A 57671-nucleotide genomic window follows, 5' to 3' on the forward strand; every position below is an offset into this window, starting at 1 on the left:
CCTTTATCAATATAGTTGTACAATGTTTTAGTAGAAACAATATATTTATCCTTCCAAGCAGGGTCATTTTTACAATAACCTACTACAGCATCGACGGACCATTTATCTTTAAGAATTTTTGTTTCTGCATACTTTATAAAAGCTTCGGCTGTAGCTATTTTAATTTTTGCTCCGCAATTTGAGCGATGATTTTCATATACAGCCTGACCTGTTTCAGGGAAATAACTTGTAAATGTAGATAAATCACTTTTAAGCTGTAAGGTAGTACCACGTTTAATTTCACGGGAGATAGTACTTGGACTACGTCCTAATTTTTTAGCAATATAGCGAATACTTTTACCTTCTTTTAGTAATGCATAAATTTCTCCACGCTCATAGCTATTTAGGTGTTTAAAAGAACGTACAGTTGTGTTAGAATTAATTTTATCAACCATAGTGAAAACCTCCTGTATGTTTGGATTTGACACCTATATCATACATGATTTTCACTATGGTTTTAATATTTTTTATCTGTTGCATTTAATTTTACAATGAACCCATATAGTACAAATTATAAGGTTCTAAAATTTATATTTGTTTAATATATATAAAATAAATACTAAATAAGAGGTGGGGAGTAAATGACTTTATCAATCAATCTATCATCACATTTATCCAACATAATTATTAACCAAGCACAAACATCAGGAATCACTCCAGATAAATATATTGAATCTATTATTATTATTAAACTTTATGAGTTAGGTTACAAACCTACAAATGATGAACTTAAGAATATGCTAAATGGCATTACATTATACGGTAAATCCACAATGCCTTCAAATTCCACCAATCAAAGATCAACAACAAGTAGGAGTTTTAGGGAAAAAATTTTGATATTAGGTAATAATGCTCCATTTGCAACTATTGCTTTCATACATGGTTTAAAAATTATACCAGATATAAAAATGATTGCTAAGTCTTACGCAAATATTTATAAAAGAGGCCAATTCTTATTTAAGTGTATTATTCCTTGCAATGGATGTAAAAAGTTATATAAATACATCAATTCAACTGAAACTCTTGGCCCAAAAGAAAATCCTGAAAATGAATATATCTTTATTACTAATTCAAGTCGCTACAAAAACAATATATATTTCAATAACTTGGTTAATTTACTAAATTTACCTTGCAATACGAAGGTAATAAAAGTTCATTATTCAAAACTTGAAGATATACTTAAAGCAGTTTCTTTAATATAAAAACTCGCAGCCATATATCTTTATATGGCTGCGCAACTTAATTCTTAAGCCTATTAATAAAAGTAGTAACGATAATTAATATATCTAAATAATGCAAAACAATATTAATTTAATAGTTCTAAAATCAATATTATTTTAATATACATATAGTAAATACCAATAAGGAGTGATATTAATGCGAAAAATTCCAAGACCAATTAACTTTACATCAGCCATACTAAATATTATGGATAAACAGGCTCAAGCTTTGCAACTTACTAGAAGCAAATATATAGAATCTATTTTCATATCTAACATCTATAAAACAGGATATAAACCTACAGATGAAGAACTTGAAAAACTTACAAACGGTTTTTTAATGAACTCACAATCATCTATTTCTTGGGATTTTAGGAGCCAACTTTCCTACTTAAGTAATGATGCAAGATTTGCTACCATAGCATTCTTTTATAATCTAAACCTTATACCAGGTATAAAAGTAAATACTAATAAACATGCAAACTTTTATAAAAATGACAATTTGATTTTCTATTTTGCTGTTGGAATAATAGGTAATCAGTCAATGCATGTATACGATTATGTTCAATCATTGAGTCATCCTAAATATATTTTAGGGCCATCTAATTGCCCTCGTAATGAATATATATTTATTAGCAATTTACAACATTTTAAAACACCAAGTAACTATGTACATTTTCCAAAATTATGCCAGTTGTTAAATATACCATCAGACAAAAAAATAATTCAAGTTCATTACACAAAACTTCAAGATTTGCTCGAAGCTATTTCTTTAATATAAATTAATTAGCCATATCTTTTAGATATGGCTATTTTTACTTTACATATAAATCTATTAAATTTAAATTCTTTTTTAAGAACCATTATCTATCATTAAAAAACTTGATTTAAAATATCTGCCTATTTAATAATACAAGTTACATCCATCTTTGAATATAATATCCTATGAACTTCTACAATATTTTCTTTAACAACATAAAATATTAAATAATTCTTTACAGGCAATACTCTATACTCATTTTCAAATTCTCTTTCTTGATAATAAACTCTACATGAATATGGAAATTTTTTAAGTCTTGAAATGGACGAATCCATCTCGTCAATTAAGTCCATTGCTGCTTTTGGTGATTTTAATTCGTTTGTAATATATGAAACAATTTCTTCTAAATCTTTAACAGCCAAGGGCAGATATCTTATTTCATACATTGTCTTCTTCCACCTTATCTAAAACACTTTTTCTTAAACTACTAAAAACTTCTTCATGAGAAAATCTTTTTTCTGTTTGTTTAGCTTGAAGTTCAGCCTCTTTAAGTTTAAAGTAAATTTCACTTTCAAAAAGCTTTTTTTCATATGTTTCAATACTCATCACAACCATATCTCCATAACCATTTTTTGTTAAAAATACAGGTTCTTTCAATTCGTGAACAATTTTTGATATCTCAGCAAAATTATTTCTTAAATCCGATATTGGTCTTATATGTGGCATATTATCACCTCTATATTTATTTTATCATAATTTTATCATTATATTGATAAAAACACAATCATAACAGTAATATATTTAAAGTACATAAGGCAGATGTGCTAAATAAATAGCACATCTGCCTTATTTTATACTGCCTCATCCTCATTTTCATTTGCAAATTGGCTGTTATATAGGTCTGCGTAGAATCCACCTTTTGCAATCAGTTCTTTGTGGTTGCCCATTTCAATGATTCTTCCCTTGTTCATAACTATTATAAGCTCAGCATCGCGTATTGTAGAAAGTCTGTGGGCTATTACAAAGCTTGTTCTTCCCTTCATAAGATTTGCCATAGCCTTTTGGATTAAAACTTCTGTTCTTGTGTCTACGCTACTTGTTGCCTCATCAAGAATTAGTATCTTAGGATCGTGAAGTATTGCACGAGCAATTGTTAGTAGCTGCTTTTGTCCCTGTGATATGTTTGTTGCCTCTTCATTAATTACTGTATCATATCCATGGGGTAGAGTTCTTATAAAGTGGTCTGCATGGGCTGCCTTTGCTGCCCTTACTATCTCTTCCATTGTTGCCCCTTCTTTTCCGTAGGCTATATTATCCTTAATTGTTCCATTAAAGAGCCAAGTATCCTGAAGAACCATACCAAACATCTTTCTAAGTTCACTACGCTTAATGTCCCTTATATCCACACCATCTATAGTTATTCTACCTGAATTGATTTCATAGAATCTCATAAGCAGGTTAACTAATGTTGTTTTTCCTGCACCTGTAGGTCCAACAATAGCAATTGTATGTCCTGGTTTTACCTCTAAATTTAAATCTTCTATTAATGGAACATCTTCCTTATACCTAAAGGAAACATTTTCAAATTTTACTTCTCCCTTAGGTTCTTCAATTACAACAGCATCCTTGCTATCTGGAATTTCCTCTTCTTCATCTAATATTTGGAATACACGTTCAGCACAGGCAATTGTTGATTGTATAACATTTGCTATATTAGCTGTTTGTACAATTGGCATTGTAAAGGATCTTGAATATTGTATAAAGGCTATTACGTCCCCAATACCAAGACGGCTCTTTGTTATCCATATTCCACCTACTATACTTATTCCCACATATCCAAGGTTACTTATAAAGTTCATAAGTGGGAACATTATACCTGATATAAATTGAGCTCTCCAGCTGGCATCTCTTAACCTTATGTTTATAGCTTCAAAATGCTCTATTGAGTCCTTTTCACGTCCAAAGGCCTTTACAATCTTATGGCCTGTATACATCTCCTCAACGTGTCCACTTAAATCTCCAAGTTCCTTTTGTTGCATTGCAAAGTATTTTTGTGACTTCTTTGCAATAAACATGGTAGAAATAATATAAAGAGGCATTGTTGCAAGAACAATTAGTGTCAATGTTGGACTTATTGTAAGCATCATTATAATGTAGCCAATTATAGTAATTACAGATGTAATCATCTGAGTTAAGCTCTGTTGCAATGTTGTTGCAATTGTATCAACGTCATTTGTAATACGGCTTAGTATGTCACCGTGTAGATGTGTATCAAAATACTTAAGTGGGAGTCTTGCAAGCTTTTCATCAACTTCTCTTCTTAAATCACGCACTGTCTTTTGTGCAACGCCAGACATTACAAGTCCCATAGTTAAACTAAATAGGGCACTTATTATATAAAGAGCAATAAGAATTAACGCTATTTTGCCTATATATTTAAAATCATACTCTCCATTTGTTTCTCTTATTGCAGTTATTACTGCATTTATCTGCTCATCTGTAAACTCTATGTTTTCTTTAGGGCTCTTTGGAGCATTGTCCATTGTGTTTTGCATTTGTTTACTTAATTCTAAAAGCTTCTTTGCTACATCAGCCTTTTCATCTGCACTTGTAAGTGTGCTTAATTTTGGTAAGGCCAAAAACTCCTGAACTGCCTTTATGCTCTTTGTATCAAATTTATTCTTAGAATCAGCATTGTCTGTTTTCATCTCTGGCATCTTGCCAAATATATCAAGCATATTGTTTAAAACCTTTGCCTTATAATCGGCATCCTTTATTGTGTTTAACATTGGAAGCTCAAGTAATTCTTTTACAAGCTTTAGCTGCTCACTATCCATCATTTCATTTGAAGTATTTTCATTATTCATGTTAGGCATCTTGCTGTAAATATCAATCAACTTAATAGTTGTTTGTTTCTTCTCCTTTTCATCCTTTATACTGCTAATGTCAGGTAGTAATAATAATTCTTTAACTGTATTTAAGTCAGCTGCATTAATCTTACTTTGGGAGCCTGAAGTATTTGGCATACTTTTAAATATATCAATAAGCTCAATCAGAGTCTTTTTCTTCTCTACAGGATCCTTTATATCCTTTATCAATGGAAGCTTTAATAGTTTTTGAGCTGCATCCATTGTCTTTTTATCCATTTTATTTTTTGTAGAACTTGAAGTTGTATTGAAATTTTTTATCTCAGGTATTTTTGAAAGTGCCTTATTTAATGTCTTTTCGTCAAGCTGCATTGACATACCTTGCCCTTGAGATGGCATATTCTTTGATAAACTTAAAAACTTCTTAATTATATTTATCTTTTCATTTGGATTTTTTACATTTTCAAGTAGCGGAAGGCTTAATATCTCCTTTGTTGTAGCAAGTGACTTTTGATCTATTTGTCCATTAGGCATATTTTGAAGGATTTCTATAAACTCTAGAGTAACTTCAATCTTCTTTTGTCTATCGGTTATTGTATCAATCATTGGAAGCTTCATTAATTTTTGCATAGCCTCAAGCATCTTAGGATCCATTGGAGGCATCTGTCCACCCTGTGGCATCTGCTGCATACTACTCATCTGCTGATTAATACTTAAAACTAAATTTCTCTGTACCTTTCCCATTTGTTGAGTTATATTATCAACAGCAGCCTTCTGTCCAGTTGCAACTCCCTGATGTAGTTGAATGGCTATGCCCTTGTACATTTCATCTACTGCCTTCTCCTGAGCATCAGCCATATTATTGGTTATCTGCTCTACTGCCTTCTTTTGTCCATCTGCCATCTGATTAACTATTTTATCTACAACTTCCTTTTGGACATCGCCCATCTTCTCATTTAATTGATTTACTGCTTCATTTTGTCCCTTTGCCATTTCACTTAGCATTTTACGTGACATATAGGCATCCTGTAGTTTATTTAGTGCTTTACTTGATATTTTAGGAGTAACTATGGTAAAGGTTGTGCTTGCAATTGCAAATATAAGAACTATTATTAAATTTAGTCTGTGGGGTTTTAGGTAGCCTAAGAGTCTTTTAAATGTCCCCTTAAAATCCTTGGGCTTTTCTACAGGTCTAGCAAGTCCTCCCATGGGACCGCCGCCTCTTCCCATTGGTCTATTCATTCCTCTATTTTGATTCATGCTATTTCCTCCTCTGAAAGCTGTGATGAAACAATTTCTCTATACACATCACACTTTTCTAAAAGTTCCTTATGGGTTCCCATTCCAACAATCTTACCTTCATCTAAAACAATTATCCTATCTGCATCCATAATAGTTGCAACTCTTTGGGCAACTATTATAACTGTTGCATCCTTTGTTTCCTTTTTAAGTGCTGCCCTTAGCTTTGCATCTGTCTTAAAATCAAGGGCTGAGAAACTATCATCAAAGATATATATTTCAGGCTTTCTAACAAGTGCACGAGCAATTGAAAGACGTTGCTTTTGTCCACCAGATACATTTGTACCACCCTGTGAAATTTCGTGGTCAAATCCTCCATCCATACTTTCAATAAACTCAAGTGCCTGTGCAACTTCTGCTGCATGCCTTATTTCTTCATCCGTTGCATCTTCTTTACCAAACCTTATATTGTCTGCAATTGTACCTGAGAACAGTACAGCTTTTTGAGGAACTAATCCTATCTTCTTTCTTAGTGTCTCTTGGCTCATCTCTCTTATATCTACACCGTCAATAAGTATGCTTCCACTATCTACATCATAAAATCTTGGAATAAGATTTACTAATGTTGATTTACCTGCACCTGTACTTCCTATTATTGCTGTAACCTCACCTGGTTTTGCAACAAAAGATATATTTTTTAGTGCAGGTTCTTCTGCTCCTTCATAGCTGAAGGTTACATCTCTAAATTCTAAGTATCCCCTACCTGTAAATGTATCTACTGTTTTTTCTGCATCCTTTATCTTTGGCATTGTATCAAGAACCTCATTTATTCTTGTTGCTGCCGCTTGCGCACGAGGTACCATTATAAACATCATAGCAAGCATAAGCATTGAGAACATAATCTGCATTGCATATTGCGTAAAGGCTGCAAGGGCACCTAAGTCCATACTTCCTTTGCTTATTCGTATTCCTCCAAACCAAAGAATTGCAAGAGATGTAAAGTTCATAACAAGCATAATAGACGGCATCATAAATGCCATTATTCTGTTTACTTTAATATAAGTTTCTGTTAAGTCAACATTTGCCTCATCAAATCTTTTCTTCTCAAATTCTACAGTATTGAAGGCTCTAATTACTCTAATTCCTGTAAGCTTTTCACGAAGAACAAGGTTTATTTTATCAATCTTTACTTGAACAAGTTTAAATAGAGGTATAACCTTTGATGCTATTATTGCTACAACCGAAGCTAGTACAGGTATTGCAACAGCAAGAACAAGTGTAAGCGGTCTATCCTTTCTTAAGGCCAAAATAAGTCCCCCTATTGCCATAATAGGTGCACTTATCATCATACGCATTATCATAATTGTAACTGTTTGAATTTGTGTAATATCGTTTGTTGTTCTTGTAATTAAAGTCGCAGTTCCAAACTTGTCAAATTCACTTAATGAGTAGCTCTCAACTCTCCTAAAAACCTTACTTCTTAAGATAGTACCAAGGTTTGCTGCAACCTTTGCAGAAAGGAAGCTTGCAATAACAGAACAGATAACTCCAACCCCTGCCACTAAAAGCATCAAGCCTCCGATTTCAAGTATTCTTTTAGTATCACCCTTCATAACTCCTTCGTTTATTATGTTTGACATAAGAGTTGGAAGATACAAATCACCTAAAGATTGTAAAGTTACAAAGAAAAATACACCAATAATCATCAAAGTATATGGTTTTAGGAACTTATAAAGTCTTAACACAGCCTATCATCTCCTAACATTTTTTATTCAAATTACTTGTCCTTTGCCTTTTCTATATTTTCTGCCATCTTTTCTAAGAGTTTTTTAAAAATCTCCCTCTCATCCTCCGTGAAGTTTCCAAAACACTTCTCGTTCAAATCTGCCATAACCTTTTTTAACTCTTCACACATTTCTCTTCCCTTTTGGGTTAAATAAACCCTTGATATTCTTTGGTCTTCTTCGTCTTGCCTTCTTGTAATTAGTCCTGCCTTTTCCATCCTTGTCAGCATTACAGTAATTGTTGCAGGCTTTATGTGAAGTTTATCTGCAATCTCTCTTTGGCTCAGCCCATCATTTTTGTATAAGGTAAAAAGTAAAGGTGGTTGACCTGGGTATAAATCAAGCTTTTCAAGTATGATATGTAGGTACTGGTGATGTACCTTAATAACCTTTATGAAGGATTGATATACACCTTCAATATTACAAAAGTCCATTTTTATTCCCCTTTCACTTTTGTATATATAATAAAATTATTTAGACGTCTAACAATTATTATAATAATAGTTAGACGTCTAACTGTCAAGTAGAAAATTAACTATAACCCATACCAATTATATTTGGTATGGGTTATAGTATTTTATTACTTTCCTATCTAAATCAATCTCTGCTTCAACTCCATAGGGTATTATACACCTTGGGTATGCGTGTCCAAAGTTTACATTATATAAAATAGGTAAATCCTTGTTATCTATAACTTTATAAAAAACTTCCTTATATTCATCATAGTATGTTTCATCTTGTGGCTTTCCTACAATAATTCCACTTATAACATCAAATACACCTTTATGTTTTAGTGCAAGTAATTCCTTTTCAAAAAGCTCTGGATCTGGTTTCTCCTCACAGGTTTCAATAAATAATATTTTATCCTTCCATTCATATATATTAGGGAATAGCTCATATTTATCACATACTTTTTTATATAGATCATTAGTTAATATATCATAAATACTTTCTAAACATCCACCTAAAAACCTTCCTCTAACCTTTCCCTTACCCTGCAGCACTTCATACCCTCTTTTTTCTATATGTTTAATTCTACTTACACCCAATTGATTTTTTGAAAAATCCCTTCTTTCCTCATACCATACATCACTTGACTCTATAATATACTCATCTTCCATTTTAAAATACTTCATAAACTCCCTTTTAGTATATGGAAGCATTTCATTATCTAATTCAGCTATATCGGTAAGAAAACTTGGTCCATAGAAGGTTACCAGCCCTAATTTATAAAACATCAAATGATTAACCGTTGTATCTGAAAATCCTGTAAATATCTTTGGATTGTTTTTAACAGCATCAATAAACTCCTTATCCTCTAAAAGATATGGCAAAGTTTTATATGTATCATCTCCGCCTATTGCACATATAATACCCTTTATTGTTTCATCACAGAAGGCATCCTTTAAATCCTTTGCCCTATCTTCTGGGTGATTTTTTATATATTCTATCCCTTCTAATGCGTTAGGCATAAAAACTGGCTCTAATCCAAACTCCCTTAATCTTTTAATTCCTAATTCAAGCTGATGTCTTGCAAAATCTTCTCCTAAAATACCACTTGATAAGCTTACTATTGCTACTTTATCACCCTTTTTGAGAGGCTTTGGTTTTATCATATACATACCCCCATTGCTTTATAATAATATTACAATATCACATCAACCATATTCTTACAAGACGTAAAATTAATCTTAAATAAAAAGCAACCATATCAGATACATTTGATATGGTTGCAAGTTTTATTTTATTCCCATTCAATTGTCGCAGGAGGTTTGCTTGTTATGTCATATACAATTCTATTTACACCCTTTACTTCATTTACAATCCTTCTTGATATTTTATCTAATACTTCATAAGGTATCTTAAACCAATCAGATGTCATTCCATCCACACTTTCCACAGCCCTTATTGCAATAAGGTGGGAATATGTTCTCTCATCTCCCATTACACCAACACTCTTTACATCAGGAAGTACAGCAAAGTACTGCCATATTTCTTTGTCTAACCCTGCCTTCTTTATTTCATCCCTTACAATATAATCTGCTTCCTTTAAGATAGAAAGCTTTTCCTCTGTAACTTCACCAAGTACCCTTATTGCAAGACCAGGACCTGGGAATGGCTGTCTTGAAACTAATTCTTCTGCAAGTCCAAGCTGTCTTCCAACTTCTCGAACCTCATCCTTAAATAGCTCCCTTAGTGGTTCGATTAACTTAAACTTCATATCCTCAGGTAGTCCCCCTACGTTATGGTGGCTCTTTATAACCGCTGATGTTCCTGTTCCACTTTCAACAACGTCTGGGTATATAGTTCCTTGAACTAAAAACTCTGCTCCTTCTATCCTATTTGCCTCATCTTCAAATACCCTTATAAACTCTTCACCTATTATCTTTCTTTTTCTCTCAGGATCAGTAACTCCCTTAAGCTTTCCTAAAAACCTATCCTTTGCATCGACCATTATAAGGTTCATATCAAACTTTTCTTTAAATGTATTATAAACCTCCTCTGCCTCTCCCTTTCTTAAAAGGCCATGATCAACAAATATACAAGTTAGGTTCTTTCCAATTGCCTTATGAACCATTAAGGCTGCAACAGAGGAGTCAACTCCACCTGATAGGGCACATATTGCCTTTTTGTCTCCAACTGTCCTTTTTATTTCCTCTATCTTTTCATCAATAAAGGAGGACATTGTCCAGTCTCCTTTTAGGTTACATACGTTAAACAAGAAGTTTTTTATAACATCAAACCCATATTGTGAATGTTTAACTTCTGGATGGAACTGAACACCATATATCTTCTTATCTATATTTGCCATTGCCGCATTTATACAGGAATCTGTATAGGCTATATTTACAAAACCCTCTGGAAGATTTGCAACATAGTCTGTATGGCTCATCCACATAGTACTTTCTTTAGGTATATTTTTAAATAGGTCGTTATTACTATCCACTACAACTGTAGTATTACCATACTCCCTCTTATCTGCCTTTTTAACTTCTCCACCAAGCATAAATGCAGTAAGTTGCATTCCATAGCATATTCCAAGTATAGGAATATTAAGCTCAAATATCTCTCTATCAACCCTTGGGGCTCCATCTTCATATACACTATTTGGTCCACCTGTGAATATTATTGCACTTGGGTTCTTTCTTTTAATATCCTCAATTGTAACTGTATATGGTACTATTTCAGAATATACCCCACACTCTCTAACACGCCTTGCAATAAGCTGGTTGTACTGTCCTCCAAAATCTATTATTAAAACAAGCTCTCTATTCATGTTAACCTCCTACCTTGCATCTGTTGTATAATTTGGTGCTTCCTTTGTAATATAAATATCGTGTGGGTGGCTCTCCCTTAAACCTGCTGATGTTTGAACAACAAAAACAGCCTTTTCCTTAAGTTCCTTTAAGTTTCTTGCACCACAGTAGCCCATACCTGCTCTTAGTCCTCCAACTAATTGATAAATAGTATCTGCAACAGGTCCTTTATAGGCAACTCTTCCTTCCACTCCTTCTGGAACAAGCTTTTTATTGTCCTGTTGGAAATATCTATCCTTACTTCCTTTTTGCATCGCTGCAATTGATCCCATTCCTCTATATACCTTAAATCTTCTTCCTTGATATATTTCCTCTTCACCTGGGCTCTCTTCACATCCCGCAAGAAGTGAACCCATCATTACAACAGATGCACCTGCTGCAAGAGCCTTTACTATATCTCCAGAATATTTAATTCCTCCATCTGCAATTATTGGAATACCGTACTTGTCTGCCTCTTCTGCACAGTCCATAACTGCTGTAAGTTGTGGAACACCAACTCCTGCTACAACTCTTGTTGTACAGATTGAGCCAGGTCCTATACCAACCTTTACACAATCTGCACCAGCAAGTATTAAATCCCTTGTTGCCTCTTGAGTTGCAACATTTCCTCCTATCACCTGAAGCTCTGGGTATTCATTTTTAATTCTATATACTGTATCTAAAACGCCCTTTGAGTGTCCATGGGCAGTATCTACAACTATTACATCAACACCTGCTTCGTAAAGTGCCTTTACTCTTTCCATTGTATCTAAAGTTACTCCAACAGCAGCACCAACTAAAAGTCTTCCCTTTTCATCCTTTGCTGAATTTGGGAACTTCACTGCCTTTTCGATGTCCTTTATAGTTATAAGGCCCTTTAGGGCATAATTTTCATCTACAAGTGGAAGCTTTTCTATCTTATGGCGTCTTAATATTTCTTCTGCCTCCTTAAGACTTGTTCCAACTGGTGCTGTTATTAGGTTATCCTTTGTCATAACTTCACTTATTCTTCTTGAATAGTCCTTTTCAAATCTTATATCGCGGTTTGTTATAATTCCAACTAATTTTCCGCCTTCAACTATTGGAACACCTGATATTCTATATCTTGCCATAAGCCTATCTGCATCTTCTATTGTGTGTTCTGGAGATAAGAAGAAGGGATCTGTTATAACTCCATGTTCTGACCTTTTTACTCTATCTACCTCTTGAGCCTGCTCTTCTATAGACATGTTCTTGTGAATGATACCTATTCCACCCTCACGTGCCATTGCTATTGCCATCTTTGACTCTGTTACTGTATCCATTCCAGCACTCATAAGTGGAATATTAAGCTTTATTTTCTTTGTAAGATATGTTGAAACCTCTACATCTTTAGGTAATACATCTGACTTTTGTGGAACTAATAGAACATCATCAAACGTATAAGCTTGCTTTAAGATTTTCATTTAGAATCCTCCTCCCCTTCAACATGCCCTTAAGGGGAAACAAAAAAGCATATTGCTCCCCAAAAAAGAAATGAGTGAAGTGCAATATGCAAACGCAAAGCAACCTCACTCATAGTCGGAGGTTTACGGCCCCCGGTAGAGACTCCCGAACCATATTATCGGGATTATATGAGTAGGCATGTATTCTTTATTTATTTTTAAGTATTATATAGGTTTTAGCAAGGTTTGTCAAGATCAAAAAGTGCCACCCAGGTGAAATGTGAAATTTTCCAGTGGATTTCCTAATGCTATACTCTGATATGCTCGCTTTATAGTAGACAGATTAAAAATGTAAAACCTGTTTACCATAGAGAGGAGTATATTTTTATGAGAAAGAAAGGCGTATACGATTTTGATATAAGACTTAAAAGTGTTGAAGAATATTTAAATAATATTAAGACAGCAAAACAAATATGTCGTGAGATTGGTGTAAATAAGAAGGTATTTTTAAATTGGGTAAGGATATAAAGTAGAAGGAGCAAAAGAGTTAATAATTAAAGATTCTAATAAAAATATTCAGCAGAATTAAAAATAAAGGCTGTTGAAGATTATTTCAATAGCACTTTATCTCAATTTGAGATATGTTCAAAATATAATATTTCTTCTTATGGTGTTTTACAGAGTTGGATTAAGAAGTACAATGGTCATAAGGGGATTAAGCTCTCTAAAAAAGGACAGGGGGAAAAACTATTATGACCAAAAAAACTACTATTTCTTTTGAGCAGAAAATAGATATAGTTAGATATTGTGTTGAGCATAACCATAATTATAAAGAAACAGCTAAAAAATACAATGTATCATATCAACAAGTTCGTAGATGGCTTGAAAAGTATGAAAAAGGCGGAGTTGAGGCCTTACAAGATAAAAGAGGCAAGAGAAAGTCAATTAATGAAATGTCTGAAATAGAAAAATTAAAAGCAGAAAAGAAGCTATTAGAAGCTCAAAATCGCAGATTACAATTGGAGAATGAATTCTTAAAAAAATTGCGAGAATTAGAAAGGGGATGGTAAATCATAGCGTTAGCTATGAAAACATTTATATTGTAATAAAAATATTTAATGAGGAAGGTAAAGCTTCCATAAGTGAGCTTTGTGAAATTGCAGGAATACATCGTAGTAGCTATTATAAATGGTTAAAAACGAGAAAGAGTAAAAGAGAAATTGAAAATGAAAATTTAATTGAATTAATAAAAGAAGCTTATGAAGAACGTGATGGAATACTTGGCTACCGCCAAATAACTATTAAAATTAGAAGAGAACATAATTTAAAAGTAAATCATAAACGCATTTACAGATTGATGAAATTAATGGGTTTAAAGTCAGTATGTCGCAGAAAAAGATATCGTTATATTAAATCTACTCCTGACATTACTGCTGAAAGCATACTAAACAGAAACTTTAGAGCACAGAATACGTGTGAGAAATGGCTAACAGATGTTACTGAGTTTATATATGGTAATGGTAAAAAGGTTTATCTTAGTGCAATATTAGATTTAGGAGACAGAAATATAGTTTCATATGTTATTGGACACTCAAATAACAATGCACTTGTTTTTGAGACTTTTGATGTTGCAATCAAATTAAATCCAGGTGCAAAACCTCTAGTTCATAGTGACAGAGGTTTTCAATATACTAGCAAAGCATTCAGAGAAAAGCTAGATAAGGTTGGAATGAAACAAAGCATGTCGCGAGTTGGTTGCTGTTTAGATAATGCTCCAATGGAAGGTTTTTGGGGTATACTTAAGGCTGAAATGTATTACTTACGCAAATTTGAAACATTTGAGGAATTAAAAATAGCTATTAAAGATTATATCGAATATTATAATAACAAAAGATACCAAAGAAGATTAAACTGCATGTCTCCTTTAGAATATAGGAAATACCTATCCAATATAAATACATAAAAAGTGTCAATCAAACGATTGACACTTTGAAGAAGATTTACATTTTTCAACTGTTTACTTGACAGGGTGCAGTTCACATTATTTTGATAATTTTTAAAATCAAATAATTTATTATAATATCATACACTATGGAATTATAGAAAAAAAAGTTTGTCACTCAAACATCCTGATGGTATATACATAATATTCTTAGAAATTCTATCTGCATATTCTGTAGTTACAGGTAATCTTGTCTTTTTAAATGAACCAACATGAAGTTCTGAAAGATAATATATTTGTTTTACAATATCATCAAGCGGTATATCACCATAAACCTTTTCTATTTTTAATGGTCGTGGAGAACCTAGCTTTATATCGTTGGTAACTAAATAAGCATATTGTCCGTTAGTTACATAACATCCAGCTTCAGGATTTATGAACACATTTCCTTTCTTTGTTGCAAATTTAACTGCCCCTTGCTTTTTAACTTCTACTATATCAAATTTTATATTTTTACTTTGAAAATATTGCTTATACCAATTTATATCTTCTCTTGCAAATCCATCTCTATGAATAACAATATGTTTAGGTGGTTGATTAAATTTAGTCTCAAAGCTTAATATTATATTATCAAAAATTTCTTGTAATATTTTATCAACAATAATTTCTCCAGTCTGTGGAATTTCAGGTTTGAAATAATTTATAAATGTACCATTTTTATCAAATAATACTGAGGATGATGGATATCTTATTCCTTTTTGTGGATTACCTACATCTAATCCTATAAAACAATCTACATCTCCTGTAATTTCCTCTAATATCCATGGAACTCCTCCAGATTTAACAAGCATTCCTAAAGAAATCTCGTTTATATAATAAAGTCCATTATAATTATTCATATTACTGCAATCATTAATAACTTTTATACTGTCTACACATATCATCTGAGATGGTATTTTGTACTTAGCCCATACTGTTTTAAATTCAGAATAAGGATTATTTTCATCATGTTCATTTGGTATTACACATAAAACCAAATCAACTTTTTCATTATTTTTAATTAAATTCAAAGCAGTTCTTTTATATTCAGTAATATCCCCAATGTTATACTCATAAAAAATATTTGTTTCTTCTAAATCCAACAATCCTTCTATTTCAATTTTTTTATATAATTTTCCTTTATTTTTTATATAACCTTTTGTATTAAAGCTACTTATTTTTTCAAAAGCCATCTTAGTTTCTTCTAAATAACCTTTTGGACACATTACAGCAACCCTTATCTTATTATTAGGTTTCTTGAAATATCCTTTATTAAATACATCTCTTTTATTTTTTATCTTTTCTTTATTTGCTACTAAAACATATGGCTTCTCAATTTTTCCTTCCTTAAATCCAAGTTCTGAAGTTCTACATAAATTAAAATCAAATTTTAAATTTCCCAACTCTTTTATACATCCAATATCATCTAAAAAGTCAGCTAGAACTTTCATTCTATAATTCATATTCATTTTAATATACTTTTCAATATCTCTCGAAAATTTACTATCAATTTTTTTTAAACTTTCTCTATCAATTACTTGTTTTAAAGAATGTGGTATAAAATAAAGTGGCTTTTTATTACAACCCTTTACTTTAATTACATTTGCTTTTTTGTCTTCTTCAGTAAATTTATTAACTCTATATGATTGGTTTGTATTTATAAAATAATCTATTAATGATTGACCCTTCAATTCACTTAGTTTATCCGATATTGTTTTATCAATAATTTCTTCAATTATACCTGTACTATTTGTGTTATTAGTCCATATATAGTCAACTTTTAAACCTATAATCTTTTTATTTTCCTTCATCATATCATAAATTGTTTTTTCACTTTCAAATACATGTCTAATATCACACCTTAAATATGCATATCTGTTTTCATCAATATAGGGCATTATATCGAAAACTCTATATACTCTTATCCCATCATCATTTATAATTGACGTATATTTTTCTCCTTCGTTTTGTAGCATAACAGGATTATATATACTTTTCTTTAATTTTATCTTATACTTTTCAATTTTTTTTTTAGATTTTTCATCAAAAGTCTTCTTTTGTTTTAAAATTTTATTTATATGATATGCAATTAAATTTGAATATACTTCTTTATAGTTGTTTACGTCTAATTTTTTACATCCCGTAAATTCTATTTTTACTCCTTCTATTTGAGGTATGTTTTGTAATTGTTCTAATGAATAAAGGTAAGTATCTCCTTTCCTTGAAACAAACTTAAATTTATTTTGAGAAGATAATGCATATTCAGCTTTTCCTGACAATTGATAAAAATTATCTACACTTCCCACAGCACTTAAAGTATATTCATAAAATTCCTGTTCTTTTAATGGAATATTTGATTTAAATATTTCTAAGCAAAAATCCATAAAAAAACCCCTTTCCATTATATTATACATTTATATACGTTTAATACATTTATTTTATATTATTATATATATTTACATAATATCCATTTATATTATATACTATAATTTATATTTTTTTCAATTTATGTAATCTTTATTATATATAAAAAACATCAAGCAAACTGCTTGATGCCTTGATGCTTTTTATTTCAAAAGCAAAATGGAATAGTATCTTTAATTAAATGATTTATTTCCAACTATGTGACACTTTTATTGTTTCCATGCGTATTTCATTATTTCTATTTTGTCTTTTTCTGTCTTTGCTGTGGATACAAGTTCATCTAATTTATTTTCAAGCTCATCTTTATTTTTTATAAAACTTTCTTTATCTACCCTTCCTTTCTCAACCTCTTCAATCTTTTCCCTCTGTTTTCCCAATATTCCACTTCCATATCTATGTCCTCTTCTTTAAATAACACATCACAATTTACAAACCACATAGGCATGTAGATTGAAAGGCAGGGAATCGATGAACCTGTTGCCCAAATATTTATCTCTCCATTTATTAATTCTACAATCATACTTCCTGTAGTTTCACTGGATATCAGGCTACCTTCGTGCATATATATTTTTCATTGAATCATTTAATTTGTTCCTCTCTTCTTTTTCGTGGTACCTTAAAATGTTTTTAAACTCGTTAACTGTTTTTACCAAAAATGACAGAACCATTTTTTGTTGAGTTTTTTAATGCAATCAGCGTATCACACATATTTATCCCCACCCATAAAATAGTTTATTTTATATATGTTGTTTATTCTAATAATATATTCTAAAAAAAACAAATTTAAATTCCTTCTAAACTTCCACAAAACGCTAAAAGTGGCACTATTTAAGCCACTTTTCAATTAATTATTCAACCACATTAACCCCTTCATATGCCTACTTTAGATTTTCGTAGAATTAAGCTTCTGCAGTCTTTATATAAGAAGCATATACTAATTGTTAGAACACATAAAATACCCCATCCTATAAAACTAATTTAAAAGCATTAAATACATTTTAAATTTCTAATGATTCATTTATACAATTTTCATGAAGCAACTTACAAAATATAATTCAATTACACCATCTATAATAATACCTAATCTCCATCCTATATATGGGTCTATCCCTAGAATACATGTTAACAATAAGCAAAACAACATAAACCCCTATTTGCATTTTTTTAAACACTAATAGGGGGTTTTTATTTTAGTTCATCTTAAATTGTTCAGTTTTTGATTCACTACATATAAACCTTTCAAATTAAATGTAACATCTAAAATTCAATATTGTTAGATTAAAATACCTCGCTTCCCCCTTACCATTAACGACTCTCCTGCCCAGTTTCAATTCCAATATGGTCCGATTAAAACTAGCTAAAGAAAAACTTCCTTACACATTTGAATTAGGTTTCAATTCCAATATGGTCCGATTAAAACCAATTAGAAAATATATATAAAAATTACCAAAGCATATGTTTCAATTCCAATATGGTCCGATTAAAACGCTTGCTTAAAGGAAATGTATAGAGTTTTAAAGCCTAAGTTTCAATTCCAATATGGTCCGATTAAAACAACCTACACAAGAAAATATAGATAAACTTAATAATTTAGTTTCAATTCCAATATGGTCCGATTAAAACTGATAGAAGAATATATGAACGAAATTGAAATGCTAGGTTTCAATTCCAATATGGTCCGATTAAAACATTATTATTTTGCATTATCATATACAAAAGAAGAAGGTTTCAATTCCAATATGGTCCGATTAAAACTTTTTTGAAATTGGCATTGAGCAACTGTCTGAAGAAAGTTTCAATTCCAATATGGTCCGATTAAAACAGTTTACAAGAGAAAATTTAGAGAAAGTGATAGTAGGTTTCAATTCCAATATGGTCCGATTAAAACCCGTTAGGGAAGTCGCATTTTATCTGGGTTGTGATAATGTAAAACCCTTATTTTTTTCGGGAACCTCCAGTCGATTAAAATCCATAGGAGGTTCACAAACTTTATTCCTCTATATACTAATATAACTTATTTTTTCCATAATTTCAATATTAAACTTAATTTAAAACTCCTTAATTTTCTTCATTACTTAATTTAAGAAGTTATATATTTGATAAAAAAAGCTTATATTTTTAACTCTATTTACAAGCAATCATACCAAAACCTAAACTATTTCTATCACCCAATCCACATTCATAGGCTACCTCTATAAGTTCAGGATTTCCTGTAATCTCACAATCAACTAAATATCCCTTTATCTTTATTCCATCTTTATAATGGATTAGTTTTGGTATATTCCTTTCAAAGGTAATATCAAATCTTGTATCATCTGGCAATTTGTTATACATTATTTCATACTTTGCAAGTATATTTTTTTTATATTTTCTATAAACCTTTCATCTTTTATATATAAATCCCTTTTTAATAACCTTCCATCCTCCTTTAATAAAGCTGTTGACATTGTTATAGGAGAAATAGATCTAAATTCCATCCTTTCTTTAAATTGAGGTATAGGAGGTATTGATATACTAACTGGTTTTAATATTGCTTGTCCTATCCTTACTTCATCCTTAAAAAGAATACACTTAACAAGATACTCTGTGATTTTAGACACAGGTGATGATATAAAAAGGTTTACATTTCCACTAAAAAATATCTTTTCTCCTTGAATTTTATAGTTTTCAAAAAATAAATTTGAAAAAGTAAACATTTTGTAATTTTTTTCATTACATTTAAATCCTCGATTATGTATTCTATTTGCTAACTCTTCATCTATTTCTTCTAAACATCTGTATATAAAAGATGAAATATAATAGTTGTAGTTTATATTTATCTCCTGTTCCTGCTTAGAATTTAAAATTAACTTGATCCTCATATTATCCCCCTTCTACATACCAAAAATACTCAGCCATTCTCTTTATTCTATCTCATATCAACCAAATCCTTTAATGTGTTTATTAATTTTTTGTAACAATTTATAAGTTTAATAAAAAAGAAGTCTTATATTTATCAAGACTTCTTAAAAAAATCTTCTATCTTTAATCTATCTCCAACTTCAATATCACTAAATCTTCCCTCTTCTGCCTCTATTACATAGTAACCCTTTTTTTCGTAGGCTATTTTTCCATTTTGTAGCCTCTCTATTTTCTTTATAACCACCATATCTTTATCTAAAAAAAGAACATCAAGTTTAAATCTCATGAAAAAAGTATGAATGCTGCTACAGGGTTTAAAAAGTATCGCCTCATAATGAGGCTTTTTTCTAAACATATATCCTAAAAGTCTATCTTTAAAGTTGTCAGCAAAATAAACAGTACATATTTCCTTATCTTTACATACAAGCTTTTTCATAATTATCACCTTAAAAAGAAGTTGTATATTTTAATAAGTGCAGGTCCTAATATTACAATAAATATTGTAGGAAATATAAAAAACACAAGTGGAAAGAGCATCTTTATAGGTGCCTTCATTGCACTTTCTCTTGCTGCCTGTTTTCTCTGTTCCCTTAGGTTTGCAGCTTCAATCCTTAAAACTTTACCTAAACTTACTCCAAGTTCATCAGCTTGTATTAGAGATGTAACAAAGGTTGAAAGCTCCTTTACTTCACATCTTTCACTTAAATTCCTTAATGCTACCTTTCTTTGAATACCCATTCTTATCTCCTTCAATGTTTTTGCAAACTCATCACTTAATTCTCCACTTATATTCTCTGTCACCTTAGCTAGTGCTCCATCAAATGAAAGTCCTGCCTCAACACTTACAGTTATTAAGTCTAATACATATGGTAAATCTCTAAGTATATTCTTCTTCCTTCTGTATATCTTTTTAGAAAGATTGAAGTTATAAATAAAGCTGGTTAAGAAAGCTACTAAAAGGGCTAAAATTAACGATTTTAAAATACTTTTTGAAATAAGGTCGAATATAATAAAGGATAATAAAAACGAAATAGATGTAGCCACTGCCTTTGTAAATATCCATTTTCCCAAATCATTTTTAGAATATCCAGCAAGTTCAATTTTTTTTGTTAACCTCTGCATTTTATATTGAGGTGTAAATTTCATAAAAAAGTTGTATAAAAAACTGTATAAAGGAAATACTGCTCTTTCTAAAAAGGACTTACCATCAATTTCATTCACATTAATATCGCTTTTGATCTTTTCAATTCTGTTTCTAAGGTTTATCTTATCTCTTCCTAAATAAAGAAAGAGCAAAGATATAACCGTAAATGAAAATAGAAAGGTTATTATTGATATCAAAGCAAGCATAAAATCCACCTCTATAAATCGACACTTATTATCTTCATTATTAAGAACACCCCAATTATTTCACTAAATATTGATAATGTAAGCATTCCTACTCCTATCTTTGTAGTAAAAAGAAGCATTATATATTCTCTGTTGAAAACATATATAACAGCTCCTAAAAATAAAGGAAGCATTGATATTATAATTCCTGTCAATTTTCCCTGTGCAGTTAGTGTTTTAAGTTCATTTTTTAGTTTTTGCCTTTCTCTTATGGTATCTGTTATGTTGTCTAGTATCTCGGCTAAATTTCCTCCAATATCTTTTTGAATAAGTATGGCATTTACAAGAAGATTTAAATCCTGTGAAGGTACTCTTCTTTGTAAGTTATAGAAGGCTTCCTGTTCAGAAAGTCCTAAACTCATCTCCTTTAAAAGCCTCTTAAACTCCTTTCCTAACGGATCACCAATTTGTTCTCCAACAACAGAGATGGCCTGTAAAAATGAATATCCAGCTTTAAGTGAATTTGAAATTACAACGATGGCTTCAGATAGCTGGCTGTCAAACTTCTTTATTCTATCTATTTTTCTCTTTAACATAAAAATTGAAGGAAAAGAAAAAGTAGAAAGAGATAGAGATAAAGCTACTATGATGTTTTTAGTAAATAAAAAAATAAGGATACCAACAGTAAATAAAATTAAAAATTCTATTACAATAAGCTCATTGTATGTTAAAGGTAAATCCGCCCTTATAATTTCAAGTTCTACGTATTCCCTTATTTTTGTATCAAATTTTAAATTAGGTACAAGTTTTGAAAGGGATTTTATAATACTTTTTCTTTCCTTTTTTTCTTCATATCTATAATCAATATAACCCTCATCAAAGTATTTTAGTTTATTAACTGGTTTATTTTTATTAAATATCATAAGAAGTATTGATAACACAAAAAGAAAAGAAGTAAAAAATGTACCTATAATAATTATTAAAACCATACTATCACTTCCATATTACATAAATATTTCTTGTGGTATGTTTATTCCCTTCTCCTTAAGCTTTTGAATAAACTTAGGCATAACACCTGTAAAAACAAATTCTCCCTTTACCTTTCCTTTATTATCTACTCCTCTTTGTTCAAATCTAAATATATCCTGAAGTATTATTACATCTCCCTCCATACCCTGAACTTCGGTTATATGAGTTATTTTTCTGCTACCATCCATAAGTCTTGACTGCTGTATTATTAAATCTATTGCTGAAGCTATTTGATCTCTTATAGCTCTAACAGGCAAGTTCATACCAGACATTAAAACCATCGTTTCAAGTCTTGATAGCATGTCCCTTGGTGAGTTAGCATGCCCTGTTGTAAGTGAACCATCGTGTCCTGTGTTCATTGCCTGAAGCATATCAAGTGCTTCTCCTGATCTTACCTCACCTACTACAATTCTATCTGGCCTCATTCTTAAGCTATTTTTTACAAGGTCTCTTATTGTTATTTCACCCTTACCTTCAAGGTTTGCAGGCCTTGTTTCAAGTCTTACAACATGCTCTTGAGAAAGCTGAAGCTCTGCCGCGTCCTCTATTGTTATTATTCTCTCCTCATTAGGTATAAAGGATGACAATACATTTAATGTTGTAGTCTTACCACTTCCTGTACCTCCAGATACAACAATATTGAGCCTTCCTTGAACACAATACTTTAAAAACTCTGCCATTTTAGAAGTTAGCGTTCCAAATCTTATAAGGTCATCTACTGTAAAAGGATCATCTGAAAACTTTCTTATTGTTATCGAAGGTCCATCTATAGCAAGAGGGGGAATTATTGCATTAACTCTTGATCCATTAGGTAGTCTTGCATCTACCATAGGTGAACTTTCATCTATTCTTCTACCAAGAGGTGAAACTATCTTTTTTATTACATGCATTACATGGTCATCATTTTTAAATTTTGCATCAGTTAAAGTGAGTTTTCCATTTCTTTCTACGTATATTTTGTTTGGGCCATTAACCATAATTTCTGTAACGCTGTTATCTTTCAAAAATTGTGTTATAGGGCCAAATCCTATTATTTCATCTAAAAGTTCTTCCCTGATCTTTTTCTTTTGGGAATTAGTAAGGTTTAGAGATTCCTCCTCAATATGTTTTAAAATTATGGAGTTAATCTTTTGTGTTACCTCTTCGTTTTCCTCTGATATATCCTTAAAATTAATATCAAGTTCATCAATTACTTTATTTTGTATCTTGGCTTTAAGTTCAACATAGGGATCTACTTCCTTTTCTTGTCTTATCTGCTTTTTTTCTATGTTTTTTTCTTCAAGTCTTTTTATAAGAGACATAAACTCTGCCCCCTTAAATTTCTAATGTTTTGCATAGAGTTTCAATTGCCTTTTCTATTTTTGATTTTATTAGTTTATTTCCTTCTACAAAGGGCTTCCCACTATTTATTGAGTTTAAAACTATCTTTTCATCATCTGGTATAGTTAAAAATATTTCTTCCTTAAATACTTCCTCTGCTTCCTTTTTACCTATTCCATAATCTGTATTAAATCTATTTATAACTACCTTTACTTTGTTCTTATCATATCCTAAAGACCTCATAACCTGTAGTCCAAGTTTTGTGTTTTTAAGTGATGCAATGTCTATGTTGGATATAAATAATATATAGTCAGATATATCAAGTATATGGAGTGTAACCTCACTAAAGTTAATTCCTGTATCTACTATTACAACATCATAGTGCCTCTTTAGGATGTTTATAATTTTTTCTACTATTTCTTTACCTATATATTCAGATGCCTCAGGTTTTTTAGGAGCAAATAATATGTCAAGGTTTTTATTGTAACTAAAAAGATATGTTTTTAGGCTGTTGTATGAATCTGTATTTTCATCATCTATAGCATCAATTATGGTCTTTGAATCTACTGCATCAACAAATATAGATATATCACCAAACATTAAATCCATATCCAATAACAGAACCTTTTTAGTCTTGCTAAGCTCAACACCTACATTAACCGCTAATGTGGTTTTACCAACTCCACCCTTTGAACTGAAGAAGGTTATTATTTTTCCATCTTTATAGTGCTCTTGGCTTTTATTTATCTGTTTATATCTTTCATAGGTTAGTTTAATGGTATTAACTAAGGTGTCATAATTAAAGGGCTTTATTATATATTCCTTTGCACCATAGAACATAGCCTTTTTTAGATATTCACTCTCACCCTGAACAGACATTATAATTACAATTACTTCAGGATTTAGTGCTGTTATTTTTTCTGTTGCCTCAAGTCCATTTAAAACAGGCATGTTTATATCCATAAGCACAACATCTGGCTTTAGTTTTTTTATTTTGTCTACTGCCTCTTGTCCATCTACTGCTTCACCAACTATTTCAAAATCATCTTCAAGTTCTATTATTTTTTTTACTATATCCCTTGTTTCCTTAACATCATCTGCTATTAAAATTTTTATTTTATCCATATCATCACTCCTAATTGTTTGAAACGGGAACTTTTATAACCATACCTGGAACAATAATATTTTCATCTCTTATATTGTTTATTTCCTTAAGCAGATCATAATTATCTGGGTGACCATAAAAGGCTCTACTTATATTCCTTAATGTATCTCCCTTTTTCACCTTGTAGTAAACATATTTTTCTTCTTTATTTAAAAAAAAATCCTTCTCTAGTGCTCCATTTGTGTTTAAAATATCTGTACTTCTGTTTGATCTAAGAGAAAGCTTTATTTTCCCAATATCCTCTGCAAGGACTAATTTTTCTACATCCTGTGCAGGTACCTCTAAAGTTACAAAAAACCTAGGTGGAACTTTTCCATCATCCTTTGGATTGTTTTCTCGCGTTATATTTCTATCTACTGCTAAAACCTTAATATTTTGAAGAATAACCTTTGCTATATCTCTCCTTACTATTCTGTTGTTTTCTCTTTTTTCTGATAGAAAAACAATAACGTCAACATAGTCACCTGGTTTTAAAAGATATGAAACCCCTGTATCTCCTGTTACATTTACCGAAACTGCCCTATGATTTTCATCTATATTAAAGCTAAGTTCACTTATCTGCTGGCTCTGTATTTTTTCAAATATTAATATCTCATCCTTAATTATGTTCTCCTTTGCAAATTTACCTAATACTGAAGAATATTCTCTTACATACCCCTGTTGGCAGATATCTTTAGGTATATCTATTTCCCTTAACATCTTCTTTTCAATAACTGTTCCTTTAGGTATGTCAGCATTTGCAACTAAAACCTTAACAAATTCCTGTTTACTATTTTTAAAGTTAAACTTATTTAAATATACATAAACCATTGAAGTTAATATTAATGAGAGAATAAAGGCAAGTATAAAAAGCCTTTTAGTTAAAGTGTTCATCTTATCACCTACCTTGAAAGTTTAACACCATAGACGCCTGTATCCTTTAAACTCATATCTATTTCTGCATTTGTAACATATCTAATAAATCTGCCTGTTATCTCTGCTTTACCTGATTTTTTATTTATGTCTTCTACAAAAAACTGTGCAAACCCAACAACCAAAACCATTTTTCTCCCATTAACCTCCATTGTATTAACTAAAGGTATAGTCCAAAGTCTTATTGAATCTCTTTGAAAGTTATAAAAGGTGCTATTTTCTGAACTAATATAGTTTTTTAGATCATTAACAACCCCAGCCATATTACCTGGCTCAGTATCTAAAAGATCTCCAACACTTATTACCCCATCATAACCATACATTGCATTTATATAAAATACATTTGAACCTTGTCCACCTATTGCAAGGACATTATAGTTTCCATGATACCCATCTCCCGATTCTTCTTTTAGAGTAACCAAATCTCCATAGGTAAAATCATATGCAACAACTCCAAAGGGTCTAACCCCTCCTTTAACTGACTTGGCAGGTCCTAATATAGCCTTTGAATCTGAAACTACAATACTTTTATCCTTACCAAATATTTTTGCAAAAAAATGAGGAACCTGTTTTTGTGCAATTATTTTTATACTCTTTTTATCCTCTGAAATAAAAATGCTAGCCTTTGTACTGTCTACTCCATTTTTATTTAGATATTCCTTGGCTATATCCTCAGCTTTTATAGGGTTTGATGGTAACTCTAAGGCTGCTGCAAGACAAGCAGAATCTATAGCATTCTCTAGCTTTATTTTTTCGGCATACGTAATACCAATGTCTATAACATAGGCTGAAAATGATAAAAGTGCAGCAAACATAATAAGTATTATTATGGCTGCATTTCCCTTTTTCTTCATTTAAACCACCTTCATTCAACCCGCATAGAAGTCTCAGCAGAAAGTTCTATTTTATTCCCCAATATGTTTTTAATTATTGGTATTATAAGGTCATACTCATATTCAACTCTAACCTTTAATGTGTCACCTGACTTTCTGTTTGTACTACTTGGGGTTATTGTTATGTTTATCTTTCGTTTATCTATACTTTGAGTGCTTTTATATACAGCTTGTACTATTTCATTATCATCTGCCCCAATTATTCCAATCCTTGCACCTTCTCTTGAGGCCGTTTGTATTGTTAAATATGAGTTTAAAATCATTCCAAATTCAGCTATCCCCATTACAATTAAAAGTAAGATAGGAAGGATTATTGAGAATTCAATCAATGCTTGTCCTTTTCTTTTCATATGATCGCCTCTTATCTAAAGAAATAGATATGCTTGAAGCATATCTATTTCTAAATTATTGAAGATTTGTAACTATATCGTTGAACTTAGCAGCTATTGCTGGTCCTAAAAGTACAAGTGCTCCAATTACAACTATTGCTATAAGTGCTACAAGTAATGCATATTCTACCATACCTTGTCCCTTAGTTTTTCTAGCTGCCATTAGATTAAATAAATTTCTTATCATATATATAACCTCCCTTAATATTGTTCGCTTTTGTTATCTGTTACTTTTATTATATTTAAATCAAAGTGCCTAAAATAGATTGCATAGGTACTGACATTTGTGTTATTTAGTAACAAAAAAATAGGGACTTTAGTCCCTATTTTTTTGTTTATAGTACCCCTCTATGTTATTTTGTACTGCTAAAAGTGCAGCTTGGACTCTATCATGAACTCCTAATTTTTCAAATAGGCTTGTTGTATAGTTTTTAACAGTTTTCTCCGACAAAAACAGCTTACTTGCAATTTCTTTATTGCTAAAACCTTGAGAAATATACAGTAAAACCTCAACTTCACGCTTTGAAAGTCTATCGAATATAGAGTTCTTATCTTCCTTACTTTTTATTTTACTAAATATAAGTGATACCAAGGATTTATCTATATATTTTTCTCCACTATATACTGTATTTATTGCTTCAACAATTTCATCTGCTGCAGAATCCTTAAGTATATAACCATCAGCACCTATTTCAATAGCTTCAAATAGAGTATTCTTGTCACTCTCAACTGTTAAAATTATAGTTTTAACATCTATATTTTCATTTTTAATTACCCTTAAAACATCTATTCCTGTAAAATATGGCATATTTATATCCAAAAGTGCAACATCTAAACTATTTTTTCTTATATGATCTATTGCCTCTTTACCATCCCTACACTTAAACAAAATTTGCATGTTACCTTCTAAACTTATTATTTTTTCCAATCCTTCTCTTATAAGCATATGATCATCAGCAATTAATATTTTAATCATCCTTTACTACCCCCCTATTTACAGGAAGTTTGATTTTAAACTTTGTCCCAATGCCCTTTTTAGACTCAAGTTCAAACTCCCCTTGTAATTGTTGTACTCTATCCATAATACCTAAAAGGCCATAATTTGTTCCTTGAGTTTTAACCTTCTTTAAAGTTTCTTCAACATCAAATCCTACTCCATCATCAATTACAACTATCATTAGGTACTTAGTTCCATAATCGAGTTTTATCTCTACATTTTTTGCCTTTGAATGTTTCTTTATATTATTTAGTATCTCTTGTATTATTCTGTATACAGCAACTTGTATTATAGGTTCAACTTCATCATTAATTGGTTTAAGTTTCAAATCAATATTAATATCAGTTTCCTCTTTAATTGATTTTGCATATTCCTGTATTGTCTGAACTAATCCTAAATCATCAAGGGACATTGGTCTTAAATCAAATATAATTGCTCTAATCTCTTTAAGTGCTGTCTTTAATACTTCCTTAAGTTCAGTAAGTTCATTTAGTCCTTTATCTAAGTCCTTAACTATAACCTTTTTTGTAAAATCAATTCTCATAACTGCAGATGCAACATATTGTGCAGGTCCATCATGTATATCTCTTGCTATCTTTTTTCTTTCGTCCTCTTGAGCCTCTAGTATTTTTATTCCTATTAGCATTTCTGATTCTTTATCATCAACATTAACCAAACTTAAGGCTTCACCTTCTAAATACTTTAATGCTACAGATATTTGGCTTATTACCTTCTGTGCATTATTTATATTCTCTTCTAGTTTTTTAAGCTGCATTTCTAACCTATCTCTTTTATCCCTTAATATCTTCTCTTCATTTCTTTTTGTCATTAGCTTAAGTCTTACTTCATAAGCCTTATCATAAACATCCTTTATTTCACCCTCTGAATATTTATCAAATCTGCTTGAAACATCAGCAAGCTTCTGTCTCATCCTTTTATCTAAAGCTTCAAGCTCATCAACTTCTTTTATGGTTAGAACAATCTTTTCTTTTAATTCTTTAAGTTCAAAAATAAATTCGGCTTCTTCTTTCTTTATGTTGTCAATTATGTTTACAATCATTTCCTTGCTACTAGTTATTTGTTCTATTATCTTCTTTATAATATTGTTAATTTCACTAATGTCGGTGTTTTTTCTTATCATCAATATCACTCACTTTAAATTATTTTTTAATTATATTATAACTTTAATAAAATTTTAAACAAATGGCACACTACTTTTTTCGAAATAATGTATTCTAACTTTATACTTATTTTTCCCATTTTATAAAACATAAAAACAATATGTGTTATTATATGGAAAATTTCACATTTCACTTGGGTGACACTTATAAAAAAAACACACCCATGTGAAGGGTGTGAATCCAACGAATGGAAAATGTCACATTTCACGTGGGTGGCACTTTTGGTAGAGTTCTTTTAAAGGTATATTGTTTTTTTCTGCTATTTTCTTTAGGTCTTCATATTCTGGTTTTACATTTACTATCTTATCCTTATATCTTGCTATCTTAACTCTAACTTCTCCATATTCAGTTTCTATCTTTTTTATTTCTCTTTTGAGTTCAACTCTATCTATTTTAATTTTTCTTACTCCTATTGTTGTTGATTCTGTAAATATTATGTCTAAGATTTCATCTTCTTTAGATTTTGATGTAATTACGTTTAAAATAACTGCCGGTCTATTTTTTTTCATATAGATAGGTGTATAATATACATCCTTTGCTCCTGCATTTAAAAGTTTTTCCATTAAGTATCCATACATTTGTCCTGTCATATCATCTATATTTGCTTGTATTAAGAAAAGCTCATCCTGTTCATCATCAGATAATATCACCCTTAGGACGTTTGGTTTTTCTGTTTCTCTTTTTCCTGCACCATATCCAACGTTTTTAATAACTAATGGGCAATCCATTTTAAAATCCTCTGCAACAGCTTTAATTATTGCTGCACCCGTTGGTGTTGTGAGTTCAAACTCTCTTTCGTCTGAATATATAGGAATTCCCTTTAATATTTCTGCTGTTGCAGGTGCTGGAACTGGTAAAACCCCATGTTCACATTCAACAAAACCTCTACCTGTATTAATAAAGGAAGAAATAACCTTATCAATCTTCAAATATTCTATACATATTGAAAAGGCAACAATATCTATTATTGAATCAGTTGCACCTACTTCATGAAAGTGAACATCATATAGTCTTTCACCATGAACCTTAGCTTCTGCCTCAGCAACTATTCTAAATATCTTTTTTGATAAAACCTTAACCCCTTTACTTAGATCACTTTTGTCTATTATTCCTTCTATGTCAAATAGATTTCTAGAATGGTGCCTATGTTCTGTTAGTATAACATCAAACTGTGTTGCATCTATACCTGATTTCCTAACTTTTTTTATGTCTATCCTATATTCTTCATCTATATTTAACTTTTTAAGTTCCTCTAAAAGATATTCCTTTGAAACCCCAAGATCCAGTAGTGCTCCTACTGCCATATCTCCGCTTATTCCAGAAAAGCAGTCAAAATAAAGTGTTCTCAAAATTACTCAACTCCCTCTGCTACTCTTTTGTTTATTAAAGATGCTATATAACCTGCTCCAAAACCATTGTCTATGTTTACAACAGATACACCTGCTGCACATGAATTTAACATAGTTAAAAGTGCTGATAGTCCATTGAAGTTTGCCCCATATCCTACACTTGTTGGAACAGCAATTACAGGTACATCAACAAGTCCTGCTACAACCGATGCAAGCGCACCCTCCATCCCTGCAACTGCCACAACAACATTAGCCTTTCTTATTCTTTCTAAATTATTAAATAGTCTATGTATTCCTGCAACTCCAACATCATAAATTCTATCAACATTATTTCCAAAAGTCTCTAAAGTTATAGCAGCCTCCTCCGCAACCTTAATATCAGCTGTTCCACCTGTTACAACAGCAACCAATCCTTCCTTTTTTATATCCTTTGGATTTATAACACATATTCTTGCTACTTCACTATATATTAAATTATCTGTTACTTCACAAATGGCTCTATATGCCTCTTTACTTACCCTTGTTGCAAGTATATTTTTATCTAGCTTTAACATATCTTCAACTATTTTCTTTAAATGTTCTAATTCCTTTCCTTCGCAGTATATAACCTCAGGGTAACCAACTCTAATTCCCCTGTGGTAGTCAAGTTTAGCAAATTGTAAATCTTTATATGGCAAATAAACAAGCTTATTTAAAACTTCCTCCTGTGTAAGTTCTCCATTTTTATAACCTTCAAGTAGTGAAATAATATCATTCTTTTGCATCATTTACCTCCCATCATAACTTCCTCTTTTATATCCACCTAAGTCTAGAGTAACATAATTAAATCCTATCTCTTTAAAATATTCATTTACTCTATTTAAAAATTCTCTATTTAAAATTTTATCCATCTCATTTTCTGCAACTTCTATTCTTGCTAAATCCTTATGACATCTTACTCTTACTTGTCTTATTCCATTTTCAATTAAAAATGTTTCTGCTTTATCTATCATCATAAGTTTATCTATTGTAATTAAATCCCCATAGGGTATTCTTGTAGTAAGACAAGCATAGGATGGCTTATCGTATGTTTTAAGACCTAACATTTTAGATAGCTCTCTTATTTCATTTTTTGTAAGTTCTGCTTCTAATAAGGGACTTCTTACATTAAGCTCCTCAAGTGCCCTTTTACCAGGTCTATATTCATTTAAATCATCAAAATTTGTACCATCACATACATAATTTATACCTATCTCATTGGCATACTCTAAAAGTTTTGAAAATATAAACCTTTTACATATATAGCACCTATCCTTAGGATTATTTTTAAACCCTTCTATATCCCTTATTGGATCAATATTTATTTTTATATGTTCAACCCCTAAACTATCTGTAAACTCCTCTGCCTCCATTATCTCCCAAGTTGGATATATATATGATACTGCAGTTGCAGCAACTACTCTATTTCCAAGAACATCCTTTGCAACTTTAAGTAAAAAGGTACTATCAACACCGCCCGAAAGAGCAACCATTACACTCCCCATATCATCTAGTATTTTTTTTAATTTTTCTAACTTAGCCATCATAAGCATAACTTCACCCCATTAGTTTTTCTATTTCAATTATACTATAAAACTTAAACAGCTTCATCAATAAGTAAAAATTAAGTTTATTACAAAACAAGTTCCAATTTTTATTTTTGTGTAACAATTTAGAACTCTTTTAAATTTAGAACTATTTATATATGTATTGAAATTTGTCGAATTCTGTATTAAATTATAATTTGTTGTTTAAAAAACATAGGAAAGGAGATATATATGGAAAAGTTAATCAGCATTTTAGGGGTCATTGTTCTTATTGGTATCGCATTTTTACTATCAGAGAACAAGAAAAAGGTAAACTGGATTTTAGTTGCTAAGGGTCTTACTATTCAAATTATATTTGCACTTATAATCTTAAAATGGCCAACAGGTCAAAAGGTGTTTGATATACTAAGTAGAGGCGTTACAAGACTTCTTGGTTTTACACAATCAGGTACATCCTTCTTATTTGGAAGCCTAATTGATCAAAATCAATTTGGAGTTATTTTTGCACTACAAATTCTTCCAACAATTATATTCTTCTCAGCTTTAATGAGCGTTCTTTACTATCTTGGAGTTATGCAAGCTGTTGTTTCATTCTTAGCAAAGATAATGCTAAAAATTCTTGGAACATCTGGTGCTGAATCACTTTCAAATACTGCAAATATATTCTTAGGTCAAACAGAAGCTCCACTTTTAATTAAGCCATACGTAAAGGATATGACTCGTTCAGAGCTTCTTACAATAATGGTTGGTGGAATGGCAACTGTTGCAGGTGGAGTTATGGCAGGATATATTGCAATGGGTATTGATGCAGGACACCTTATTGCAGCAAGCCTTATGGCAGCACCTGCTAGCTTAATGATTTCAAAGATAATGCTTCCTGAAACTGAAGAACCAAAGACTAAAGGTAAAGTTGATATGGAATTTGAAAAGATGGATGCTAATGTAATAGATGCTGCAGCTCGTGGAGCAGCAGAGGGACTTCACCTAAGCTTAAACGTTGGTGCTATGCTTATTGCCTTTGTTTCACTTATAGCTCTTTTAAATTATATTACAGCTAAGGTAGGTTTATTAATAGGAATACAAGGATTAAGTCTAGAATGGATACTTGGAAGACTATTTGCTCCAATAACATTTATAATAGGAGTTCCATTTAAGGATATAATACAAGCAGGAAGTTTATTAGGACAAAAGATTGTTATCAATGAATTCTTCGCATTTGCAAATCTTGCTGAACTTGTAAAATCAGGTGCTCTAGATAAGAGAACTATAACACTATTAACTTATGCTCTTTGTGGATTTGCAAATATAGGTTCAATAGCTGTTCAAATTGGTGGAATCGGTGGAATTGCTCCTGAAAGACGTTCAGATATTGCAAAGCTTGGAGTTAGAGCATTAATAGGTGGAACACTTGTTGGACTTTTAAATGCAGCAATAGCAGGTATTCTTCTATAAAAAAAATATTGGGGATAATCCCCAATATTTTTTTATAGAACCTATTCAATACTAAACTCAAAAACTATTTTTATACTAAATTTATTATCCTTGAACAATATGATATTATATTCTCATCATGAGTTACTATAATAATTGTTTTTCCTTGGCTGTGCAACTCTTTTAGTAGCTCCATAATTTTTTTACTATTTACTTTATCTAAACTTCCTGTAGGTTCGTCTGCTAAAATAATTTCACTTTTTTTTAATATTAATCTTGCAATAGCTACTCTTTGTTGTTCGCCTCCAGATAATTCATAAATCTTTTTATCTAAAATGTCTCCTAATTGTACCTTATCTAAAGCTTCCAACATTATTTTTCTGTTACTCTCATTATCTTTATTTTCTAATACAATTTTTAAATTTTCATATACTGTAAGATCATCTATTAACGCAAAGTTTTGAAATAAATATCCTATTTTGTTTTTTAATAAATTCCTTACTTTTTTCCTATCGCTTATTTTTATTTCTTCACCATAAATTATAACCTTTCCCTCATCACATTCTTCTAATAAACCAATAATATTTAACAATGTTGTCTTTCCTGAACCACTTGGTCCCATAATACCTAAAAATTCACCCTTTTTTATCTCCAAATTAAATCCTTCAAAAATTTTTTTACCACTATATGTTTTATAAATATTCTCTAACTTTATTAAACACATTCTTTTACCTCCTGTATCTACTCGCCTTTTAATGACAATATAGCCTTGTTTTTTAAATATTTATTTATATAAATTAGGTATATTGATATTTCAAGAAATATTATTAATAAAAGAACTGGATTTATAATCATTGCAATAACTATTGTAATTGAACAACTTATTAAAATAAACTTCCATATTACTTTAATTGGACATTTACCTATTAATTTGTATACACCTAATTCTTTCTTTCTAAGTTCTAAAAATATAATAACCAATGATATTATGCAAACTAAAAACGCCAAAAAACTATTTATTATATATGAAATATTTCTATATAGTTCTAATTCTAAATCTTGTTTTATTTTTTCATAATCTACCTTAAGTGGAACCACATATATACTGCCTTCATTAATACCAAGTCTTTTAAATCCTTTTTGAAGCTGTTTTGCAGCATATTCATCTAGTAAATTAAATCCATATATATAATATTCTTCTTTTTCAATATTTGTTATTTCAAAAATACAATCATAAATGTACATATTTGGGAAAAAAATTGAGTCATAAACTTGTCCATCTTTTATATATATAATATTCGTATTTATCATATTTTTCTCTGATAAATTTCTTTTATATTCATTTAAAAGTATACTTTCATATTTTTTGTAATGCATGGGTACTAATATTGTATTTTTATTAATTTTATCCTCTGTTATTTCTTTACCTTTTTCATCTAAAATAGTTAAATATTTTAACATATTTGGTGAAATACTACATATTGTTTTATTATCATAACTTCTTAACTTTCTACTAGAAATAAATTTATTAAGTTCATTGTAATTTACGTAATCCGATACTCTTAATACATAAAAATGACTACTATCAATTGAATCTATTAATTTATTTATTTTTTCATTCAATTCCTTTTCTGGAGTACATGATGTATTTATCCTATAAAAATCATACCTACTTAATTTATTTATAGAAGATGTAGTATATCTTACTGAATTCATCGTAGTTATTGATTCATTCATTGTTATTAATAATATTAACCCTATTATAAATTTAAAACATATTAAAACATAAAATATCATTTTATTATTTTTTTTATTCTTAATTATAAGTACTTGATTAATATCTCTTACAAAAAAAACCCCAAAAATTATTGATAAAATAAAAACAAAAACAACAACCAAAATTAATATAAATACAATTTCAAAATATAAATGTATTTTTGTTTTGTCAGTTAAAATTACATATATTCCAAAAGGTAAAATTAACATAAAACTGAATAGCATTGTTTGTATAAGCATCCTAATAAAAACCCTTGAAATGATTTTTGTATCATTCCATCCATTTAATTTTAAAATACCGATTTCCTTTAATCTATGTACATAATACATAATTATGCTCAAAATTAATAAAAGAATAAGTGTTGCCTGAAATTTAATATTAAAATTTGAAAAAAAGAACTTCCAATCAACTTTTATTTTATCTCTTTTGACTACTCCACCAATTTTATATCCATTTTGCTCAAATAATTTTATTATTTTTTCAACTTTTTCCTCTTCATTACCAACAATATGAAAATATCTCACTTTTTGTTCTTTAATATCCTTTGCATCTTTATAAACAATTTTGTTTCTTGGTAATATACTTGGTTGTCTACCCATTTTAATATCTTTGCCTGGATTAATAAATGAAAACTCAAGATCACAATTAAAAAAACTTGTATTTTTAAAATTAATCAATACAATTGTTACATCGCTTTTTTGTGCATATTCTTCCAATCTATTGCAAGTTATACTTTTATTATCCAAACTAACATCATAAATAGTATCATTTAAACGATATTGTGCTGCATTAACAAATAATAAAAAAGTATAAATAATATAAATTCCCAACAAAACACCAATTATATTAAAAATTTTTTTCATATAATATCATTTCTCCCCTTCATAACTTTTGTATTATACAAAATATAATGCCAAAATAAAATACAAATAAATGCATTTTATTTTGGCTCATTCTAACATCTAATTTAATTTAGCGTTAATTATTTCTAAATTTTTATATCCAGCTCTATTGGGTTCAAATATATGTTTATATGTCGCACCTATTTGCACATATATTTTACCACTTTCACCAAAACCTGTTGTTCTGCCTGTCACTTCATTCCTTGTTCCTTCGTCATTTTGCACCCAAACTGTAGCTTTATATGCCAATCCATCTACTTTATTATCAACTATTTGTGAAAAAACAATATTATCACGTATTCCACCTGACCATGTCGCCCCACCATTATTAAGCGACTCTGAAGCTCCAAATACAAGTATTACTGTCATAAGCATAATTAATAATAAACTTGAAGTTAACTTTTTGAAATTCAATTACAACTCCCTCCTTATTACAATTTATATAATATACAACATTCACAGCTAACAAGTTAAATTATATTAATATTTATAATTTAATTAGTTAAGTATTTATTAAAAAATATTAAAAATAACAGAAACTATTAAATATTTGGAATGAAATGATTTAATTTTAAGATTAACGTTACTAAAAAAGTGCCTTCGGCTTTAAAAATTTTGAAAGGACAGGCATTCTAATAAAATACTCGCTCCAACTATTGACAAAGAACCATTAAAAAAGGGATTGCCTTTTGGCAATCCCTTATATTTTATTAATACATATCTGGTCCTGGCATAGCTGGAGCTTTTTCTTTTTCTGGAATTTCAGCAACTACAGCTTCTGTTGTTAGGAATGTTGAAGCAACTGAAGCAGCGTTTTGTAGAGCTGATCTTGTAACCTTAGTTGGGTCAACAATTCCGTTTTCAATCATGTTAACATATCTTTCATGTAGAGCGTCAAATCCTACACCCTTGTCAGCAGCCTTAACCTTTTCTACTATAACCGCACCATCGAAACCAGCGTTTTCAGCAATTTGTCTTACTGGTTCTTCAAGCGCTCTCTTAACTATGTTTATACCAACCTTAACATCTGGTTCAGTTTCTCTTTCAGCTAGCTCTGCAACTGCTGGAATTACATTGATGTATGCTGTACCACCACCTGGTACTATACCTTCTTCTACAGCAGCCTTTGTAGCGTTTAGAGCGTCTTCTATTCTTAGTTTCTTTTCCTTAAGTTCTGTTTCAGTAGCAGCACCAACCTTGATAACTGCAACTCCACCTGCAAGCTTAGCAAGTCTTTCTTGTAGCTTTTCTCTATCAAAGTCTGAAGTAGTTTCTTCTATTTGAGCTCTTATTTGAGCAACTCTTGCCTTGATTTCTTCTTTATCTCCTCTACCGTTTACGATAGTAGTGTTTTCCTTTGTGATCTTAACTCTTTCAGCACGTCCAAGCATTGTGATGTCTGCATCTCTTAGGTCTCTTCCAAGTTCTTCTGAAATTACTTGGCCACCAGTTAGGATAGCGATATCTTGTAGCATTTCCTTTCTTCTGTCACCAAATCCTGGAGCCTTAACAGCTACGCAAGTGAATGTACCTCTTAGCTTGTTAACTACAAGTGTAGCTAGCGCTTCACCTTCTACATCTTCAGCTATGATAAGTAGCTTTCTTCCTTGTTGAACTATTTGTTCAAGTATTGGAAGAATGTCTTGGATATTTGATATCTTCTTGTCAGTGATTAATATGAATGGATCATCTAAAACAGCTTCCATCTTTTCTGCATCAGTTACCATGTATGGGCTGATGTATCCTCTATCAAATTGCATTCCTTCAACAACTTCAAGTTCAGTTCCCATTGTCTTTGATTCTTCTACAGTGATAACACCTTCGTTACCTACCTTTTCCATAGCATCAGCTATTAATTGACCGATTTCTTCGTCAGCAGCTGATATTGAAGCAACTCTTGCAATGTCTTCCTTACCGTTAACTTGCTTTGAAATCTTCTTTATTTCTTCAACAGCAACGTCAACAGCCTTCTTGATACCATTTCTAACTAGCATTGGGTTAGCACCAGCTGTAACGTTCTTTAAACCTTCTCTTATTATTGCTTGTGCTAGTAATGTTGCAGTTGTAGTACCATCACCCGCAACATCGTTTGTTTTAGTTGCAACTTCCTTAACAAGTTGCGCACCCATATTTTCATATGGATCTTCTAATTCTATTTCTCTAGCTATTGATACACCATCGTTTGTTATAAGTGGTGCACCAAACTTCTTGTCAAGAACAACGTTTCTTCCCTTTGGTCCAAGTGTTATCTTAACAGTGTTAGCTAGCTTATCAACACCTCTTTGCATCGCACGTCTTGCTTCTTCACCAAACATAATTTCCTTTGCCATAAGTCTCTACCCCCTTTAAATTATTCTTCAACTATTGCAAGGATATCATCTTGTCTTAAGATTGTGTATTCTACTCCATCAATCTTAACTTCATTTCCAGCATACTTTGAGAATATTACCTTATCTCCAACTTTTACTTCCATCTTTACTTCTTTTCCGTCAACATATCCCCCTGGTCCTACTGCTATAACTTCTGCCATTTGTGGCTTTTCCTTTGCTGAACCTGGTAGAACTATTCCGCTCTTAGTTGTTTCTTCTGCTTCAATCTTTTTAATAACTACTCTGTCACCAAGTGGTCTAAGATTCATTCTAACCCCTCCTTAGACAATCTTTATGTAAATTTTATTATTATCTTCCTTGTTAGCACTCACTATGTTTGAGTGCTAATCACACTTATAATATTAAATATTTTTTATTTTATAATCAACTCTGTAAATATTAGCTAAAACTTTTTGTATTCCATATTATCTTAATTTTAGTTTAATTATCTATTATTTTCACTCAAATTTTCATTTTTTCTTTTTTTTATGTCTTTATCCATTAAGTACACATATTGTATTATATCCTAATCCTAATAAATATATTCACAGCCCTAAGATCATTTTGTCAGATTATTTTACAACATATATAGTTTAAAAGCCCCATGAAAGAATTTATAAGCTCTTTCATGGGGCTAATGTGTAAATCAAACCTCCTCAAGATTAATAAATACATTATTTTATAATCTGCAATTTCCTTACACCTGGTAAATTCTTTATAACATCTATAAGCTCATCTGGATTTTGGTTTAGAGCAATTGTGTCTATTGAGATAGAAACCATTGCAAAATCCTCTTGAGGTATGCTTTGGTTTATTGTTAGTATGTTTCCATTAGCCTTTGCCACAACATCTAATATTTTTGATAGTATTCCAGATACATGATCTAATATTAGGGCAAGTGTAAGTATTTGTGTTTTGTTTTCATAGAATTCAAATATACTATCCTTATACTTATAGTAGGTACTTCTACTTATTCCTACTTCTTTTACTGCATCATTTACTCTAGTAAACTTTCCTTCATTTAAAAGTTTTTTTACTTCCATTACTTTGATAAATACTTCAGGTAAAACGCTAGATTCTACTACATAGTATTTCTTGTTGTACATTTTCCCCCTCCTTAGAATGCATCCTTCCCTTTAAATTCTCTTGCATAATAAAATAAATACTGCTGTGCAAATCCAGCAAGTTCTTTAAATTTATCTCTTCCAAATTGACGTATTTTATTTAAACTTACATCTGGAGCAAGATAAAAATGCTGCATTACTCTTTTTACCCACACGTCAACTGGAAAAGCATCATACTTTTGCATTGAAAAAAGCAAAATACAATCTGCCACCTTAGGTCCAATACCCTTTAATTTTATCAATTCTTTATGGGCATCATCAGTATTTAAACTCTTTATGTGGTTTAAATCCACTTCACCTTTATATATCTTTGAAACTGTATCAACTATATAAGGTGCTCTAAACCCTGTACCACAAGCCTCTAATTCTTCTACCTTTGCATCCTTTAACCTTTCTGCATTTGGAAATGCATAAAATTTTCTACCTTCAAATTCTATTTCTTCTCCATATCTTCTTGATATGTTTTCAACTGCTCTTTTAATCATGGGTATTCTATTATTAGCAGAAATTATAAATGAAACAATTATCTCAAACATATCCTGATTTAATATTCTTATTCCTTCGCCATATTGTATTGCCTCTTTTAATATTTTATCCTTTGACAATTCCTTCTTTATATTTTTATAGTCTCTTTTTAAATCAAAATAGTCCTCCCAAAAATATTTATCCTCTATTTTACCACCCTTTATGTATATATCATTTCTATCTTGAATTATTCTAACAGCCCTTCCATGAGCCACACCCACATAACTTCCATCATTATCTTCATTCCATCTAAAACATTGTCCGCAATCAAATGTTTGCTTTATATCAAAATCCTCTGTATCTCTTATTACAATCCCTTCACTATATTCCTGAAATTTATACATATCTCACACCTGCCTAATTCTCAAATCCCTATATACAAACCTAATATTTAGTACATTTATACCTGTAATATATTCAACATCTTCTTTAATTTTCTTCATTAAATTCTGTCCTAAATCATCCAACCTACAAATTTCATTTACTATTACATTAACCGTTATTCTTATTCCTTCTTCCTCTTGATTTATTTTTGCTGAATCTAGATTTAATTTATTTGTTTCTTTATTTATTAAATATGCTATTATATCCTTTATTACATTTTCTGAAATCGTAAACTTACCAAGATAGCTAAAGGTTGGTCTAACTATTGTCTTTTCTACATCCTGCTTCTTATTATCTCTTATTATAAAATTTTTTATTGAATCTAAAAAATATCCTGAAAAACTCTTTTTTACTTCAAAAACTGGAACAGGTATTACATGCTTTCCTTCCCTAATCCTATACCTTCTTGCTAGCTCTATCTCCTCTTTTGTTGACACATCCTCAATTTTTATTACTTCATAATTATTTGGAAGTTCCAATGCAGATACTATATGCTCTACCATATTAATTGATGTTGCTATAATCAATATCCTCTCTATTGGTAACTCCTTTAATTTTTCCAAAACACTCCTTCTATGTTCTTCTTCATAAAATATCGCCCTCTTTACTGCAGCCATCTTTGTCTTTTCTTTTTTAGCTGATACACCAGCAACTACCCTACCCTTATATATTAATAAACCATCATCAATTATGCAATCTATATCATATTGACTTGCAACATGCATCGCTTTAAAACTTTTACCTGTACCACTTTTTCCAACTAAACAAAATATATCCATACTATCACCTATGGTTTTTTATTTTATTATATAGGATATATTAAATTAATAAAAGTTGAAATTTTTGAATAGACAAAAATATGAATAAAGCTGAAGTAAAACTACTTCAGCTTTTGTTTTACAACATCCCATATATCCTGTGTTTCAAAGTTTAGCTGCCATGCAGCCATACCCTTAAGGTCGTATTTATTTATAAGATTAAGTCTATATCCCATTGACTTTGCATTTTCAAGCCATACAAGATGCCTGTTTCCTTCAGCATCAAAATACTCCCCTACATCCTGCATTGCAACGTCATCAAAATAAATGTTTCCTCCAAATTGCTTTATTATATCTACCGCCTGCTGCATACTTAAAACACGGGATGATATCACTTTATTTTCACCCATTTTAACTGTAAAGTCTCTTAGATAAAATGGAACTCCCAGTATTAACTTGTCCTTTGAAACTCCAAGGGCAAGTATCTCTTTTATTCCTTGTTCTACCCAAGGAAGTGAACCAACTGAACCTGCGACAGTTGATGTTTGATAATGTTCATCATAAGCCATGAACATCATATAATCTACTATATCTGCTAAAGCCTTTCTGTCATAAAATCTTGACCATGTATCAGATGATGAAGGCTTTGTTACGTCTATTGATACCTTTATTAAAGGATTGGCTGCCTTTAATTTATTTGTAAGCTCCCTTGTAAAATTAATAAGTCCATCTTTATTTTTAAGTCCAAGTCCCTCAAAGTCAATATTTATACCATCCAGATTATACTTTAATGCATAATTTACTACTTGGTTTATAACTCTGTTCATAACTGTTTTATTTGTAAACATTGCATAGGCCCTATCTGCATCAAACTCAGCTAGTAAAGCCCAAACTTCATACCCATTTCTATGGGCTATTTTTACATATTTCTCATCACCCTTATCTAGTACATTTATGCTGTTTAAGTCACCAGCTGAACCTATCATATCAAACCAAGTTGGAGAAATAACATCAAATCCTATATCAACAGAACTTTTAGTTATATATTTACTCTCTGCATACTTTGTATTATAGTATCTTTCATTTTTTGATTTATCATATACATAGTGCCAAGCTAAAGTTATCTTTTCCTTTGGAATATAATTTATTATTTCTGTATTTTGTACCGGCACATACCCCTCAAGGGCACCTTGTCTGATTTTATAATAATCACCTTTATCCTCAAGAATTCTATAGGTTTTTCCCTTTACTGCATATCTTTCATCTGCTGCCCCATTTATCGACTTGTATATTGGAGTATCCTCTTTTATAACAATGTATTTACCTGTATTATTAACATTAGGCATTAACTGTATTCTTTTAGTGTAAGCACTATGGATATACCCCTTATTTGTTTTATAAAATACTCCTGCTTGTCCTAAAACATCTACTGTTTGTCCTTTTAAATAGTATCCTAAAGCCTTTGATAGTGTCGAAGCTGTGCTTCTAATTGTAAGTTTAGAAGCGGTAATCTCTACTTTAAATGGTACAAATTGTGCCCCTCTACTTATTGTGTTTTGTACAACTTGTATTTTCTTTGTATACCCACTGTGTATATACCCTTTACTTGTCTTATAAAAAACTCCTGCTTGTCCTAAAATATCTACTACTTGTCCCTTTGTATAATATCCTACTATTTTATTCTTTGTTGAAGGCCCACTCCTTATTGCCAATTTGCTTGAAGTTATCTGTACTTTAAATGTTGCAGCTTCAACCTTTGGCATAAAAACTGCAAATGTTGTAATAATAAAAGTAAAAAGCAGCAGAAATGATATTTTTCTCATGTACACACCCCCTTACTTATTTATCGAAATTTTATTTATTTTACTTTACATCATAAAATATGGTAAAATCTAAAGGAAATTTTTTTAAAACATATTGACATTTTTTTATATGTTGAGTATTATAATAGTGTAGATACCCCTTAAGGGTATATGGTAATAGCAAAACAATTTCAGGAGGTAATATATATGGTAATGCATGTAACTGATAGCAATTTCCAAAATGAAGTATTAAATTCAGATGTTCCAGTTCTTGTTGACTTCTGGGCTACTTGGTGCGGACCTTGTAAGATGCTTGCACCAGTTATAGAAGAAGTTGCTCAAAGAATGGAAGGAGAAGTAAAGGTAGTTAAGCTAGACGTTGATGAAAACCCTGTAACTGCAAGTCAATACGGTATAATGAGTATACCAACTCTTGTTCTATTTAAGGATGGTAAGCCTGTTGGAAAGCTTGTTGGATTTAGACCTGCTGATCAAATAGAATCAGCAATAAGAGGAGCTCTAAACCTATAATGTACGATATAGCAATTATCGGGAAGGGCCCAGCAGGGATTTCTGCTGCTATTAATGCCTACGCAAGAAACAAGAAGGTTATAATATTTGGGCAAGACAGCAAGAAAATCCTCTGGGCTCCTTCTATTCCAAACTATGCAGGCTTACCAGATATAACTGGAACAGAATTCATGGAAAGATTAAATGATCATCTAAATAAAACAGATGCTGTTGTAGTAAACAAAAATGTTCTTGCAGTTTACTCAATGGGAACACACTTTAGTATTCAAGCAGAAACTGAAATGTATGAAGCTAAAAAGGTTATACTTGCAACAGGAGTTGACTTTAAAAAGACAATAGAAAATGAAGACAAATTTTTAGGTTCAGGTGTAAGCTACTGTGCAACATGCGACGCCCCACTTTATAAAGGAAAAACTGTTGCAGTAATAGGCTACAACCACGAATCTATAGAAGAAGCTAATTTCCTTGCAACAGTATGTAGTAAAGTTTATTTTGTTCCTCAAATAAAGGAAGATTTATCAAAGCTTAATGAAAAGGTTGAAGTTGTTAATGGTAAACCTTTGAAATTTGAAGGTGCCTTCAGTGCAGAAAAATTAGTTCTTGATAATACTGAAATAAAGGCTGATGGTTTCTTTGTTCTAAAGGATAGCTATCCTTTAACTTCTCTTGTGCCTGGACTTGAAGTAGATGGACCACACGTTAAGGTAGATAAAAACATGGAAACAAACATTAAGGGACTTTATGCTGCAGGCGATGTTGCTGGAAAGCCTTATCAAATTGCTAAAGCAGTTGGAGAAGGCCAAATAGCTGCACTTAATGCGTGTGAAAACCTATAATAAAAAATCTCCTCGATATGAGGAGATTTTTTATTTTAAGTCTAGACCATTTTTAATAAGCTCAATAATTGATGCATTATCCATTGGCTTAGCTATATAATATCCTTGTATTTTATCACATCTAAATTCCTTTAAGAATTCAAATTGTTGCTTGTTTTCAACTCCTTCTGCTACTACTAAATAACCTAAATTTCTAAATAGCTCTATCATATACTTAACCATTAAATTTACTCTAATGTCTTTATCTATCAAATCAATAATCTCCTTTGCAATTTTTATCTCCTTCGCTGGAACCATTACTGTATTTAATATTTGTGAATAGGCTGTACCATAATCATCAATAGCTAAAGAAATACCTAACTGTTCTAATTGATTTAATGTTTTATTTTGAACTTCATCATTCTTGATCATCTGCGTCTCTGTTATTTCTATTATTACTCTACTTAAATCTATTTTATATTTTTCTTTTAACTTTTTTATATTTAAAACTAATTTTTTATCTCTAAGCTGAATAGGTGAAATGTTTATGTTTAATTTTAATTCCAATCCAATATCATCCCATATCTTTAGCTGCTTAAAGGCCTCTTCCAATACAAAATACCCAAATTCACGTATTAGACCTGTCTCTTCAAGTAATGGAATGAACTCTGATGGTGAAATTTCTCCTAAATCCTCACATTTCCACCTTGTTAAAACCTCTACCTCAAGTACTTTTGATTTACTAACATCAAATATTGGTTGATATATCAGATAAAATTCTTTATTTTCCACTGCCTTCTTTAACCTAACTAGAAGTTCTGCTCTTCTTTTAATTTGACTTTCTATCTTCTCCTCAAAAACAGTAAATTTTGACTTTCCTTCTTTTTTTGAAACATATAAGGCTGAATCTGCCTTTCTTATAATTTCATACAGGTCTTCATAGGATTTTGCCATATATATTCCTGCACTTAATGTCAAAAATATTTCTTTTCCTTCAAGCTCAAACACACAGTTGAATTCATCTATAATCCTTTGAACTACCCCTTCAACTTCACTTAGAGATTTATTTACAAGTATAATTATAAACTCATCACCACCAAATCTAAACAGTTCACCTTCATCATTTATAAGACTATTAATTTTTTCTGCTGATTTTATCAAAACCTTATCGCCAAAATGGTGTCCATATGTGTCATTAATATATTTAAAATTATCAAAATCTAAAAATACAACAGCTAAATTTTTATAATTTTTATCTCTAAAAAACTTTTCTAGATAATTTCTATTATAAATTCCCGTAAGATAATCTCTAAATGTTAAGTAATCTATATCTTTAACACCATCCATACAATCCTCCCCTTAAAAGAAGGGCAGAAAACTGCCCCATCATTCAACCTTAAATCTTTGAACTATATTAGCTAAATCCATTGCCATAGCACTTAGATTTTGTGCAGTTGCTGCAACTTCTTCTGATGATGCTGAAATTTGTTGTGATGATGCTGCAACCTCTTCAGATGCCGCTGTATTTTCCTCAACAACAGAACTTACTCCCTCAACTTTTAAAAGCACTTCATCCTTTGATTTAACTATTTCATTCATTCCTTCATAAGTTCTTTCCATTAAAGGAGCGATATTTTCAACAGATTCTAGTATTTCAGCAAAGGATTCCACTGTATTTTCAACTGCACTTGTTTGTGACTTAATGAAATTTTCAACTTCATTAGATGTTTTAATTACTTCTTCTGTATCTGTTTGGATGGAACTTACAAGCTCTGCTATTTCTTCTGTAGACTTTTTGGACTCTTCTGCTAGCTTTCTAACCTCATCAGCAACAACCGCAAATCCTCTTCCTGCTTCTCCAGCTCTCGCTGCTTCAATTGCAGCATTTAAAGCTAATAGATTTGTCTGCTCCGATATTGAACTTATCACATTTGTTATACTGCTTATCTGCTTTACTGAACTTGTTAAATTATTTACTTTGCCTACAACAACCTCAAAGGCATTTCTTATTTCCTCAATAGACTTTATAAGCTTATCCATTTCCATTTTACCAACATTCGCCTTATCTGTTGTGTTGTCAGTCTCCTTTTTCACTCTTTCAAGTTCTCCATACACCTTTTCTATATTAGAAGTTAAATCAGAAATTAAATTTATAATATCCTGTAGATCATTTGCCTGTGATGAGGCTCCTTCTGCTACCTGCTCCATTGTTTTAGCAAGCTCCTGTGATGAAGCTGCCATTTCCTCCGATGCAGCTGTAAGTTCCTGTGAACTTGCACTTAATGTTTCAGCATTCAGCTTTACTTCTCCTATAGCCCTTTTAATGTTTTCCACAACTTGCTTAAGTGATCTATTCATCTCTATAAATTCATTTTTCCCTTCTGTTTCCAATTCTACTGTGAAATCATATTGACTAAGTTTCTCAGCTACAAAGTTTATTTGTGCCATTGAGTTTTTAAGAAGCTTGATGAGTATAAAGGATAAAATTGCTGATATTAATATAAGACCTGCTGATAAATTTATGATTATTATTCTTGATTTTAAGTATGCATTATTAGCCTTATCTACAACCTGAGATGCTACTGTTGCATTTTCTTTAACTAAAGTTTCAATTGCAATTTCTAAATTCTTTGCTAATTCTTCTAAGTGTTGTACATCTGCATATGATAATGTTTGATTTGCTTTTAACTTATCTATTGTTGAATATAGTCCTGTCATATATGATTGATAACTTTTTTCTACTTCTTCAAGCATTTTCTTTTGATCTTCATTCATTTTTGCTTTTCTATATGATTGGAGTATATTATCAATTTTTGTCTTATGTTCATTAATAGTTGTTTCAAGAGCTAAATCATATTTGTTTGAATATATCATTTGAACAAAAGGTAATCGTATTTGATAAAACTCTGTTTCAATTTCTTTAACTTGTAAAGAAGGTAACATTCTCTCATTATAAAGATTATTCATATCTAAGCTTAAAATCTTCATGTTGTTTATTCCTAACAATGAAATAAAAATCATGGAAGTTCCAATAATGCACATAAGAATGATAAAAAGCCAAGTCATTTTAATGTTCTTTAAAATGTTTCTGCTTTTATTATCCCCATTAGCCATTATTTACCTCCCCTTTCTTGATTTTTATTTAATTGTTAAATATTATTAAAATTTTGATTTACTTTACTCTAGTACAGCAAAAGAGATTATAGCATACGACAACAAAAAAGAAAATATATAAATTTTCGTCATGTTTCGACATTGAAAATTTAAATAAGTTTATACATTTATTAAATTTTGTTTAAATATATCAATATTTATTGCCTTTTATTTGTAAAGAATGTATAATCAAAAACTGTACTGTCTTTAATAGTAGTACTCAAATGTGGGGAGGGGAAATGTTGAAACTAAAAAGAGGAAATCAAGTTCTTATGCTAAAATATACAAATCAGCTACTAAACTTGAGAATGGAAATTCTTAGAGAAAGATTAAATAAAGAAGTGCTAAGGCTTGGAACAAATACCGATAAGGTGCTCTATATGAGCAAAGAATTAGATAGACTAATTAACTTATACATTAAACTAAACAAAAACTAGTTTTAGAATACCCCTCTCAATTATTACTCCTAAATAAAAGCGGCGTTAAATTAACGCCGCCTTTTATTATTTATAGTTATAAAATCCCCTTCCTGTTTTTCTTCCTAAGTATCCTGCTCTTACCATTTTTCTTAAAAGTGGATGCGGTCTATACTTTGGATCACCTGTTTCATTGTATAATGTTTCCATAATTGCAAGGTTTACATCATTTCCTATAAAGTCTGCTAATTCAAGTGGTCCCATTGGATGATTTGCACCAAGCTTCATAGCTTTATCAATGTCTTCTGCTGTTGCTACTCCTTCAGCAAGAAGTGCTACTGCTTCATTTATCATTGGAATTAAAAGCCTATTTACAACAAATCCTGCTGATTCTTTAACTTCAACTGGGTCTTTTCCTATTTTTATTGATAAATCCTTTATCTTTTCAAAGGTTTCATCTGAAGTTGCTATACCTCTTATAATTTCAATAAGCTTCATAACTGGTGCAGGATTAAAGAAATGCATTCCAATTACTTTATCTGGCCTTTTAGTTGCTGCTGCAATCTCTGTTATTGATAAAGATGATGTATTTGTAGCAAGAACAGTATCTTCTTTGCATATAGCATCTAGCTTACTAAAAATATCCTTCTTTACATCCATATTTTCAAAAACAGCCTCAACAACCACGTCTGCATCCTTTGCATCCTCAATATTTACTGATTTTGTTATGTTGTTTAGAATATTGTTTTTCTTTTCTTCATCCATTTTTCCCTTTTCAACTAGCTTTGATAAAGACTTATTGATTAAACCATATCCTCTCTCTACATACTCTTCTTTAATATCATACATTGTTACACTAAAACCACTTTGGGCAAAGCATTGAACTATTCCACTGCCCATTGTTCCGCATCCCACTACAAATATTTTCATAATATATCCCCCTTTACATTACTTCACAGGACTGCTTATAGGCCTTAATTTCATTAATAAGTTCTGGAACAACTTTATATAGGTCTCCAACAATAGCAAGGTCTGCAACAGACATAATTGGAGCATCTCCATCCTTGTTTATAGCCACTATATATTCACTCTCCTGCATACCAGCAAGATGCTGAATAGCACCTGAAATACCGCAGGCAATGTAAAGCTTTGGTCTTACTGTCTTTCCTGTTTGTCCTACTTGTCTATCCTTTTCTATCCATCCTGAGTCAACAGCTGCTCTTGAACCTGCAACTATTCCTCCAAGTACATCTGCAAGCTCCTTAAGTAAATTAAACCCTTCCTTATTTCCAACTCCACGTCCACCTGCAACTATAATATCTGCTTCAGTTATATCTATCTTCTCCTTCATTGACTTTACAATCTCTTCAATCTTAACCTTTATATCATCTTCCTTTATATCAACATTAAATCTTTCAACTTCTCCCTTTCTTGCATAATCAGCACAAGGAACATTAAACACCCCTGGTCTTACAGTTGACATTTGAGGTCTATGGTTTGGACACTCAATTGTTGCCATAATATTTCCGCCAAAGGCTGGACGAGTCATAAGAAGGTTCTTTGTTTCATCATCTACATCAAGGCCTGTACAGTCTGCTGTAAGTCCTGTTTTTAGCCTTGCGGCAACTCTTGGACCAAGGTCACGTCCTATATATGTTGCACCTATAAATATGATTTCAGGTTTCTTTTCATTTGCTAGTTCACAAATTGCCTTAGTGTAGGCATCTGTTGTATAGTGTTTTAAATTGATGTTATCTATTAATATAACCCTATCTGCACCATGGTGGATTAAGGTATCTGTTAACTTGTCTACTTCATATCCTAATAAAACTGCAACAACTTCACCATCAAGCTTATCTGCAATCCTCCCTTGCCTTAACCTAAANGAACAACTTTATATAGGTCTCCAACAATAGCAAGGTCTGCAACAGACATAATTGGAGCATCTCCATCCTTGTTTATAGCCACTATATACTCACTCTCCTGCATACCAGCAAGATGCTGAATAGCACCTGAAATACCGCAGGCAATGTAAAGCTTTGGTCTTACTGTCTTTCCTGTTTGTCCTACTTGTCTGTCCTTTTCTATCCATCCTGAGTCAACAGCTGCTCTTGAACCTGCAACTATTCCTCCAAGTACATCTGCAAGCTCCTTAAGTAAATTAAACCCTTCCTTATTTCCAACTCCACGTCCACCTGCAACTATAATATCTGCTTCAGTTATATCTATCTTCTCCTTCATTGACTTTACAATCTCTTCAATCTTAACCTTTATATCATCTTCCTTTATRTCAACATTAAATCTTTCAACTTCTCCCTTTCTTGCATAATCAGCACAAGGAACATTAAACACCCCTGGTCTTACAGTTGACATTTGAGGTCTATGGTTTGGACACTCAATTGTTGCCATAATATTTCCGCCAAAGGCTGGACGAGTCATAAGAAGGTTCTTTGTTTCATCATCTACATCAAGGCCTGTACAGTCTGCTGTAAGTCCTGTTTTTAGCCTTGCGGCAACTCTTGGACCAAGGTCACGTCCTATATATGTTGCACCTATAAATATGATTTCAGGTTTCTTTTCATTTGCTAGTTCACAAATTGCCTTAGTGTAGGCATCTGTTGTATAGTGTTTTAAATTGATGTTATCTATTAATATAACCCTATCTGCACCATGGTGGATTAAGGTATCTGTTAACTTGTCTACTTCATATCCTAATAAAACTGCAACAACTTCACCATCAAGCTTATCTGCAATCTCCCTTGCCTTACCTAAAAGCTCAAGGCTAACCTTTTGAAGATTACCATCTCTTTGCTCCGCAATAACCCAAACGCCCTTTTTCATACTATCGCCTCCTTATATAAGGTGCATACCCTTTAGTTTTTCAGTGATGATACTTGCTGCCTCATGAGCTGGCAAGTCAAACTTTTCGCCCTGAGCCTTAGGACCTTTAGTAAAGGACTTTTTAACCTTAGTTGGTGAACCTAAAAGACCAACCTCTTCCTTTTGTAGTCCTAAATCTGAAAGTCCCATAACCTTAATTTCCTTGCTATAGCAAGTGAATATGTCATATATATTCATATATCTTGGATTATTTAACTCCTTAATACAAGTTAAAAGGCAAGGAAGCTTAACGCGTAGCGTTTCGTATCCATCCTCTAGTGCACGTCTTACCCTAACTTCACCATCTAAAACCTCAACCTTTTCAACATATGTAACTTGAGGAAGGTTTAAGTGCTCCGCAATTTCAGGTCCAACCTGTGCAGTATCACCATCTATTGCCTGTCTTCCTGCAAATATTAAGTCATAGCCAAGCTTTTCTGCAGCCTTTGCAAGAACAAGGGATGTTGCCCAAGTATCTGCCCCTGCAAATGCTCTATCTGTTAATAAAACAGCCTCATCAACACCCATAGCAAGTGCTTCTCTTAGAGCCTTTTCTGCTTGAGGTGGTCCCATAGTAACAACAGTTACCTTAGCTCCAACCTCTTCCTTTATTCTAAGTGCCTCTTCAATTGCATTTTTATCATCTGGATTTATAATACTTGGAACACCTTCACGAATTAGAGTTCCTGTCTTTGGATCTATTCTAACTTCGTTAGTATCTGGAACCTGCTTTATAAAAACTAAAATATTCATACCCTCACCCCACTACTTTAGAATGTTTGCAGAAATAACCATCTTTTGAACTTCTGAAGTTCCTTCGTATATTTCAGTGATCTTAGCATCCCTCATCATTCTTTCAACAGGGTAGTCCTTAGTATATCCATAACCACCAAATATCTGAACAGCCTTAGTTGTAACCTCCATAGCAGTTTCTGAAGCGTAAAGCTTTGCCATAGAAGCATCCATGCTGTAGTTTTGTCCTGTCTGCTTTTTCCAAGCAGCCTTGTACACTAAGTTTCTTGCAGCCTCAACCTTAGTTGCCATCTCTGCTATATAGAACTGTAGGCCTTGGAATGTTGCAATAGGCTTTCCAAACTGTTTTCTCTCCTTCATGTACTTTACAGCCTCATTTAGTGCGCCTTCGGCAATACCTAGAGCCTGTGCTGCAATACCTATTCTACCGCCATCTAGTGTTGCCATAGCAATCTTAAAGCCCATACCTTCTTTACCAAGTAGATTTTCCTTTGGAACCTTACAATCTTTAAAAATTAACTCTGCTGTTGAGGAAGCACGAATACCCATCTTCTCCTCAATTTTTCCTATTGAAAAGCCTTCAAATCCCTTCTCTACGATGAAGGCTGATATTCCCTTTGTTCCTTTGCTTCTATCTGTCATAGCAAAAACAATAAATACATCAGCATATCCACCGTTTGTTATAAATACCTTGCTACCATTTAGTATGTAGTAGTCTCCCTCAAGCTTTGCTGTTGTCTGCTGACTTGCTGCATCTGTTCCTGCGTTTGGTTCAGTTAGTGCAAAGGCACCAAGATACTCTCCCTTTAAAAGCTTTGGAAGATATTTTTGTTTCTGCTCATCTGTACCAAATGTATATATTGGCCAGCAGCATAGGGATGTRTAGGCAGATAGAATAACTGAAGTTGTAGCACAAGCCTTTGCAAGTTCTTCANAGAGCCTGTGCTGCAATACCTATTCTACCGCCATCTAGTGTTGCCATAGCAATCTTAAAGCCCATACCTTCTTTACCAAGTAGATTTTCCTTTGGAACCTTACAATCTTTAAAAATTAACTCTGCTGTTGAGGAAGCACGAATACCCATCTTCTCCTCAATTTTTCCTATTGAAAAGCCTTCAAATCCCTTCTCTACGATGAAGGCTGATATTCCCTTTGTTCCTTTGCTTCTATCTGTCATAGCAAAAACAATAAATACATCAGCATATCCACCGTTTGTTATAAATACCTTGCTACCATTTAGTATGTAGTAGTCTCCCTCAAGCTTTGCTGTTGTCTGCTGACTTGCTGCATCTGTTCCTGCGTTTGGTTCAGTTAGTGCAAAGGCACCAAGATACTCTCCCTTTAAAAGCTTTGGAAGATATTTTTGTTTCTGCTCATCTGTACCAAATGTATATATTGGCCAGCAGCATAGGGATGTGTGGGCAGATAGAATAACTGAAGTTGTAGCACAAGCCTTTGCAAGTTCTTCAACTGCCATGATGTATGTTATGAAGTCTCCACCTGCACCCCCTACTTCTCTTTCAAATGGGATACCCATCATTCCAAGCTTGCCCATCTTCTTTACAGTTTCAATCGGAAATCTTTCTGTTTCATCAATTTCAGCTGCAATTGGTCTTACTTCATTCTCTACAAACTTTTCAAACATTTCCTTTGCAAGCTGCTGTTCCCTTGTTAGTGAAAAATCCATAAACGTTACCCCCTATCTGTTTTTAAACTTGTCTATCTTTCTTTTTTCTAAAAAGGCTGCCATTGCATCCTTTTGATCCTCTGTTGAAAAACAATGTGCAAATATTTCAGCTTCATATTGAATACCTGTTTCTATGTCAACATCTATTCCTCTATTTATTGCAACTTTACACATTCTAACCGCAAGTGGAGCATTCTTTGCTATTGAATTTGCTAAATCCATTACCTCATCCATTAAACTTTCTTGAGGTACTACTTTATTAACTAAACCAATTTTTTCAGCCTCTTTTGCATCTATCATCCTACCTGTAAATATAAGCTCTTTTGCCCTTGATGTTCCAATTATTCTTGCAAGCCTTTGTGTTCCTCCAAATCCTGGTGTAATACCTAGAGTTACCTCAGGTTGTCCAAATTTCGCATTTTCTGATGCAATTCTAATATCACAACATAGACTTAATTCACATCCACCACCTAATGCATACCCATTTACTGCTGCAATAGTTGGTATCTCTAACCCTTCAATTTTTCTAAATACTCTGTTTCCTAAAATTGAAAATTCTCTTGCCTCAAATACAGACATATTAGACATCTCTTTTATGTCAGCTCCTGCAACAAAAGCCTTATTGCCTTCGCCAGTTATAACAAGTGCATATATATCTTTATCCTTTTGTATATCATCAATTGCCATTTCAAGCTCACGTAAAGTTTCTGAGTTTAATGCATTGAGAAATTTTGGACGTGAAATTTTTAGAATTGCAACATTATCCCTTTTTTCAAATGAAATGTTCTCCATATTATCCCCCCATTGTTAAATTGATAACATTTTCTGCCTCCCCAATTCTTATTATAGTATTTTCATAATATTCTATCAACTTTAAAATTTTCGTAAAAAACAAAGGCACCTTAATTATGTGCAAAAATCTACAAAATGCTAATTTATGCACATAATTAGGTACCTATCGATTATTCTTCCAACATAATATTTAATTGTTCCCAATATTCATAGCACTCATCAAGCTCCTGTTTTAGCTCTATGATCCTTTGATTTACTTCCTTTGCCCTTTCAGGATTTGTATAAACCTCTTCCCTACATAGTTCCTCTTCTAACTCTGATATTGCAATTTCTTTTTCTTCTATTTCCTTTTCAACCTTCTTTATCTCATTTTTTATATTTTTAATCTTCTCCCTCTGCTCTCTTAACTTTTTCTTTTCTTTTTCTATTTGTGTTTTTGTTTTACCTTCTTCGTTTATAACTATATCTTCTTCACTTGCATTCTTTTTTGCTACATAATAATCGTAGTTTCCAAGATATTCAACGATATTATTTTCCTCAAGTTCACATATTCTTTGAACAACTTTATTTAAAAAGTATCTATCATGGGATATTACAAATATTGTTCCGTCATATTCTAAAAGCGCATCCTCTAGTTCTTCTCTAGTTAAAATATCAAGATGATTTGTAGGCTCATCTAGAAGTAAAAAGTTGGATTTTTTAAGCATTAGTTTAAGTAAATTCAATCTACACTTTTCTCCACCTGATAAATCCTTTATCTGCTTAAATACATCATCACCCTTAAATAAAAAGGCTGCTAGAGCATTTCTAATTTCTCTTACTGTTTTTTGTGGAAATTCATCCCATACTTCATCTAAAATTGTCTTTTCTGGATTTAAATCCTTCTGTTCCTGATCGTAGTATCCTATTTCTACATTTCTTCCAAGTCTTATATATCCACTATCTGCCTCAACTTCCCCTTTAATAATTTTAAGAAGTGTACTTTTACCTCTACCATTCTCACCAATTAAAGCAACCTTTTCTCCTCTTCTAATCATTAAATTTATATTATTAAAAAGAGTCTTTTCTCCATATGCCTTTGATAATCCTTCAATATAAAGAACATCATTACCGCTTTTTATTTTTGTATCAAAACTAATCTTAACATTCTCTTCATAGACAACTGGCTTTTCTCCTAAAGTTTCTTCTAATCTTAAAAGCATTTTCTCTTTGCTTTCAGCCTGCTTTATACTCTTTTCACGATTAAAGGATCTAAATCTTTCAATCATCTCCTCAAGCCTTTTTATTTCCTTTTGTTTTAGTTCATATTCCTTTACCCTCTGCTCTTTTCTGTTTTTTCTTTCCTTTATAAAATAAGAATAGTTTCCACTATAGTCTTCAACTTTTCCATTAATTACTTCTACAGTCCTATTTGTTATCACATCTAGGAAATATCTATCATGCGATATAATAAGAACAGTTCCTTTGTACTCCTTTAAAAAGTTTTCCAAAAAGGCAATTCCACCTAAATCAAGATGATTTGTTGGCTCATCAAGTAGAAGTACATCAGGATTTTTTAAAAGCAGCTTTGCTAGTGCTACTCTTGTCTTTTGTCCACCAGATAGATAACATAATTTCTTGTTTACTTCCTCCTCTAATAATCCAAGTCCAATTAATACTCCCTTTGCAAAACTTTCACAGCTATATCCATTCCTATGCTCAAACTCAGTCTGAAGTCTACCATATTCCTTAAGAAGTTTTTCATGATCGGAATTAGGATTAGAAAGCTCCATCTCAATTTCACGCATTCTTATTTCTAGTTGCTTTACATCTGAAAAAACCTTCATTACCTCTTCAAATGCAGTTAAATCTTCGTCAATATCAAGATTTTGAGATAAATATCCTAAAGATTTACCTTTTTGTAATATTATTTCCCCTTCATCCTGCTTTAATGTTCCTGCTATTATCTTAAATAGTGTAGTTTTTCCTGCACCATTTCTGCCAACAAAACCTATTTTATCCCCTTCATTTATAATTAGGTTTACATCATCTAATACAACATCAGTTCCATAGGATTTTTTTATATTATTTATATAAAGAACTGCCATTTTTTCACCTCTGATTAAAATAGACTAACAGATTAATTTTAATACTATCATTTAAGACAAGCAAGACTTTTTAGGTAATTGACATATTTTCATGCATATTATAACATATAAAGTAGGGGAAATTTCAAAGGATGGGAAGTGAGCTAATGGCTAAGGAAACTAAAATTTCAATGGCAGTTATCAGAAGATTGCCAAAATATCACAGATATTTAGGTGAACTTTTAAGAAAAGATATAGATAGAATATCATCTAAAGAACTTTCAGAAAGAATAGGGTTTACAGCTTCTCAAATTAGACAAGACCTAAACTGCTTTGGGGACTTCGGACAACAAGGATATGGCTATAATGTTAAAGACCTATATAATCAAATTGGAAAAATATTAGGACTAGATAAGGAGTATAAGACAGTTATAGTTGGTGCAGGTAACATTGGTCAAGCTGTGGCAAACTACAGCAAATTTGAAAGATTAGGTTTTCATCTTCAAGCAATATTTGATAAAAATCCTAAACTAATAGGAATAAAAATTAGAGACATTGAAGTTAAGGATGTAGAATATCTAGATACATACCTTAAGGAAAATCCTACAGATATCGGTATTATATGTGTTCCAAAGGAACAAGCTCAATCAATTGCTGATATAATGGTTAGAAACGGAATAAAGGGAATTTGGAATTTTGCTCCAACTGATTTGGTAGTACCAGATGATGTCATTGTTGAAAACGTTCATCTAAGTGAGAGCTTAATGATACTAAGCTATAGATTAAATGAATCTAATCTATTTAAAGAATAAAGTGGGCCTTTTAGCCCACTTTAATTTTACACACCTTTTGTATTACATCTCTTAGCTCTTCAATTGAAAAAGGTTTTTGAACTATTTCATCTACATGATTCTTTTCATCTTCACTCAAGTTTCCTAACCAACCTGTCATAAGTATAACTGGTATATTCTTTACTGACTTTATCCTTTCAGCTAATTCAATGCCTGTACAATTTGGCATTGCTAAATCACACATTACTGCATCATAATCTTTCTTATTGATAAATTCAAGTGCCTCTTCATCATCAACTACATATTCTGATATATGACCTAGATTTTTAAGCATCTCTGAAACTGCCTCTGCTACAGGCTCTTGATCATCTATTACTAATACTCTATGAGCTCTTCTTTCCTCTTTATTTTCACTTAAATATTCAATGCTCAAACCTGTTCCCTTAGCTGGCAATCTTATTTCAAATTCTGTTCCTTCATTTACCTTACTTACTACATCAATAGTACCATTCATCTCCTTAATTATTGAGTAAACAATAGAAAGCCCAAGTCCATTTCCACGTTCATTTTTAGTTGTAAAGAATGGCTCAAATATTTTTTCCTTAACTTCATCTGTCATTCCTATACCAGTATCTCTAATTTTAATTATAA

The 57671-nt window shown here is 31.5% G+C and carries 53 protein-coding genes, 5 pseudogenes, 1 CRISPR repeat array and 1 riboswitch (1 of these 60 only partly in view); of the genes and pseudogenes, 11 read left to right on the top strand and 47 right to left on the bottom strand.

What is annotated here, in order from left to right; all coding sequences use genetic code 11:
- The coding region (locus TCEL_RS09285; protein WP_040684009.1) for a helix-turn-helix domain-containing protein at positions 1 to 434 on the bottom strand (434 nt) is incomplete at its 3' end.
- A gap of 186 nt (positions 435 to 620) precedes the next feature.
- On the opposite strand from TCEL_RS09285, the gene TCEL_RS09290 reads away from it, so the two are divergent.
- Together TCEL_RS09290 and TCEL_RS09295 are read left to right on the top strand one after the other, a co-directional pair.
- Positions 621 to 1241, top strand: coding sequence for a hypothetical protein (locus TCEL_RS09290; protein ID WP_018663429.1), 621 nt, complete (start codon positions 621 to 623; stop codon positions 1239 to 1241).
- Between the two features lie 175 nt (positions 1242 to 1416).
- Positions 1417 to 2040 carry a hypothetical protein gene (locus TCEL_RS09295; protein WP_018663430.1) on the top strand — a complete coding sequence of 208 codons (624 nt, stop codon included), beginning with the start codon at positions 1417 to 1419 and terminating at the stop codon, positions 2038 to 2040.
- Positions 2041 to 2159: 119 nt separating this feature from the next.
- Here TCEL_RS09295 and TCEL_RS09300 read toward each other — a convergent pair whose 3' ends face one another.
- From TCEL_RS09300 to guaB, 8 genes and pseudogenes are all read right to left on the bottom strand, one after another.
- Complete coding sequence (locus TCEL_RS09300; RefSeq protein WP_018663432.1) at positions 2160 to 2465, bottom strand: type II toxin-antitoxin system RelE/ParE family toxin; 306 nt, start codon at positions 2463 to 2465, stop codon at positions 2160 to 2162.
- Positions 2458 to 2745, bottom strand: coding sequence for a type II toxin-antitoxin system Phd/YefM family antitoxin (locus TCEL_RS09305; RefSeq protein WP_018663434.1), 288 nt, complete (start codon positions 2743 to 2745; stop codon positions 2458 to 2460). The genes TCEL_RS09300 and TCEL_RS09305 overlap by 8 nt, the downstream gene beginning before the upstream one ends.
- A gap of 125 nt (positions 2746 to 2870) precedes the next feature.
- Positions 2871 to 4463, bottom strand: a pseudogene (locus TCEL_RS09310) (ABC transporter ATP-binding protein); the annotation flags it as partial.
- A gap of 1679 nt (positions 4464 to 6142) precedes the next feature.
- Positions 6143 to 7870, bottom strand: coding sequence for an ABC transporter ATP-binding protein (locus TCEL_RS09315; protein ID WP_018663436.1), 1728 nt, complete (start codon positions 7868 to 7870; stop codon positions 6143 to 6145).
- Positions 7871 to 7902: 32 nt separating this feature from the next.
- Positions 7903 to 8343 carry a MarR family winged helix-turn-helix transcriptional regulator gene (locus tag TCEL_RS09320; protein ID WP_018663441.1) on the bottom strand — a complete coding sequence of 147 codons (441 nt, stop codon included), beginning with the start codon at positions 8341 to 8343 and terminating at the stop codon, positions 7903 to 7905.
- A gap of 117 nt (positions 8344 to 8460) precedes the next feature.
- Positions 8461 to 9525 carry a S66 family peptidase gene (locus tag TCEL_RS09325; RefSeq protein ID WP_018663443.1) on the bottom strand — a complete coding sequence of 355 codons (1065 nt, stop codon included), beginning with the start codon at positions 9523 to 9525 and terminating at the stop codon, positions 8461 to 8463.
- Between the two features lie 128 nt (positions 9526 to 9653).
- Positions 9654 to 11186: a glutamine-hydrolyzing GMP synthase gene (guaA, locus tag TCEL_RS09330; RefSeq protein ID WP_018663445.1), complete on the bottom strand. Its 1533-nt coding sequence runs from the start codon at positions 11184 to 11186 to the stop codon at positions 9654 to 9656.
- 9 nt (positions 11187 to 11195) lie between these two features.
- Positions 11196 to 12650 carry an IMP dehydrogenase gene (gene guaB / locus TCEL_RS09335; protein WP_018663446.1) on the bottom strand — a complete coding sequence of 485 codons (1455 nt, stop codon included), beginning with the start codon at positions 12648 to 12650 and terminating at the stop codon, positions 11196 to 11198.
- A gap of 92 nt (positions 12651 to 12742) precedes the next feature.
- Positions 12743 to 12842: riboswitch (purine riboswitch) on the bottom strand.
- 174 nt (positions 12843 to 13016) lie between these two features.
- Here guaB and TCEL_RS13535 point away from each other — a divergent pair.
- The 4 genes and pseudogenes from TCEL_RS13535 (at position 13017) to TCEL_RS09345 (ending at position 14592) form a co-directional block, all read left to right on the top strand.
- Positions 13017 to 13157, top strand: coding sequence for a transposase (locus tag TCEL_RS13535; protein ID WP_018663449.1), 141 nt, complete (start codon positions 13017 to 13019; stop codon positions 13155 to 13157).
- Between the two features lie 54 nt (positions 13158 to 13211).
- Positions 13212 to 13385: pseudogene (locus TCEL_RS14405) on the top strand (helix-turn-helix domain-containing protein); the annotation flags it as partial.
- Positions 13382 to 13699 carry a helix-turn-helix domain-containing protein gene (locus TCEL_RS12875; RefSeq protein WP_018663451.1) on the top strand — a complete coding sequence of 106 codons (318 nt, stop codon included), beginning with the start codon at positions 13382 to 13384 and terminating at the stop codon, positions 13697 to 13699. The pseudogene TCEL_RS14405 and the gene TCEL_RS12875, both read left to right, overlap by 4 nt.
- The gene (locus TCEL_RS09345) at positions 13693 to 14592 is read left to right on the top strand and encodes an IS3 family transposase (protein WP_018663452.1); all 900 of its coding nucleotides are present in this window, start codon (positions 13693 to 13695) and stop codon (positions 14590 to 14592) included. The genes TCEL_RS12875 and TCEL_RS09345 overlap by 7 nt, the downstream gene beginning before the upstream one ends.
- A gap of 134 nt (positions 14593 to 14726) precedes the next feature.
- On the opposite strand, the gene TCEL_RS09350 is transcribed toward TCEL_RS09345, so the two are convergent.
- The 18 genes from TCEL_RS09350 to larE form a co-directional block, all read right to left on the bottom strand.
- A complete protein-coding gene (locus TCEL_RS09350) occupies positions 14727 to 16994 on the bottom strand; it encodes a Piwi domain-containing protein (protein ID WP_018663454.1) in 2268 nt (755 codons plus the stop codon).
- A gap of 249 nt (positions 16995 to 17243) precedes the next feature.
- On the bottom strand, positions 17244 to 17411 hold the full coding sequence (locus TCEL_RS13545) for a hypothetical protein (RefSeq protein ID WP_018663455.1): 168 nt from the start codon (positions 17409 to 17411) through the stop codon (positions 17244 to 17246).
- Between the two features lie 947 nt (positions 17412 to 18358).
- Positions 18359 to 18922: direct repeats of the CRISPR family, unit length 30 nt; unit sequence GTTTCAATTCCAATATGGTCCGATTAAAAC.
- A gap of 236 nt (positions 18923 to 19158) precedes the next feature.
- Entirely contained in the window at positions 19159 to 19368 is a 210-nt protein-coding gene (locus tag TCEL_RS09355) for a CRISPR-associated endoribonuclease Cas6 (RefSeq protein WP_018663457.1), read from the bottom strand.
- Positions 19368 to 19895, bottom strand: coding sequence for a CRISPR-associated endoribonuclease Cas6 (gene cas6, locus TCEL_RS09360; RefSeq protein ID WP_018663458.1), 528 nt, complete (start codon positions 19893 to 19895; stop codon positions 19368 to 19370). Before cas6 ends, TCEL_RS09355 begins: the two co-directional genes overlap by 1 nt.
- Before the next feature lie 134 nt (positions 19896 to 20029).
- Positions 20030 to 20371 (bottom strand): DUF192 domain-containing protein, encoded by a 342-nt coding sequence (locus TCEL_RS09365; RefSeq protein ID WP_018663459.1) that lies wholly within the window; start codon positions 20369 to 20371, stop codon positions 20030 to 20032.
- A gap of 5 nt (positions 20372 to 20376) precedes the next feature.
- Positions 20377 to 21285, bottom strand: a complete 909-nt coding sequence (locus TCEL_RS09370; protein WP_018663461.1) for a type II secretion system F family protein — start codon at positions 21283 to 21285, stop codon at positions 20377 to 20379.
- Between the two features lie 11 nt (positions 21286 to 21296).
- Positions 21297 to 22253, bottom strand: a complete 957-nt coding sequence (locus TCEL_RS09375; RefSeq protein WP_018663463.1) for a type II secretion system F family protein — start codon at positions 22251 to 22253, stop codon at positions 21297 to 21299.
- A gap of 15 nt (positions 22254 to 22268) precedes the next feature.
- Positions 22269 to 23594, bottom strand: coding sequence for a TadA family conjugal transfer-associated ATPase (locus TCEL_RS09380; RefSeq protein WP_018663465.1), 1326 nt, complete (start codon positions 23592 to 23594; stop codon positions 22269 to 22271).
- 13 nt (positions 23595 to 23607) lie between these two features.
- A complete protein-coding gene (locus TCEL_RS09385; protein WP_018663468.1) occupies positions 23608 to 24738 on the bottom strand; it encodes a CpaE/TadZ family protein in 1131 nt (376 codons plus the stop codon).
- 10 nt (positions 24739 to 24748) lie between these two features.
- Positions 24749 to 25651, bottom strand: coding sequence for a Flp pilus assembly protein CpaB (gene cpaB / locus TCEL_RS09390; protein WP_018663470.1), 903 nt, complete (start codon positions 25649 to 25651; stop codon positions 24749 to 24751).
- An 8-nt stretch (positions 25652 to 25659) separates the two neighbouring features.
- A complete protein-coding gene (locus TCEL_RS09395; RefSeq protein WP_018663472.1) occupies positions 25660 to 26544 on the bottom strand; it encodes a pilus assembly protein TadG-related protein in 885 nt (294 codons plus the stop codon).
- 11 nt (positions 26545 to 26555) lie between these two features.
- Complete coding sequence (locus TCEL_RS09400; protein ID WP_018663474.1) at positions 26556 to 26933, bottom strand: TadE family protein; 378 nt, start codon at positions 26931 to 26933, stop codon at positions 26556 to 26558.
- 55 nt (positions 26934 to 26988) lie between these two features.
- Positions 26989 to 27159 (bottom strand): Flp family type IVb pilin, encoded by a 171-nt coding sequence (locus tag TCEL_RS09405; protein ID WP_018663476.1) that lies wholly within the window; start codon positions 27157 to 27159, stop codon positions 26989 to 26991.
- A 129-nt stretch (positions 27160 to 27288) separates the two neighbouring features.
- A complete protein-coding gene (locus TCEL_RS09410; RefSeq protein ID WP_018663478.1) occupies positions 27289 to 27948 on the bottom strand; it encodes a response regulator in 660 nt (219 codons plus the stop codon).
- A complete protein-coding gene (locus TCEL_RS09415) occupies positions 27941 to 29110 on the bottom strand; it encodes a sensor histidine kinase (protein WP_018663480.1) in 1170 nt (389 codons plus the stop codon). Before TCEL_RS09415 ends, TCEL_RS09410 begins: the two co-directional genes overlap by 8 nt.
- A 237-nt stretch (positions 29111 to 29347) precedes the next feature.
- Positions 29348 to 30499: a nickel pincer cofactor biosynthesis protein LarC gene (gene larC / locus TCEL_RS09420; RefSeq protein ID WP_018663482.1), complete on the bottom strand. Its 1152-nt coding sequence runs from the start codon at positions 30497 to 30499 to the stop codon at positions 29348 to 29350.
- Between the two features lie 2 nt (positions 30500 to 30501).
- Positions 30502 to 31263, bottom strand: a complete 762-nt coding sequence (gene larB / locus TCEL_RS09425; protein WP_018663484.1) for a nickel pincer cofactor biosynthesis protein LarB — start codon at positions 31261 to 31263, stop codon at positions 30502 to 30504.
- A 3-nt stretch (positions 31264 to 31266) separates the two neighbouring features.
- Positions 31267 to 32070: an ATP-dependent sacrificial sulfur transferase LarE gene (gene larE, locus TCEL_RS09430; RefSeq protein WP_018663486.1), complete on the bottom strand. Its 804-nt coding sequence runs from the start codon at positions 32068 to 32070 to the stop codon at positions 31267 to 31269.
- Between the two features lie 225 nt (positions 32071 to 32295).
- On the opposite strand from larE, the gene TCEL_RS09435 reads away from it, so the two are divergent.
- Entirely contained in the window at positions 32296 to 33516 is a 1221-nt protein-coding gene (locus tag TCEL_RS09435) for a NupC/NupG family nucleoside CNT transporter (protein ID WP_018663487.1), read from the top strand.
- 70 nt (positions 33517 to 33586) lie between these two features.
- On the opposite strand, the gene TCEL_RS09440 is transcribed toward TCEL_RS09435, so the two are convergent.
- The 9 genes from TCEL_RS09440 to TCEL_RS12880 all read right to left on the bottom strand — a co-directional run bounded on the left by TCEL_RS09440 (position 33587) and on the right by TCEL_RS12880 (position 43157).
- Entirely contained in the window at positions 33587 to 34219 is a 633-nt protein-coding gene (locus TCEL_RS09440) for an ABC transporter ATP-binding protein (protein WP_018663489.1), read from the bottom strand.
- A 17-nt stretch (positions 34220 to 34236) separates the two neighbouring features.
- A complete protein-coding gene (locus TCEL_RS09445) occupies positions 34237 to 36135 on the bottom strand; it encodes a hypothetical protein (RefSeq protein WP_018663490.1) in 1899 nt (632 codons plus the stop codon).
- A 99-nt stretch (positions 36136 to 36234) separates the two neighbouring features.
- Complete coding sequence (locus TCEL_RS09450; protein WP_018663492.1) at positions 36235 to 36588, bottom strand: hypothetical protein; 354 nt, start codon at positions 36586 to 36588, stop codon at positions 36235 to 36237.
- Between the two features lie 296 nt (positions 36589 to 36884).
- On the bottom strand, positions 36885 to 38504 hold the full coding sequence (groL, locus tag TCEL_RS09455) for a chaperonin GroEL (protein WP_018663494.1): 1620 nt from the start codon (positions 38502 to 38504) through the stop codon (positions 36885 to 36887).
- Positions 38505 to 38524: 20 nt separating this feature from the next.
- The gene (gene groES / locus TCEL_RS09460) at positions 38525 to 38812 is read right to left on the bottom strand and encodes a co-chaperone GroES (RefSeq protein ID WP_018663496.1); all 288 of its coding nucleotides are present in this window, start codon (positions 38810 to 38812) and stop codon (positions 38525 to 38527) included.
- Positions 38813 to 39217: 405 nt separating this feature from the next.
- Positions 39218 to 39649 carry an ACT domain-containing protein gene (locus TCEL_RS09465; RefSeq protein WP_018663497.1) on the bottom strand — a complete coding sequence of 144 codons (432 nt, stop codon included), beginning with the start codon at positions 39647 to 39649 and terminating at the stop codon, positions 39218 to 39220.
- An 11-nt stretch (positions 39650 to 39660) separates the two neighbouring features.
- Positions 39661 to 40536, bottom strand: coding sequence for a DNA-3-methyladenine glycosylase family protein (locus TCEL_RS09470; protein ID WP_018663498.1), 876 nt, complete (start codon positions 40534 to 40536; stop codon positions 39661 to 39663).
- A gap of 3 nt (positions 40537 to 40539) precedes the next feature.
- On the bottom strand, positions 40540 to 41355 hold the full coding sequence (locus TCEL_RS09475) for an Asp23/Gls24 family envelope stress response protein (protein WP_018663499.1): 816 nt from the start codon (positions 41353 to 41355) through the stop codon (positions 40540 to 40542).
- A gap of 101 nt (positions 41356 to 41456) precedes the next feature.
- Positions 41457 to 43157, bottom strand: coding sequence for a glycosyl hydrolase family 18 protein (locus TCEL_RS12880; RefSeq protein WP_018663500.1), 1701 nt, complete (start codon positions 43155 to 43157; stop codon positions 41457 to 41459).
- A gap of 186 nt (positions 43158 to 43343) precedes the next feature.
- On the opposite strand from TCEL_RS12880, the gene trxA reads away from it, so the two are divergent.
- Both trxA and TCEL_RS09490 read left to right on the top strand, forming a co-directional pair.
- A complete protein-coding gene (gene trxA / locus TCEL_RS09485; RefSeq protein ID WP_018663501.1) occupies positions 43344 to 43667 on the top strand; it encodes a thioredoxin in 324 nt (107 codons plus the stop codon).
- Positions 43667 to 44503: an NAD(P)/FAD-dependent oxidoreductase gene (locus tag TCEL_RS09490; protein WP_018663502.1), complete on the top strand. Its 837-nt coding sequence runs from the start codon at positions 43667 to 43669 to the stop codon at positions 44501 to 44503. Before trxA ends, TCEL_RS09490 begins: the two co-directional genes overlap by 1 nt.
- Before the next feature lie 30 nt (positions 44504 to 44533).
- Here the strand turns inward: TCEL_RS09490 and TCEL_RS09495 are convergent, their stop codons facing one another.
- Both TCEL_RS09495 and TCEL_RS09500 read right to left on the bottom strand, forming a co-directional pair.
- Complete coding sequence (locus TCEL_RS09495; protein ID WP_018663504.1) at positions 44534 to 45829, bottom strand: putative bifunctional diguanylate cyclase/phosphodiesterase; 1296 nt, start codon at positions 45827 to 45829, stop codon at positions 44534 to 44536.
- Between the two features lie 39 nt (positions 45830 to 45868).
- Positions 45869 to 47596: a methyl-accepting chemotaxis protein gene (locus TCEL_RS09500; RefSeq protein ID WP_018663505.1), complete on the bottom strand. Its 1728-nt coding sequence runs from the start codon at positions 47594 to 47596 to the stop codon at positions 45869 to 45871.
- A gap of 281 nt (positions 47597 to 47877) precedes the next feature.
- Between TCEL_RS09500 and TCEL_RS09505 the strand changes: the two genes are divergently transcribed.
- Complete coding sequence (locus tag TCEL_RS09505) at positions 47878 to 48072, top strand: aspartyl-phosphate phosphatase Spo0E family protein (protein ID WP_040683808.1); 195 nt, start codon at positions 47878 to 47880, stop codon at positions 48070 to 48072.
- 66 nt (positions 48073 to 48138) lie between these two features.
- Here TCEL_RS09505 and TCEL_RS09510 read toward each other — a convergent pair whose 3' ends face one another.
- From TCEL_RS09510 to abc-f, 8 genes and pseudogenes are all read right to left on the bottom strand, one after another.
- Positions 48139 to 48981 carry a 3-hydroxybutyryl-CoA dehydrogenase gene (locus TCEL_RS09510; protein WP_018663519.1) on the bottom strand — a complete coding sequence of 281 codons (843 nt, stop codon included), beginning with the start codon at positions 48979 to 48981 and terminating at the stop codon, positions 48139 to 48141.
- Positions 48982 to 48994: 13 nt separating this feature from the next.
- Positions 48995 to 49930 (bottom strand): annotated as a pseudogene (locus TCEL_RS13235) (electron transfer flavoprotein subunit alpha/FixB family protein); the annotation flags it as partial.
- A complete protein-coding gene (locus TCEL_RS09520; RefSeq protein ID WP_018663523.1) occupies positions 49927 to 50892 on the bottom strand; it encodes an electron transfer flavoprotein subunit alpha/FixB family protein in 966 nt (321 codons plus the stop codon). The pseudogene TCEL_RS13235 and the gene TCEL_RS09520, both read right to left, overlap by 4 nt.
- A gap of 12 nt (positions 50893 to 50904) precedes the next feature.
- Positions 50905 to 51684: an electron transfer flavoprotein subunit beta/FixA family protein gene (locus tag TCEL_RS09525; protein ID WP_018663525.1), complete on the bottom strand. Its 780-nt coding sequence runs from the start codon at positions 51682 to 51684 to the stop codon at positions 50905 to 50907.
- 12 nt (positions 51685 to 51696) lie between these two features.
- Positions 51697 to 52617, bottom strand: a pseudogene (locus TCEL_RS09530) (acyl-CoA dehydrogenase family protein); the annotation flags it as partial.
- A 4-nt stretch (positions 52618 to 52621) separates the two neighbouring features.
- Positions 52622 to 53371: pseudogene (locus tag TCEL_RS09535) on the bottom strand (acyl-CoA dehydrogenase family protein); the annotation flags it as partial.
- Between the two features lie 12 nt (positions 53372 to 53383).
- The gene (locus tag TCEL_RS09540) at positions 53384 to 54163 is read right to left on the bottom strand and encodes a short-chain-enoyl-CoA hydratase (protein ID WP_018663532.1); all 780 of its coding nucleotides are present in this window, start codon (positions 54161 to 54163) and stop codon (positions 53384 to 53386) included.
- A gap of 170 nt (positions 54164 to 54333) precedes the next feature.
- Entirely contained in the window at positions 54334 to 56250 is a 1917-nt protein-coding gene (abc-f, locus tag TCEL_RS09545) for a ribosomal protection-like ABC-F family protein (RefSeq protein ID WP_018663536.1), read from the bottom strand.
- Positions 56251 to 56396: 146 nt separating this feature from the next.
- On the opposite strand from abc-f, the gene TCEL_RS09550 reads away from it, so the two are divergent.
- Complete coding sequence (locus tag TCEL_RS09550; RefSeq protein ID WP_040684016.1) at positions 56397 to 57041, top strand: redox-sensing transcriptional repressor Rex; 645 nt, start codon at positions 56397 to 56399, stop codon at positions 57039 to 57041.
- Positions 57042 to 57051: 10 nt separating this feature from the next.
- On the opposite strand, the gene TCEL_RS09555 is transcribed toward TCEL_RS09550, so the two are convergent.
- Positions 57052 to 57671: the end of an ATP-binding protein gene (locus TCEL_RS09555; RefSeq protein ID WP_018663542.1), read on the bottom strand. 1618 nt of this gene lie beyond the right edge of the window; the window shows 620 of its 2238 coding nt (coding positions 1619-2238); its start codon lies off the right edge, out of view; the stop codon is at positions 57052 to 57054.

The organism is Thermobrachium celere DSM 8682 (genome assembly GCF_000430995.1).
Taxonomy (GTDB): Bacteria; Bacillota; Clostridia; order Clostridiales; family Caloramatoraceae; genus Thermobrachium; species Thermobrachium celere.

Excerpts from the sequence above, each read along its gene's own strand:
- TCEL_RS09290 (WP_018663429.1), top strand. The coding sequence starts at position 621 with ATGACTTTATCAATCAATCTATCATCACATTTATCCAACATAATTATT.
- TCEL_RS09295 (WP_018663430.1), top strand. The coding sequence starts at position 1,417 with ATGCGAAAAATTCCAAGACCAATTAACTTTACATCAGCCATACTAAAT.
- TCEL_RS09300 (WP_018663432.1), bottom strand. The coding sequence starts at position 2,465 with ATGTATGAAATAAGATATCTGCCCTTGGCTGTTAAAGATTTAGAAGAA.
- TCEL_RS09305 (WP_018663434.1), bottom strand. The coding sequence starts at position 2,745 with ATGCCACATATAAGACCAATATCGGATTTAAGAAATAATTTTGCTGAG.
- TCEL_RS09320 (WP_018663441.1), bottom strand. The coding sequence starts at position 8,343 with ATGGACTTTTGTAATATTGAAGGTGTATATCAATCCTTCATAAAGGTT.
- TCEL_RS09325 (WP_018663443.1), bottom strand. The coding sequence starts at position 9,525 with ATGATAAAACCAAAGCCTCTCAAAAAGGGTGATAAAGTAGCAATAGTA.
- guaA (WP_018663445.1), bottom strand. The coding sequence starts at position 11,186 with ATGAATAGAGAGCTTGTTTTAATAATAGATTTTGGAGGACAGTACAAC.
- guaB (WP_018663446.1), bottom strand. The coding sequence starts at position 12,650 with ATGAAAATCTTAAAGCAAGCTTATACGTTTGATGATGTTCTATTAGTT.
- TCEL_RS13535 (WP_018663449.1), top strand. The coding sequence starts at position 13,017 with ATGAGAAAGAAAGGCGTATACGATTTTGATATAAGACTTAAAAGTGTT.
- TCEL_RS12875 (WP_018663451.1), top strand. The coding sequence starts at position 13,382 with ATGACCAAAAAAACTACTATTTCTTTTGAGCAGAAAATAGATATAGTT.
- TCEL_RS09345 (WP_018663452.1), top strand. The coding sequence starts at position 13,693 with ATGGTAAATCATAGCGTTAGCTATGAAAACATTTATATTGTAATAAAA.
- TCEL_RS09350 (WP_018663454.1), bottom strand. The coding sequence starts at position 16,994 with ATGGATTTTTGCTTAGAAATATTTAAATCAAATATTCCATTAAAAGAA.
- TCEL_RS09355 (WP_018663457.1), bottom strand. The coding sequence starts at position 19,368 with ATGTATAACAAATTGCCAGATGATACAAGATTTGATATTACCTTTGAA.
- cas6 (WP_018663458.1), bottom strand. The coding sequence starts at position 19,895 with ATGAGGATCAAGTTAATTTTAAATTCTAAGCAGGAACAGGAGATAAAT.
- TCEL_RS09365 (WP_018663459.1), bottom strand. The coding sequence starts at position 20,371 with ATGAAAAAGCTTGTATGTAAAGATAAGGAAATATGTACTGTTTATTTT.
- TCEL_RS09370 (WP_018663461.1), bottom strand. The coding sequence starts at position 21,285 with ATGCTTGCTTTGATATCAATAATAACCTTTCTATTTTCATTTACGGTT.
- TCEL_RS09375 (WP_018663463.1), bottom strand. The coding sequence starts at position 22,253 with ATGGTTTTAATAATTATTATAGGTACATTTTTTACTTCTTTTCTTTTT.
- TCEL_RS09380 (WP_018663465.1), bottom strand. The coding sequence starts at position 23,594 with ATGTCTCTTATAAAAAGACTTGAAGAAAAAAACATAGAAAAAAAGCAG.
- TCEL_RS09385 (WP_018663468.1), bottom strand. The coding sequence starts at position 24,738 with ATGGATAAAATAAAAATTTTAATAGCAGATGATGTTAAGGAAACAAGG.
- cpaB (WP_018663470.1), bottom strand. The coding sequence starts at position 25,651 with ATGAACACTTTAACTAAAAGGCTTTTTATACTTGCCTTTATTCTCTCA.
- TCEL_RS09395 (WP_018663472.1), bottom strand. The coding sequence starts at position 26,544 with ATGAAGAAAAAGGGAAATGCAGCCATAATAATACTTATTATGTTTGCT.
- TCEL_RS09400 (WP_018663474.1), bottom strand. The coding sequence starts at position 26,933 with ATGAAAAGAAAAGGACAAGCATTGATTGAATTCTCAATAATCCTTCCT.
- TCEL_RS09405 (WP_018663476.1), bottom strand. The coding sequence starts at position 27,159 with ATGATAAGAAATTTATTTAATCTAATGGCAGCTAGAAAAACTAAGGGA.
- TCEL_RS09410 (WP_018663478.1), bottom strand. The coding sequence starts at position 27,948 with ATGATTAAAATATTAATTGCTGATGATCATATGCTTATAAGAGAAGGA.
- TCEL_RS09415 (WP_018663480.1), bottom strand. The coding sequence starts at position 29,110 with ATGATAAGAAAAAACACCGACATTAGTGAAATTAACAATATTATAAAG.
- larB (WP_018663484.1), bottom strand. The coding sequence starts at position 31,263 with ATGCAAAAGAATGATATTATTTCACTACTTGAAGGTTATAAAAATGGA.
- larE (WP_018663486.1), bottom strand. The coding sequence starts at position 32,070 with ATGCTTATGATGGCTAAGTTAGAAAAATTAAAAAAAATACTAGATGAT.
- TCEL_RS09435 (WP_018663487.1), top strand. The coding sequence starts at position 32,296 with ATGGAAAAGTTAATCAGCATTTTAGGGGTCATTGTTCTTATTGGTATC.
- TCEL_RS09440 (WP_018663489.1), bottom strand. The coding sequence starts at position 34,219 with ATGTGTTTAATAAAGTTAGAGAATATTTATAAAACATATAGTGGTAAA.
- TCEL_RS09445 (WP_018663490.1), bottom strand. The coding sequence starts at position 36,135 with ATGAAAAAAATTTTTAATATAATTGGTGTTTTGTTGGGAATTTATATT.
- groL (WP_018663494.1), bottom strand. The coding sequence starts at position 38,504 with ATGGCAAAGGAAATTATGTTTGGTGAAGAAGCAAGACGTGCGATGCAA.
- groES (WP_018663496.1), bottom strand. The coding sequence starts at position 38,812 with ATGAATCTTAGACCACTTGGTGACAGAGTAGTTATTAAAAAGATTGAA.
- TCEL_RS09465 (WP_018663497.1), bottom strand. The coding sequence starts at position 39,649 with ATGTACAACAAGAAATACTATGTAGTAGAATCTAGCGTTTTACCTGAA.
- TCEL_RS09470 (WP_018663498.1), bottom strand. The coding sequence starts at position 40,536 with ATGTATAAATTTCAGGAATATAGTGAAGGGATTGTAATAAGAGATACA.
- TCEL_RS09475 (WP_018663499.1), bottom strand. The coding sequence starts at position 41,355 with ATGGATATATTTTGTTTAGTTGGAAAAAGTGGTACAGGTAAAAGTTTT.
- TCEL_RS12880 (WP_018663500.1), bottom strand. The coding sequence starts at position 43,157 with ATGAGAAAAATATCATTTCTGCTGCTTTTTACTTTTATTATTACAACA.
- trxA (WP_018663501.1), top strand. The coding sequence starts at position 43,344 with ATGGTAATGCATGTAACTGATAGCAATTTCCAAAATGAAGTATTAAAT.
- TCEL_RS09490 (WP_018663502.1), top strand. The coding sequence starts at position 43,667 with ATGTACGATATAGCAATTATCGGGAAGGGCCCAGCAGGGATTTCTGCT.
- TCEL_RS09495 (WP_018663504.1), bottom strand. The coding sequence starts at position 45,829 with ATGGATGGTGTTAAAGATATAGATTACTTAACATTTAGAGATTATCTT.
- TCEL_RS09500 (WP_018663505.1), bottom strand. The coding sequence starts at position 47,596 with ATGGCTAATGGGGATAATAAAAGCAGAAACATTTTAAAGAACATTAAA.
- TCEL_RS09510 (WP_018663519.1), bottom strand. The coding sequence starts at position 48,981 with ATGAAAATATTTGTAGTGGGATGCGGAACAATGGGCAGTGGAATAGTT.
- TCEL_RS09525 (WP_018663525.1), bottom strand. The coding sequence starts at position 51,684 with ATGAATATTTTAGTTTTTATAAAGCAGGTTCCAGATACTAACGAAGTT.
- TCEL_RS09540 (WP_018663532.1), bottom strand. The coding sequence starts at position 54,163 with ATGGAGAACATTTCATTTGAAAAAAGGGATAATGTTGCAATTCTAAAA.
- abc-f (WP_018663536.1), bottom strand. The coding sequence starts at position 56,250 with ATGGCAGTTCTTTATATAAATAATATAAAAAAATCCTATGGAACTGAT.
- TCEL_RS09550 (WP_040684016.1), top strand. The coding sequence starts at position 56,397 with ATGGCTAAGGAAACTAAAATTTCAATGGCAGTTATCAGAAGATTGCCA.